Source organism: Wolbachia endosymbiont of Frankliniella intonsa, assembly GCF_029856955.1.
In the GTDB taxonomy this organism is placed as follows: Bacteria; Pseudomonadota; Alphaproteobacteria; order Rickettsiales; family Anaplasmataceae; genus Wolbachia.
Map to the genome: position 1 here is coordinate 865,072 of NZ_CP097148.1, position 57,671 is coordinate 922,742.

Here is a 57,671-nt window from a genome sequence, read left to right on the forward strand (position 1 = left end):
TATATGTGCTTGGTACAACCCACGATGAGCTTGGTAGATCTGAATATCAGTTATATAGTGGAATAGATAATAACAACGTGCCAAAAGTTAATGCAAAGAGCGCTAGGAAGTTGTATGAACGTTACAACCAGGCAATAAAAGATGGAATAATTGTCTCTGCAATTGCACCAAACTTAGGCGGCTTAATTATTGCTTTGGCAAAATCGCTAATTGCAGGAGATCTTGGTGCTGAAATCGATCTTTCACTAGTACCAATAGGAAAAACACAAAATACAGACATAATAAACAAGATAATAATGTTTTCTGAATCGCAAAGTAGAATATTAGTAACCATTGCCCCGCAAAATCAGCGGAAGTTTGAAGAATTGTTTAAAGGTATAGTTTTTTCATGTATTGGAAAAGTGACAGAGGAGAAAGCTCTCAATATAAAGGATATTATAAGAATATATTTGAAAGACTTAGGTACTAGTTTAAATAACTTTTGATTACGCTAGACAAATTTTTCATTATGTGTAATGTCTGATTAAAATAAATGCATATTATTAAATTTGGGTAGGTGATTATGTCCATTTTATCAATACTCTTGCTTATCAGTCTTTCTTTACTTAACACTTCAAATAAATTAATGATATGTGCTGCCTTATTTGTGGGAGCTACTTTAGTTGTAAACTCAATGGTTGAGTTTTATGGTAGAAGCAAAGCTACTTACAGCTTAATAGTGTGTACAGTGATATGCTGTCTTTTTAAATTGCAAAATTTTAGTTTTATGATACTGGTTCTATATACTGCAATTTTAATCCCTCTTCTCTCAAGCATAGTTGTTTTTGAAGAATTAAAGTCGAAATTGAATTTTCATATGGCAAATTTCATCACTTTAATTATAGCATCGGTCATTGATAGTACGATTATTTGTGTTGGACTACTATACAAAATTTCTGCAGGTAAATGCTTATCAATATATATTAAAGATTTAATTTTCAAGTTTTCCTATGCATCGATATTGAGTATCTGCTTGTTTCTAGGAATGTATTTATTCTCCTTGGCAAGCAAGAAGTATTTTAAGGTTTCTGCATAACCCGTCTTCTGATATAGCCAAAATAGTTTAGATTTAACTATAACCGTCATTCCCCTATTTGTTAGCAGCTTGGCAGTATAATGTGAAAAGCTCTTATTCGGATAGCGGTTCTAAAATCACAGTAATTGGAAACTGTTAACTTAAGTTATCCTTTAAGAGAGCTAGTACAATTTCTTACAGGTTTCATACATGATAAGAGTTTTATTTTTAGCTAAACCAATTGAAATAAGCTATAAAATCTGTTAAAGTCAGCTTTGTGCAAGCACCCTTAGCTCAGTTGGATTAGAGCATTTGACTACGGATCAAAAGGTCGGGCGTTCAAGTCGCTCAGGGTGCACCATATTTTATAGGAAATAGAGGTCATACTTGAAATTCATATATGTAATACCTATCTTTAACGGTAAAATACTGAGCTATTATATATGAACAAAAAAGACTACTATGATCTGCTAGAAGTGAGCAGAAATGCTAGTACTGACGAGATAAAAAAAGCATATAAAAAACTAGCATTAAAATATCATCCTGACAGAAATCCTGGTAATAAGGAAGCAGAGGAAAAATTTAAAGAAGTAACAGCTGCATATGAAGTTCTATCTGACTCTGAAAAAAGAGCAGGTTATGATCGTTATGGTCACGATGGTGCTTCCGGTGGATTTGATTTCAGCCAAGCTGGAGGGGATTTTAGCGATATATTTAACGATTTTTTTGGTGGAGGATTCGGCGGCAGTACAAGTGGGTCAAGAACAAAAAGAAGTACAACAGGAGTATCTGGAGCAGATCTGCGCTACGAACTTAAAATTACCTTGGAAGATGCATTTAAAGGAATACAAGCACCTATACATTATGTGACAAATATAAAATGTAATACATGCCAAGGCACAGGTAGCGAAGGAGCAATCAAACCAGTTCAGTGCAACACATGCCAGGGAAGCGGTAGAATTAGAACTCAACAGGGCTTTTTTACCATTGAAAGAACGTGTACTACATGCTATGGGGAAGGAGAAATAATACAAAATAAATGTAAGAAATGCGTTGGAAGTGGACGTAAAAGAGATGAAGTAAATATCTCCGTTTCAATTCCAAAAGGCATAGAAGAAGGAGCTAAAGTAAGGGTCAGTGGTAAAGGAGAAGCTGGAGCAAGAGGTGGAAAAAGCGGAGATTTATACGTATGTGTGAAAATAGCTACTCATCAGATCTTCACTCGCAATAGAGCAGATTTACACTGTAAAGTGCCTATAAGAATGACACTAGCAGTACTTGGTGGTGAAATCGATATTCAATCAATTGATGGAGCTAAAATAAAAGTAAAGGTCCCTGAAGGCACTCAAACTGGTACCAAACTACGTTGTAGGGAAAAGGGTATGCCATATATGAACTCACATGCTCGTGGTGATTTATACGTACAGTTAATAGTTGAGACTTTAAATCCAAAGAATTTAACCCAAAAGCAGATTGGGCTATTAAAAGCGCTTGAGGAAGAGGAACATGAAAGTGTAGAGCAGAAATCCGAAGGATTCTTTGGAAAAGTAAAAAAAAAATGAGAAATTTGCTAAATGATATAAAGAGGTAGCTGTATACACTTAATTCTTTTTACCAATTTGAAAGCCTTCTCTTTTAGTGAAAAGATTTTTTTAAGTTATGCAAAAGTGATAAATTCCTTTATTTAAGGTCGAAGTTTTGCTATCCTCGCATTTTAATAATTTAAAATTAATGAACATAAACAAAAATGAGTTTTTATTTCTTCCTCTTGGAGGAGTAGGAAGAATTGGGATGAACGTTAGCCTATATCATTATCAAGGCAAGTGGATTATGATCGACCTTGGTATCGGTTTTGCAGATGAAACTATGCCAGGTGTTGAGCTGCTCATCGCTGATGTAGATTTTATTGCTCAAAGAAAAAAAGATTTGCTTGGAATAATAATTACACATGCACATGAGGATCACTGTGGTGCAGTGCCTCATCTGTGGGAAGAGTTAGAATGTCCCATATATACAACAAAGTTTACGGTTAACTTTCTCAAAGAAAAATTGAAAGAATTTCGATTGGAAGGTGTGGTACCTGTGAAAGAGGTAGACATAAATGGCAGCATAAATTTGGGTCCTTTTACCGTTGAGTTTATAAATGTAACTCACTCAATTCCTGAGGCAAATTCAATATTAATTAGCACTGAAGCAGGTAGTGCACTTCATACTGGGGACTGGAAATTTGATCCAAAACCTGTTGTTGGATTAATTTCTAATATAGAGCGTTTAAAAGAAATTGGCGATAAAGGTGATCTACTTGCAGCAATTTGTGATTCAACAAACATACTGAGCAAACACGACCCTGAATCAGAAAGTGAAATTTATGATAATATTTACAATATAATAAAGCGGTCTAAAAAATTGGTTGCTGTCTCGCTATTTGCCTCGAATGTGGCGCGAATTGAAACAATAAGCAAAGCTGCAAAAGCACTAAATAGAAAAGTGGTTTTACTTGGCAGATCTTTATGGAGAATAGTGAAAGTTGCGCAGGATAGTGGTTATTTAACTGATTCTCCTGAGTTTCTAGAAGCAAAGGAGGCAGTAAATTTTCCAAGGGAAAAGCTGGTGCTACTTTGCACAGGTTGTCAAGGTGAGCCACTGGCAGCTACCTCAAGACTTGCCGCTAAGAGTCATCAAACATTTAAAATGCAGCAAGGTGATACCATGATCTTTTCATCAAAAATCATTCCTGGCAATGAAACTCGTGCACATAACATGCTCAATGCCTTTATTGAGATGGGAGTGGAAGTTATTACTGAAAAAACAGAGAATGTTCATGCTTCCGGACATCCAGTAAAAGCAGAGCTAAGGGAAATGTATTCTTTGATAAAACCTAAGATAGCTATTCCAGTTCATGGTGAGTATATTCATACGGATGCACATGTAAAGTTCGCTAAAGAGTGCGGTGTGAAAAAAGCAATAATGATTGCACCAGGTGATATTGTTAATTTGGAGAATGGAGAAAAAGTTAGTTCAATTGATGTTGACTACTTTGGTATTGATGGTACGTTGCTACGCCATCCAGAATGCAGCGTTATAAAGATGCGTGAGAGAATGACAGATGCTGGGGTTATTGTAGTAACAGCAATTGTGAATAAGAAAAACAAATTGCTCGCTAAGCCAAAAGTATTTGCACCTGGTGTTTTCGAAGCGCAAGAAGATGCAGCCATTATGCAAAAGATCATAGAGAAGGTTGAGTCAGCATTTAGTCCACAACCGATAAAAAAAATAAGAAATAAGATTGAAAGTTCAATATTTAGTATCTTAAAGGAATATTTACTAAAAAGACCTATAATTGAAGTCCAAATAGAACAGGTATGAAATGAAAGAATGAAATTATTCGTTCAACTAATATTGCTTGTTTCGTTATTTATTCCTTATTCCACAAAAGCTGTTTTATATGTTGATATAAAAAAAAGCAATATTGGTAATATTGATCTTGTTGTATCTAAATGTGCATGCAAGACAGAAGTGGAAAGTGAGCTAAGCGAAAGCATCACAAAAGTAATTGAAACAAATCTATCTAATTGTGGCTTATTTAATGTGAAACGTAACACGAAAGTTGAGTCTTGGAAAAGCGATACTGTAGTCACAGTAAGTTTAAGTGAAGTATCAAACAGAAATTTAGAGCTATCTTTTCGTTTATCTGACAGCTTTACAAACAGAGAATTACTCACTCAGTCAGTTGTTTTTCCGGCAAAAGACTGGAGAAAAATTGCTCACCTCGTTTCGGATGTGATACATGATAGACTGATTGGTGAGAAAGGGCACTTCAACACAAAAATCACTTATATTGCTGAAGAAAAAGATAGCAATTATAAATCCGTACGTAAAATTGCTGTGATGAATCAAGATGGAAGTAATATAAAGTACTTAACAAATGGTGAGAAATTTGTGTCAACACCAAGATTTTCACCAAATGGAAAGGGTATTGTTTATATCTCATACACAAATGGTAAAAGTTATATAATATTAAAAAATTTAAAAGATAACACTGAATCAATAATCAGCGCATTTGAAGGAGTTATTTCTGCACCAAGATTTTCTCCTGATGGTAAATCTCTTTTTATTTCCCACTCATTGAGTGGTGAAACAAATATATTATCTCTAGACTTAAGTAGTAAACGAACAAAAAAAATTACTAAAGGTTCAGCTATAAGTACTTCTCCCTCTTTGTCTCCAGATCAAAAGTACATGGTTTTTAGTTCTGATATAAGTGGAAGTCAGCAACTATATATCATAGATTTCACTAAAAAAAGCAAAAAACCCAAGAGAATTAGTTTTGGAAATGGAAGATATGCTACACCTGTTTGGTCGCCAAAAGGAGATCTGATAGCTTTTACAAAAATTCAGTCAGGAAAATTTTACATAGGAGTTATGAAGCCAGATGGCAAAGAAGAGCGCTTGCTTTCAGAGGGACATAAAATTGAATCTCCGGCATGGCTACCAAATGGCAGAGAAATTATCTTTACTAACGCAGAATCACCAAGCAACTCTAAATTATATTTAGTAGATTTAGTAAAGAAAAATCAAAAAATGGTTTTTACTCCAACGAATGCTTCTTTACCAGATTGGTCTTATTTTTGAAAGTAGATCTATAAAATCGGTATAAATCTTGCTTTATCCTAATCGTTTATAACCTTCGGTACTACGAAATACCCATGCTCCGATTTTGTATTGGATAATATTTCTTCTTTAATGTTTTGAGAATTTATAATATCATCGCGTACATGGACATCCTTATCTATAGTTCCATAACGCATAGGAGAAACACCTTCAGTATTAACTTTCAACAAAGTATCATGTATCCAATCCAGCATTGTCAGTTCTTTTGAGTAGTATTGAATCTCATCATCGGATAACTTAATCCTCACAAGCTGTGCAGTTTTAAGCATTTCTTCTTTAGTAATTGTTATTTTTCTCTTATTTGCAAATTCTATTAACGAAGTGATAACATCTTCTGTTGATCTAGCTGGCACTTTTACCTCCTTGCATAAAGCAAATTAAAATATTTGCAATTGAAACAACCTCTATCTTATCATTTTTTTCAAATTTGTGAAATACGGTGTCCGTAATTACTAATTTATCCAGAGAAGAGGAAGAGATTTTCTCAACTGCATTTCCTGAAAGCATTCCATGTGTAATGCAGGAAACTAAAGACTTTGCTCCTCGGTTTTTTAAAGCAAGAGCTGCATTACATAATGTTCCGCCAGAGTCAACTATATCATCAACAATGACGCAATTTTTGTTTGCAACTTCTCCGATTACATTCATTACCTCAGATGTACCTGCTTTTTCTCTATATTTATCTACTACAACAATATCATTATCCAACTTGTGTTTTTCCTCTAAAATCTTTGCAAAAGCACGAGCTCTGCCAATTGCTCCAACATCAGGCGCAACTATTGCCAAGTTTTCCTTGTATATAGAGTTAACAAATACTTCAAAACAGCTTAGATTAGTAACTGGTATATCAAAAAAACCTTCAATTTGACTTGAATGCAAATCAATAGCAGCAACGCTATTTGCACCAGCTGTTTGAATAAGATTTGCAGTTAATTTAGCACTTAAAGCAGATTGCATATTATTGTTTTTAATAACCCTATCCTGCCTACTGTATCCGTAATAAGGAATAATAGCTGTTATTCTCTTGGCTCCAGATCTCTTTGCTGCATCAATTGTAAGCAGAAGCTCCATAAGGTTATCATTTACAGGGGAAGAAAGAGATTGTACTATATATACTTCTTGATTACGTAGATCATTTGCTACTTCTACATTTACCTCACCATCGGCAAATCTTGACACCTGATTGGGGAATATCTGAGCATTTAGCCCACTTGCTATTGAATCTCCTAATCGTTTACTAGCGCTACCTATTATTACCTTCATATATACCAATTAAGTTTTGAAAATTATACATAAACCATGGAATGATTAAAACTTTATTCTTGCCGTCAAGTAGCTCATAGAAAAGAAAAAGTTACTCGAAACATTTCACTAGCTTTCTTATCATAATAACGGTACTGGCTGAGTTCATTAAGTAATTTTATGCGCAGCGTAATGACAAAAAGTGTTATTCACAAACACATTTTACTACATAATCAGCGCTAATATTAAAATGCTTATAAAGAGCTTCATAAGGTGCTGATTCTCCGAAACTTTTCATGACAATAAATATACCATTTGAGCCTATATATTTATGCCAACCCACTTCACTTCCAGCTTCAATTGCAACTTTGATGCTGTCATTATTTAATACTACCCCTTTATATTCATCACTTTGCTCGTCAAAAAGCCTCCAACACGGCATAGAAATGACCCTTGTACCTACACCTTTTTTCTGTAATTTTTCTCTTGCCTCAACTGCAATTTCAACTTCAGATCCGGTAGCAAATATCGTCACTTCTAGCTTCCCTGAATATTCGCATAGTATATATGCACCAAATTTTGATAGGTTGGCCAATTGGTCAGTATAAGAGTACATGTAATTAATATTTTGCCTTGAAAGTGCAAATAACGATGGAGATTCTTTTTTTTCCAATGCAATGCTAATGCACTCCAAAGTTTCAATTGCATCTGCTGGCCTAAAAACATACAGATTTGGTATAGCTCTCAGAGAAGCTAAATGCTCTATTGGCTGGTGAGTTGGACCATCCTCCCCTACTCCAATTGAGTCATGAGTCATTACATATATAACCTGCTGTTTCATCAAAGCTGAAAGACGTATAGCAGGGCGGCAGTAATCGGAAAATACTAAAAAAGTTCCACCATAAGGAATAATTCCACCATGAAGAGCCATACCATTCATACAAGCTGCCATAGCGTGCTCTCTCACTCCATAGTGGACATAAGAGCTGCTATAATTATTACTATCTATTGTCTGCATATGCTTATATTTAGTACAATTTGAACCGGTAAGATCAGCAGAGCCACCAATTAGTTCTGGCATAGACTTAGTTAATAGTTCCATTACTCTGCCGAAAGAAGATCGAGTAGCTTCGTTTGGCATTAGCTTACATATTTGTTTCTTCAGATCAGCCAAATCACTCTCGATATTATTCGGCAAACGTTTCTCAAGTCTTCTTTGTAGTTCTTTATTGATCAAGGATGTATAGTTTTGCTTTGCCCTCTTAACTGTTTCTATCCAAGCGTTTCTCACATCTTCTGGTACACGAAATGGTTCATAGTCCCAATTTAATTTTTCTCTCATCTGTTTTACATCTTCCTCTGTAAAGGCACCACTATGAGCAGAAGATGTGCCAGCACGGCTTGAAAATTTTCCGATAATAGTTTTGCAACAGATTAGTGTAGGTTTATCAGACTTTTGCACCTGCTCTATTGCAAGGGATATAGCATCAAAGTCATGCCCATCGATTTTGTCAACATTCCATCCATACGCTGAAAAACGCTTTTCTACATCATCAGAGCAAGAGAGGCTAGTAGAGCCGTCTATAGAGATGCCATTATCGTCAAAAAGTGCTATCAGCTTATTTAATTTAAGATGCCCAGCAAGGGAAGCTGCTTCATGGCTTATACCTTCCATAAGACAACCATCTCCTAGCATTACATAAGTGTAGTGACTGATTTCAAACTGCTTTTCAAGAATCGATTCAGCAAGTGCCATGCCAACAGCAGTGGCAAATCCCTGACCAAGCGGGCCTGTTGTTGCTTCTATACCAGAAGTTAAGCCAAATTCTGGGTGACCTGGAGTTTTTGATGTAAGTTGCCTGAAGTTTTTTAGTTCATCTATACTAATGTAGCCTGTCAGATATAATATAGAGTATTGCAAAATTGAACCGTGACCATTTGATAGGACGAAACGATCTCTACTGATCCATTGAGAATCATCAGGGTTATGGTTTAGATATTTAGCAAATAATACAGTGGCAACATCTGCCATGCCAAGTGGCATACCTGGATGTCCAGAATTTGCTTTTTGTACTGCATCAACTGATAAAAAGCGTACAGCATTTGCCATGGATTTTAGTAGTAGATGATTCATGTATTAATAGGAAAACTTAAAAGTGAAGTATACTATATCATAGTGGCAAAAACAAGTTGACACTTAATGTTAAAATCATTAATAATTTATAGTTAGATTGTGAGAATTTTTGTATGACAACTGTTATCAATAGAAAGTATAGAATCAGTCGCAGGCTTGGTGTAAACTTATGGGGTAGAGCAAAAGATTCAGTCAATAAAAGAAAATACCCTCCAGGTCAGCATGGTATTCTTGGATTTAAGAAGTTATCTGATTTTGGTAAGCAGTTTGCTGCACATAAGAAATTTAAGTTCTACTATGCAATTTCAAGTAAGCAGCTTAGACGTACATTTTTAGATGCTTACAAAAGAAAAGGTTATACGGCTGATAATTTTATTGGTGCCTTGGAATCAAGGTTAAGTTCTGTTTTATATCACTCTGGTTTTGTGCCAACAATTTACTCGGCAAAACAGCTTATATCTCATAAACATGTTACAGTTAATGATAAGGTGGTTAACATATCAAGTTATAGAGTGAAGCCTGGTGATATAGTAAAAATAAGGGAAAGAGTAGCAAAAATTCCTATATTAATAGAGGCTGAACAAAAACAAGAACGTAAGGCTCCAGATTATTTAGAGGCAGATAGCAAAGCACTTTCAGTGAAGTATTTGAGAGCGCCTCAATATTCCCAAGTCCCCTATTCAGCAGACATGGAAGTCAATTTAGTAGTAGAATTTTACTCTAGATAAACAACATAAGGCCCGTGTGGCGGAATCGGTAGACGCAGCGGACTTAAAATCCGTGGGTTTTGCGACCTTGGGAGTTCAAGTCTCCCCATGGGCACCAGTTTAATTTATTAAAAAAGTATGAAATGGCTTGATATAGAAGATATTGCAGAAGCTCTAGAAGAGAAATTTCCAAATGAAGATATAATTAGTATTAGATTCACTGAACTTAAAAGAAAAGTCTTGGATTTAGAAGAGTTTGATGATGATAAAAATTATTGTAATGAAAAAATATTAGAGGCCATTCAAGCAGCTTGGATTGCAGAAAGATCTTAAAAAACAGATAGCTATAAGAAAATTACTGCATACAGTAAAAAGATAATTTTCTTGGAAATACTATACTTTACCCGAATTTTAATTAGCTTCATAATAATTTAACAAATTAAAATTAAAAATGATTACAAGGTAGGAAACACAAAATTCTGGCAAATGCTAGATATACAAATACTGCTTTTTATGTGTGAGGCCGAGGATCATGAAAACAATAAGTTAGTTTTTTGTATAAGAAAGTTGTAATATAATTTAATTTTAAGCACTGGAAAGATGTTTAAATATAGCGGGCCAAAGAAATTAAAATCTATAATAGAAAACTATGCATTAAAATGCATGAAAAATAAGATCAGCAAAAATGAAATACGTCTTATTTTAAACTGGAAAAGTATAGTTGGAGAGGAATTAGCAGAATGTACAAAACCACAAAAGATCTCATACGCACAAAACGTAAATTCTGGTGTTCTGCATCTGTTAGTAACAAATGGCAGTAAAGCATTAGAAATGCAGCATATGGTTTCTCTTGTAATAGAAAAAATTACAGTGTTTTTTGGCTATAAAGCAGTATACGGTATAAAAATCAAGCAAGGGAGTTGACTATTTAACTATATCAGGTTAACCTGGTTGAATAGGATAAATTGGTATATTGAAGTGAGTAGAATTTGTGAATTAACAAATAGAAAAAAGTCTTTTGGTAATAAGGTATCGCATTCAAATCGTAAAACAAAGCGTACCTTTCTCTTAAATTTACATAAAGTTACATTGACGAGTAATATATTAGACAAAAAGTTTAGCTTTCGTATAGCAACAAGAACTTTAAGAACTATAGACTATAAAGGTGATCTTGATGCTTTCTTGCTCAACACAAAAACAATTAAACTAAGCAAAGAAGCGCAAAAGATAAAAAGAAGATTAAAGAAAGTTTTAGCAAAACAAGAGGTAGAGCTAGCTGTTTCAAATGCATAGTAAGCCTACATGGCTCAGAGCAAAAACTCCAGCTGGTAAAGTATTCAATGAAACCTTAAATACTGTTAAGCTACATAACTTACATACAGTATGCGAAGAAGCTGCGTGTCCAAATATTGGTGAATGTTGGAATAAACGTCATGCTACTGTGATGATTCTCGGTTCTGTTTGTACTCGTGCTTGTGCGTTTTGCAACGTTGCAACTGGCATTCCTGATAAGCTCGATCCTCATGAACCAGAAAATTTAGCAAAAGCAATAAAAAAGTTAAATTTAAAGCACGTTGTCATTACCTCTGTTGACCGTGACGATTTACCAGATGGTGGTGCAAATCAGTTTATAAGGTGTATAGAAGAAATTAGAAAGATAACTTCGGAAACAACAATAGAGATCCTCACTCCTGATTTTTTAAATAAGAAAGGAGCGTTTGAAGCAATAGCTATTGCATCACCTGATGTTTATAACCACAACATCGAAACAGTACCAAGGCTGTATGCAAAAATAAGACCAAGAGCTCGTTATTTTCATTCACTATATTTGCTAAAGATGGTGAAACAGATTAATCCTAAACTTTTCACGAAGTCAGGGCTTATGGTTGGTCTTGGAGAAACAAAAGGAGAAATCTTTCAGGTTATGGATGATTTACGTAGCGCCGAAGTTGACTTCATTACAATTGGTCAATATTTGCAACCAACTCCAAAGCATGCAAAAATTGATAGATATGTTACTCCAGAAGAGTTTGAGCATTATAAATATATTGCTTATTCTAAAGGCTTCTTGGTAGTTGCATCAAGTCCATTAACCCGTTCATCATATCACGCTGAAGAAGATTTTAACAGGCTCAAGTCCTGTAATTGACATCTCGATTTTATTGTCCCAAATTTGGGACAATAAATCAGAAAAGCTCAGTCAGTTGCCCTAGGCTTGACTTTTTACTTAGCTGATCACAAAAAGTATGAATTTTACAGCACCTAAACCAGCTGTTTAAGATCTTATATAAGCAATTTACAGCTACTTATACCAATTCCCGCTATAGAAAGAACAGATAGAGAATAATGGGGAAAAAGTCATACTAGAGTAAGTGAAATAGCGAGGTATAAATGGCATTAAGGTCAAAACTATTAGACGAAAGAGTTGTAAATTTAGCGAAAGAAATGTTAAAAAAAGGTAAGAAATAACGCATATGTTTCAAAAAAGTTACAAGCGGTGATAGCAGGAAAAGAAAGTAGTATAAGCGCTGTGGCAAGAATATGTAAAATTTCAAGGACTGCTTTGACTGAATGGATAAAGCATCTAAAATTTGGTAGAGTAGAAAAATTATTTGCCCCGTTTCAGCGGAGAAGAAAAAGCAAATTAAACAAAAATCAACGTGAGCAAATTGAAATATGGGTAGAAAGAAATCCAAATATTACTATTAAGGAAGTACAAATAAAAATCTCAGAGGAATTTGCCCTAAACATCAGCAAATCAACAGTGCACCGTGAGATACAAAGGATGAAATTTTCTTACATAACACCGAGGCCAATGCACCATAAACAAGATAAAAACAAGCAAGAAGAGTTTAAAAGATACTTCAATAAAATAGTCAATTTCCACCCTAAAAGGGAGCTGTAGTTTTTGATGAATCACGATTTGGGACTCATTCAAAAATCGGACAGGGATGGTTTAAAAAAGGGGTCAGAACGCAGGTTAAAATGAAAATTGGTAGACAAAATTTCTATATCTAAAGTGCGGTAAATCCAAGAAGTGGTAAGAAAATTAGCCTACTTGCTCCATATGTAAACACTGATTGTATGAATATATTTCTGGAGCAGATGTCGAAAGATTTAGGCACGAAAGAAGCCTTTCTTGTAATGGATTGTGCAAGTTGGCATAGATCAAAAAGTTTGAAAATTCAGGAAAACATTACCATCATATACTTGCCTCCTTATTCACCGGAACTGAATCCTGTTGAAAGGTTGTGGCAATATATCAAATACAATACTTTACGCAATATAGTATTTTCTAAAATGAATAATAAATTTCCATTATGGTATTACCAACCAAAAGTTGTAAGTCTGTACATTTATACATTAGAGGTCTGAGGCGGCTTTTGATGGTATGCCAACAGTGTTCTATGGGATTCAAATCTGGTGAATATGTTGGAAGATACAGCACATGAAAGCCAAAAGACTCTATTAATGATTTTGTTTTAGTGGTCTTATGAAATGTAGCATTATCCATAACCATGGTTGTGCCAAGTGGCAATTTAGGTAATAACATCTTCTCCAACAATATATTGAATACCTCTTTTTCACACCCACCTTTGAAAGTCATTGGTGCAATAAATCTCATTCCAATCCACCCGGCTACTATACTGATTCTCTCTCGAGTTCTCCCTGGAACATCTGCATAAATTTTCTTTCCTCTTGGAGCACGTCCATATTCTCGGTATAACTTATTATCAACTCCTGCTTCATCTATATATAAGATGCTGGAATGTTCTATTTTTGAGATTTTATCAATAAATTGCTGCCTATCTTCTTGATTGCGCTCTTGATATAGTGTGACTTTTTTTTAAAGTAATTTTTAGCTGTTTTAGTCTATACCAAATTGAATTTATTCCAAATCCAAGATTTTGTTTCATCTCTGCCAGAGTATGATCTGGATTCTTTGTAACATATTCTTCGAGTATTTTTGGGTCTATTTTTCGAATAAAGCTACCGTTTTTAGATGGCTTTAAGCTTTCACCATCAGCTTTCTTTTTTAACCAGCGGTACAGAGTTGCTATTCCTATCTCCATGAGCTCTGCTATCTCAACCTTTGTCTTCCCTTTTTCTATCATCAATACTGCCTTTTCCCTTAAATCCACACTATATGCCATTATAACTCAAATACTTTGTTATACCTTTATCATTTGCTTTGGGAAATACTATAGTTGTGTTGCTGAAATAAATTTTGGTAGAACTGCTATGTCGCTGCAAATGAAAATCAAGCACCTGCTTATTATATTTTTAAGCAAAATGTGAAGCACATGGGAGACCATGTGCTCTTAGGTGGCAGCACGTGCGTTTATGAATTGTTTAAAAACAATCTTCTAATAAAAAAAAACCAAATCCATCACAAGGATTATGACATGTGTCATAATAGTTATGATGCGAGTTAAAATAATTATGGCAGGAATTAGTAGCACAAGGTACAAATGGAGGTGTACAAGCTTGTGCATAGTTCGATACTGGTAAAGCTGCTGGTAAATTATAAGCCATTGGAGGTGTGCAAGCTTGTGCATAGTTCGATACTGGTAAAGCTGCTGGTAAATTATAAGCCGTAAATGGCAATTTTGGTAAATTACTGTAGTTATAAACCATAATAATCCTTTGAAAAATACCATGATATTATTGTACTTTAAAATAATTAAAGATTTCATAACTTGATTGCTAAATCTAGCATGTTAACAACATTATGATTTAAATTTCTACCCTATCTTCACCAATTTTGCATACAGCCCATCTTTACTCATTAGAGAATCATGAGTTCCTACTTCTTCTACTTTCCCGCAATTAATCACTATAATCTTGTCAGCTTTGAGTGCGGTTGATAGCCTGTGCGTAATTATAATTGTTGTTCTGTTTTGCATTAATTTGCTCAGTGCTTTTTGCACGAGGTTCTCACTTTTATAATCAAGGGCAGAGGTTGCTTCATCCAGTATTAAAACCTGAGGATTTTTCAGTATTGATCTTGCTATTATAATACGTTGCTTTTGTCCTTCGGAAAGCTTTAGTCCTCTTTTTCCTACAAATGTATCAAATTTATCCTGCAGGTTATCAATAAATTCCATTGCATACGCACTGATAGCTGCTTGCTTCACCTCTTCATATTCAGCATCTGGTTTACCATATAGTATATTTTCCATTATTGAGCAAGAAAATATCATGTGATCTTGTGGTACTAAGCCAAACAGCGATCTTAGATCATTTAGCGCAATTGTCTTAATATTCTGTCCATCGATAGTAATACTGCCTTCACTTGGATCGTGAAAACGGAGCAAAAGCTTTAAAATGGTGCTCTTGCCACTGCCAGATGGTCCAACAATTGATACTGATTGGCCTGCCTCTATAGAAAATGATACGTTATTTAATGCTGGCTTATCAGCATAAAAAAATGTTACATCATTAAACGAAATTCCTTTTTGAACACTATTGATCCTTATAGGATTATCACTATCTAATATAGAGCTTTTCATGTTCATAAATTCAAATAAACGCTCTGCAATTCCAAGACCTCGTTGCAAATCACTGATGTTATCGCTTAGATTGTTTACAGCCCCTGAAGCAAGCGCTGAATAAAACACAAATGAGGAGAGTTCTCCAATGGTCATATTATTACTTAAGACTTCTTTTATTCCAAAAAAAAGCAAAATAACTAGCGAACCTATCACACACGTGATAACTAGAGTTACTAAAATAGCACGCAAGAGTACTAATTTTTCGTATGATTTTGATACTGAGTTTAGATGTTTCTGAAAACGAATTTTTTCATTTTCTTCTAGTACAAATGATTTAATGGTTACTATAGATCTAAAATTTTCCTCACTAAATGATGCAAGCTCACTTAATTTATCCTGAGCAAAGCGTGCATAATTGCGAACTTTTTTTCCAAGTGAAGTCATGATAATGAGCAGTATGGGTATTATTGCAGCTGCATATGCGGTTAAATGTAGATTTGTGTATAACAGCATTGCAACACTACCAGTTAGTACAACTGCATTCCTCAATATTGTCAATAAGCTGCTGTTTATTATCGATTGCAATGCAGAGGTATCAGTAATGAGTGCTGAGATAACATCTTGCACACCTGTATTCTCAAAGAAACTTGGTTGTAAATCAGTAATACTGCTATATAAGTCATATCTAATTCTTGCAATAACTTTTTCGCTGCCAATGCCAATGAAATATAACCGAATAAATGCAGTGAAAGAAATGCCTAAAACTATCAGTATTGAAACTACGAGCTTGGTAGTAAAGTTATGCTCTGCGCCAGAATCAATTATGTTACTTAAGCCCCTACCAAAAAGAAGAATCGTTAAAGCTGAAAATAGAACTGCAATAAAAGCTACGGTAAAATAATGTAGATTAGGTTTTATATAATAAAATAACTTCTTAATGTTAGATCGCATTTTATTTTTAAGTTAATTATATAGATTTTAGCTTCAGGAAAAAGTTACAATATTAGTTTACAGTGTACTTCGTTAGAGCAATACGTTCAAGAAACTTTAGCTTGATTTCTACTGAAGGAAAAACGCTGCGAAATTACAGAAAGTTAGCAAAAAAAAAACTACTGAATAGACCAGAGTTTAATATTCATTTTGTTCCAATATGTAATGCTACTATTCCATAGCTCATATTATAGAACTCAACATTCTTAAAGCCTATCTCTTCAATTTCCATTTTAAAATTAGTTTGAGTTGGAAATTCTCTGATGCTTTTCACTAAATATTCATAAGAACCCTTATCTTTAGCAACTATGCTACCAATTTTAGGAATTACTTTAAATGAGTATAAGTCATAAAATTTGGTGAATATCTCATTTTGATAATGCATAGGGGCAAATTCCAAGCAGACAAATTGTCCATTTTGCTTCAATACCCTATATGCTTCACTTAAAGCCTTCTTACGGTCGGAAAAGTTTCGAATACCAAAAGCTACTGTATAATAATCAAATTCGGAATCTTCAAATGGTAAGCTCTCTGCATTTGCACATACCCAATTGAAATTTAGCTGATTTGAATTTATTGCTTTATCACGCCCTTTGTCCAGCATGTTTTGATTTATATCACATACTGTAACTTGAGTACTTGGTTCACCTCTTGCTATTCTTATAGCTATATCTCCGGTTCCTCCAGCAATATCCAAAACCTTGGAGTGATTTTTAAAATGCACACTACTTACCATCTTCTCTTTCCATAGCCTGTGCATTCCAAGGCTCATTATATCATTCATAATGTCGTAGCGATTTGCTACAGAATCGAAAACCTCTTTAACTAATTGTGATTTATCCATATTTTATACAGAGATTAGCAGTTAAATTAATATACTAATGAGAAAAATATACTACAATTAAACATATTTAATCCAGTAAATCATTAGTGTCGACAGCTTTTTCACAAAATATCATCTCTCTTATTATTATATTATCTGTAGCAGTTGTTGATATGGCAACAGACTTATACTCAGTTGCATTGCCAAGTATTGCCAACTATTTTAAGATGAAAGGTAATATAGCGCAGCTTACGATCAGTTTAAATTTATTAGGAGTTGCAATATCTGGATTGATTTATGGCCCATTGTCAGACTATTATGGTAGGCGCCTAATAATGCTTATTGGTATGACAATTTTTACTTTGGCAAGTATTGCATGTTGCATAGCTGATAATATTATACTTTTAATATTAATCCGTTTTATACAAGGAGCTGGAGCTGGTGTTGCAGGCGTTGTCGGATATGCAGCAATCAGGGATATGTACTCAGGTAGTGAATACTCAAGAGTAATCTCAAAGTTAAATATGGTAGTAGCACTTTCACCTGGAATAGCTCCAGTGGTAGGCAGTTATATAATTTCACATGGTTATAGTTGGAAGTTTTTGTTTTTTATCATATCACTTGCCGCAATTATTATGCTCATTTTTATTTACTTGAAGCTGAAAGAAACGCTGACTGTAAATAAAAGTAAAGCCAGTATTAATATCTTCAAGCAATATATATCAATATTCAGGAATTATCGTTTCCTTGGGTTTTCAGCCATTCATGGATTAACTTTCATGTGGCTTTGGGCATACATTGCTAACTATCCGTTCATATTTGAATCAATGGGTATTGAAGTACAATATTTTGGCTATCTCATATCAATCATAGTCATATTTTACGTAATCGGCACTTTAATTAACAGAAGGTACGTACCAAAAATAGGAGTGAGCAAGATGCTAATCATAGGTTTGGTATTACCAATAATATCTGATGGTTTATTGGTATATTTTTATTTCATGAACAAATTGAACGTACTTATTCTTCAAGTTCTTTGGATTCCAAGCAATATAGGACTTGCACTCGTAATCAGCAATAACGTAACTTCTGCTTTAGAAACGGTCAAAAGTATAGGGCTTGGTAGTGCAGTTCTCTCATTTTGCAATATGATGTTTGGGGCTGTTGGAATATACATAGTAGGAAAATTCTTTTCTTATGGCATTTTACCAAATTTACTATTAACAGTTGTATGTTCTATAATTGCAATTCTTATATATAGTTTACTTAAATACACTCAAAAACACGAAGGATAATCATTATTTCTACAACCAAGAGTTCATGAATTATTAACTACCTTACTATAGTAATGCAATTTTATAGAGAAGTGTTAAATGAATTATTCAATCAGAAATATAGATGCTGCTTTACTTGATGCTGCTAAAAGAGGTGATCTTAATGAAGCAAAGCGCCTAATAACTGAAGAAGCTGATGTTAATGCATATGATGGATCTCAAGGTAATTCTCTATATTGGGCTGTTAAAAATAATCATTCTGATATAGCAAAAGTTCTATTAGATAATGGAGCAGATTTTATTGCTTATGACTCTTCTCGAGAACGCCACGTGTTAAATAAATACAAAGAAGTAAAAGCTGAGCATTGTAAGGTTTCTCTACATCTGTCTGCCAGACTTGGCGACTTGAAAGCAGTAGAAGACCTATTAAAGAAAGAAGCAAATGTTAATACAAAAAATGATAAAGGACAGACTCCTTTAGATTTAGCTAAGACAGAAGAAATAAAAAATCTATTACAAAGCATAAAAGATGCCAATGACAAATTGCTTGAAGCTGCTAAAAGCGGTAATATTGATGATGTAGAAAATCTGTTAAATAGAGAAGAAAAAGTACAGGTTAACGCAGAAAATGAATTTGAAGAGACCCCTCTACACTTATCTGCTCAAAATGGACATAAAGACGTAGTGGAATTTCTACTCAGCAAAGGAGCAAAAATTGATGCAAAAAATGAATTTGAAGAGACTCCTCTACATTTGGCTGCTCAAAATGGACATAAAGACGTAGTGGAATTTCTATTCAGTAAAGGAGCAAAGGTTGATGCACAAAGTGATGATCTAAGCACCCCTTTACATTTTGCTGCTAAATATGGACATAAAGACGTAGTAGAATTTCTACTCAGCAAAGGAGCAAAGGTTGATGAACAAAGTGATGATCTAAGTACCCCTTTACATTTTGCTGCTAAAAGTAGATATAAAGATACAGAAAAGATAGTAAAATTTCTACTTGATAAAGAAGCAAACGTTAATGCACAAAATAATGCAGGAGAAACCCCTTTACATTTAATTCTTCAAAAAATAGACCTAGATATAGATACAGATAAATTCTACACTCTACTGAACAAAAAAGGCATCAATGTTAATCTAACAGATAAAAATAAAGAGACTCCTTTGCATTTTTTTTTAAAAAAAGAAAGCGATGGAGATACCTGAATTGGACGATCTACTGAAAGTAGAAAGTATCAATGTTAATTTAAAAAATATAGATGGAAAGACTCCTTTACACCTGGTAATTGAAAAAAACAACTGGAATACATTACCTAATGTATCGTGGAGCCGTGAAAAGATGGTCGATATTCTAATAGAAATGAAGGCAAATGTTAATGCAGTAGATAAGGATGAGAGGACTCCTTTACATTGGGCTGCAAACTATGATAGAAAAGAGATAGTAGAAGCTCTAATAAACTCAGAAGCAAATGTTAATGCACAAGATAAATATGGAAAGACTCCTTTAGATTCAGCTAGCACAGAAGAAATAAAAACTCTATTATTAAAACCCCCCAAAAAAATTGATGACAGTATAGCATCAAAAGATAATGAAGCAGGTCAAGAGGAAGATGTTGGACAAGAAGGTAATGTCCAACCAGTTACACAAGAGCAAGACCCAAAGGAAGAACAACAGGAGATCAGTGCAGAAGAAGAAAGTGATGTAAAAATTGAAGCTGATGATAATGGACATTCTATTGACATAACACTTACACAAAATGGTGTTAGTCCACTAAGTGAATCATCAACAAATGAAGAACAGCCAAGCTCTTTTTTTAGTAACTTGTTTAGTATACTTATGAAGCCTTTTTCTTTAATAGGGTCATTTTTTGGTAATTTCTTTTCATGGTTGTTTGGATCTGATGAACCATCAACTGAATCTGATCAAATAATTGCACCAAGTAACTCAGGAGGAGAGGAGCTAACAAACTATCAAGAGGGTGATCATAATATTATATAATAGATTTCTTGCATAACTGGAATGCAAAGAAAAATCAGTTTCAAGTGGCCCGGGAGTGTTAAATAAACCATACGCGTCAAGTTAAGAGATTGTGAGCAAATTTAGAGAAGTTAAGGTGGATACCCTAGTTTTTCTGCACTTGTCTTTTAATGAAAACTGCGACCAAGTTATGGTAAGCTTTTTGAGAAAAATATTTAAGCCTTTAATTTTATTATTTAGTGCTAAAAATAACTCTCTAACCCGTCTTTTTAGCTCAATAAATGCCTTTGTTAAGCTAAGCTCCGTATTTTTTTTCAGTTCTGTGCAACCCACTATTCCATGAAATATAAGAATTGCACACAATTTGGCATATAGCTCACATAATACTCTGTATGGCTTTCCTCTCAGCTTATCAATCCTTATATTACTCTTATATAATTTGAACAATAATTCAATTTGCCATCTTATTCGGTAAACTACTAGTATTTGCTCAGCATTAATCTTACTTTTTGGAACATTATAGTATTTTCTAAAATGAATGGATAAATTTCCATTATGGTATTACCAACCAAAAGTTGTAAGTCTGTACATTTATACATTAGAGGTCTGAGGCGGCTTTTGATGGTATGCCAACAGTGTTCTATGGGATTCAAATCTGGTGAATATGTTGGAAGATACAGCACATGAAAGCCAAAAGACTCTATTAATGATTTTGTTTTAGTGGTCTTATGAAATGTAGCATTATCCATAACTATGGTTGTGCCAAGTGGCAATTTAGGTAATAACATCTTCTCCAACAATATATTGAATACCTCTTTTTCACACCCACCTTTGAAAGTCATTGGTGCAATAAATCTCATTCCAATCCACCCGGCTACTATACTGATTCTCTCTCGAGTTCTCCCTGGAATATCTGCATAAATTTTCTTTCCTCTTGGAGCACGTCCATATTCTCGGTATAACTTATTATCAACTCCTGCTTCATCTATATATAAGATGCTGGAATGTTCTATTTTGAGATTTTATCAATAAATTGCTGCCTATCTTCTTGATTGCGCTCTTGATATAGTGTGACTTTTTTAAAGTAATTTTTAGCTGTTTTAGTCTATACCAAATTGAATTTATTCCAAATCCAAGATTTTGTTTCATCTCTGCCAGAGTATGATCTGGATTCTTTGTAACATATTCTTCGAGTATTTTTGGGTCTATTTTTCGAATAAAGCTACCGTTTTTAGATGGCTTTAAGCTTTCACCAGCAGCTTTCTTTTTAACCAGCGGTACAGAGTTGCTATTCCTATCTCCATGAGCTCTGCTATCTCAACCTTTGTCTTCCCTTTTTCTATCATCAATACTGCCTTTTCCTTAAATCCACACTATATGCCATTATAACTCAAATACTTTGTTATACCTTTATCATTTGCTTTGGGAAATACTATAGTGCGTTTTTCATGCCTTTTTCACTTTAGTGACAAGCTTTAAACCTCTATCGAAGAGTTCCTCAAAGAGCTCCTTCTTGATATAGCCTTTTATAGTGCACCCATTTGTCTAGACCATTTTTTAAAGTGATCCGATTTTTAAAATGAATATGTTGATAAATACGTCGACACACATTTAAAGTATTTATCAATATATTCATTTACTGTTTATGATAATAAAGATCAGCAGGAACTTTATAATTTAGAGTCTGATGTAGCCTTCTATAGTTATACCAACCAACAAAGTCATTTATTATAAGATTCAAATCTCTGATACTATTTGGTCTATAATAATATATAGCTTCTTGCTTTAAAGTTCTCCATAAGCGCTCAACAAATATATTGTCGAAGCAACGTCCTTTATGGTCCATACTGATTTTAATATTAGCATGCTCTAATTCCGTAATAAAGTTGTAGCAAGTAAACTGTACCCCTTGATCACTATTAAAAATCTCATGTTTACCTTGTTTTAGAGCTTCTTTGAGAGTATAAAGGCAAAATCCAGCATCGAGATATGGTGATAATGAATGAGCAATAATATAGCGACTATACAAGTCCATTATTGCCACAAAATAGACAAACTTACCTTCTACCATAATATATGTTATATCAGTAGCCCATACCTGATTAACTCTACAAATAATCAAATCTTTGAGTAGATAAGGATATATTTTATGCTTTTTCTTTAATACTTGTATTACATCTTTTTCTACAATACAGCCCACTAATCTTCATTTTTTCATAATTCTTAAGATTTTTTGCGATTGACTACTACCCCACTCGCTATGATTTCAGCAGTAATTTTACGATATCCATAACGGCAATCAGAAGCCAAATATACTTCTTGAATCAAATTTGCTACTTCACTTTCGTTATTAATTATAGGCCTATAATATAGGCTAGATCTGCAAATCCCCAATAAATCAGCATGTTTCCTAATTGACAGATCAGAATCTTTTTCTATAAACCTTACTCTATCTTTTTGCTTATTTCAGTAATTTTTTTCAAATAGCTATTTTCCACTGTCAATTCTCCTATTACTTTATGTAAACTTTCTATTTCTTGCGCTAAGATTCTTTGTTTTCTCGCACTTTCACTTTCTTCAACAAATAGGTCTTTTAACCTTGCCAATACTCTATCACGCCAATCATATAGATTTGTTGATGGTATTTTATATTCACTACATATCTCAGCTGTGCTTTTTTGATTTTTTATTGCTTCCAAAGCTATCTTTGCTTTTAACTCTGGTTCATATTTTTTTGTTTCCATTCTTTTACCCCTTTACCTTCCTACTCGGATCAACCATTTTTTTGTCTAGTTTATGGGGTGAATTATAGCTTTACTTGCAATATTTGGTAGAATGCCGTGGCCTGCTCTTTTCGCCCTCGGTGTATTTTGCGCTGTGTTTTTTGGCGCTAAAACTATTGTCATAAAAGTAATGGGTGGTATAAACTCTACAAATGCCTCTTTTATGGAAGAATGTGGAACGGGAGATAAAAAAAAGAGTCAATAGGACTATTTCTTTCTAAAGCAGACTTGTTGCACAGCTTCAACTATATCTTCCACTTGTGGTAATGCTTTCTTTTCTAGGTTTGCAGCATAAGGTAAGGGGACATCCTTGCCGGTTACCCGTACAACCGGAGCGTCAAGGTAGTCAAATCCTTGTTCCATAACCATGGCTGAGAGTTCTGCTCCTATTCCTGCAAATGGCCAACCCTCTTCTATGCTTACTAATCTATTGGTCTTCTTAATAGAGTTAATAACTGTTTCAGTGTCAAGTGGTCTTAAGGTTCTGAGGTCGATAACTTCAGCTTCTATTCCTTCACTAGAGAGTAAATCTGCTGCATTTAACGCATCCATTAGTTTCAATGAAAAAGCAGTGATAGTTACATCCTTTCCTTCCCGTATAACAGCAGCTTTGCCTATCTCAAGTAGATAATCTTTATTTGATAGCTCAGAGTCAGGAACTTCATGCTCATGTCCATAAGCGATCTCGTTTTCTAGAAATATTACCGGATTAGGGTCACGAATTGCAGCTTTAAGCAGACCTCTGCAATCGGAGGCAAAGTAAGGTGCTATTACTTTCAACCCTGGAACATGCGAATACCAAGATGCAAAGCACTGAGAATGTTGTGCAGCAACTCTTGCTGCAGCTCCATTTGGTCCACGAAATACTATAGGGCATCCAAGTTGTCCACCCGACATATAATTTGTTTTTGCTGCGGAATTTACGATTTGGTCGATAGCCTGCATAGAAAAATTAAAAGTCATAAACTCCACTATTGGCCTAAGTCCAGCAAATGCTGCTCCAACAGCAAGACCAGCAAATCCATGTTCAGTAATGGGTGTATCAACTACCCTATTTTCTCCAAACTCTTTCAGTAATCCTTTCGTTACTTTATAAGCACCATCATACTCTGCAACTTCTTCACCCATGATAAATATATCAGGGTCATTTTGCATTTCTTCTCTGATCGCTGTGCATAAAGCTTCTCTTACACTTAAGATTGCCATTTGTAAACCTGTAGATTTCAACTGAAATAACTATATCAAAATTACCAGGAAGCGCACAAGTTAAGTTTTACAAGCATCATGTTGCATTGAGCATTGAATACTTACTTCTTTTAATTCAGTAGGTTGCGGTGATAGTGCGTATGTAACTCCACCGACTATCAATGAAGACATAACAGAAGTTGCAATCATCAATAGAATTGGTAATTGGAAGGCTACACTAAAGGCAACACCTACTGTCAACATGATTGAAAAGTTTACAGAAGCAATTTTTAAGAAAGACAGTTGTCTTTTTCTGTTTTTTCTAGTAATACTTTATTTGCTTTGGTTTTGCTTAATTCACTATTAAGTGTTGTATTTTTACTTTTTAGATCTTGTATTTGTTGTTTTAGTGATTGATTCTCTTCACTTAGTTTATCAAGTACTTCTAACCTATTCTCATGTTCAACAATGCAATTCTTTACCCGTTTTAATTCCTCATCTGCCTCTTGTAATTTCTGGATTTGGCTATCTCGCAACTGAATTTGAGATGGAAAACTTTCTAAAGTTTGATTATCAACTGCCTCGTCGTGATTTATTTCGGAGCAGGAAGAGGTATTAAATGTATTTTCAAGTTCTAGACCGCTGTCGTCACTACTAACACTTTCGTCAATAGGAGTCTTTTTACCACTACATGTAGCACTTTTTCTTTGCGGTGACTCAAATTTTTCTACCATATTCTTAACACCAGCATGTAAGTATTGCTCACTTACTACACTGTCACTACTTTCGCACGTAACAGGAGCCTGTTCACCACTACGTATGGTATTGTATTGTTTCACAGAATTTATAACATCTGCTGATACATCAGTTTTTTTCTCATGCTTTGTATAAAAATTTTGTTCTGCTTTCTTTAACATTTTTACTATAGCTTCTTTATTTTCTATATTACCAACCACCTCCCTTGGAGTCTTATTTTTGCTTTTTAATGAAGGATTGACTCGATTGTCATTTAGTAACCGTTTTACCATGTCTTTATGTCCACAAGAAGCAGCAATATGCAAAGCAGTTAGCCCATCATTTTTAGAACCATCTTTTACTCGAGCGCTAACACTTGCTTTCTTTTTCATTAGAAATTCCGCTATCAAAAGATTGTTGCATGCTGCAGCAATATGTAACAACGTCCAATCTTCTGCAGCTTCTTCTGAAAATTTTATACTAAATTGATGTTCTTTACTAAAATTTTTACTAAACTTGCTGTACTCTCCTGCATCTTTTCCTTTTAACTCATTCTTTATTCTTTCAAGTAAATTATCTTCATCCAAACCTCCACTTTTACTTACCTCATTTATTATTTCAAAAAACTTCTCCTTCTCTATTGCCACAACCTTTCCCTCTCAATTTATTTTTATTACTGCATAATCTCACAAAAAAGTTAAATTTATCAAAATTCTATATTTTATATAAAATAAAATTTCCTGTTTCCAAAAATTGGTAAGCATGTTTTTGATGAGATTGTAGAAAACATACTTTTATGACACCATTTGTTGTACGAACTAACTTGGCGAAAACAGATGTTCATATAGTTGTGTGGCAAAATGTTTTGCACTAGTTATGCTACTTCGTTTTCCATAACAGTTGAAAAAATTAGTAGCAAGTTGTTGTGAGTTTATGTATTTTGAGGCTGTAATGGTCAAAGGTACATGAAGTATGATCAGAGTTAAAGGTGCAAGAGAGCATAATTTGAAGGGTATTGATGTCAATATACCAAAAAATAAGTTAGTTGTTATAACTGGACTAAGTGGTTCTGGTAAGTCTAGCCTTGCATTCGATACGATTTATGCAGAAGGCCAACGCCGATACGTCGAAAGTCTATCGTCTTATGCACGTCAATTTCTTAATATTCAAGATAAACCAGATGTTGAGTCAATCACAGGCCTCTCTCCTGCAATATCAATTAATCAAAAGTCGATCTCAAAAAATCCAAGATCAACTGTTGGAACCGTTACTGAAATTTACGATTATTTACGTTTGATATATGCACGAGTGGGAATACCTTATTCGCCTGTAACTGGGTTGCCAATAACGAAACAGGCTGTATCTCAAATTGTAGATACTATTATAGCATTACCTTTAGAAACTAAAATATATATACTTGCTCCTATTGTGCATGGCAGAAAAGGAGAGCACTTCAAAGAGATATTGGAAATTAAAAAGCAGGGTTACGTGAGACTAAAAATAGATGGTGAAACATACAATATAGATGACTTGCCTAAACTAGACAAAAACAAGAAACATGATATTTTTGTTATTGCAGATAGAATCTCCATGTCAGATGATATAGGAAATCGACTACCAGGCAGCATAGAATCAGCATTGAGGCTGGGCCATGGCTTAATGTATGCAGAAATAGTGAACTTACCTGATAACCACAATTCCGAGTATAAAAATGGTCAAACTTTAACTTTCTCAGAGAATTTTGCATGTCCTGAGTCTGGCTTTACTCTTGAAGAAATAGAGCCAAGATTGTTTTCTTTTAACAGCCCCTACGGTGCATGCAGTTCATGCAGTGGGCTCGGTAAAAAACTAAGTGTTGATGCAAAGCTAATAGTGCCAGACGAAATGCTCTCGATATCTGAAGGTGCTTTAAAGCCAATTGGATCAATGTTACGTCAAGTGCATACAAACTATGGATTGCTAAAAAATGCAATTCTATCACTGGCTGAAAATTGCAAATTTAGCCTTGATGTTCCGTGGAAGAATATAGACCAAAAAGTGAAGGATTTAATACTTTTTGGCTCTAGAGAAATGAAATTTCAAGGTTTGGTCAGTATCCTAGAACGCCAGATGGATTACGATGCATCACTTATTGATAGGTATTGTTCTGTTACTGACTGCAAAGAATGTGCTGGCTATAGATTGAGAAAAGAAGCACTTACAGTGAAAATTGACGAAAAACATATAGGTGAAATATCAAGGCTCAGCATCGATGAATCCCTTAAGTGGTTTGGAAATTTATCAGACAAACTTACAGAACAACAAAGGCAAATTTCAAATAAAATATTAAACGAAATAATCAAAAGGCTGACATTTTTAAAGAATGTAGGGCTAAATTACCTTACACTTGACCGTGAATCTAGCACTCTCTCTGGTGGTGAAAGCCAGAGGATCAGGCTTGCTTCGCAAATTGGCTCTGGTTTAACAGGAGTCCTATACGTGCTTGATGAGCCCTCAATTGGCCTTCATCAATGTGATAATGATCGATTAATTACCACACTTAAAAATCTGAGAGACATGGGTAATACTGTGATTGTTGTTGAACATGATGAAGACACAATAATGGCTGCTGATTATGTGATTGATATTGGTCCTGGAGCTGGCGTGAATGGAGGAAAAATCGTTGCAGAAGGAACACCAGATCAGGTACAAAAAAATTCAGAAAGCATAACAGGACAGTATTTAAGTGGAAAGAAGGAAATTTCAATTTCAAAAAGAAGAAAGCAAACAACTCAGTTCATAAAGGTAGTTAATGCTTGTGAGAACAACTTAAAAAATATAAATGTTGAATTTCCTATAGGGAATTTTATTTGTGTTACTGGAATATCAGGAGGAGGGAAATCAAGTTTAGTGATAGAAACATTATATAAATACTCAGCACACAAGATAAATCATTCATCTGCAAGGCATGGTCAATGCGACAAAATAGAAGGCCTTGAGTATATAGATAAAATTATAGAAGTTGATCAATCGCCAATTGGTAGGACCCCAGCATCAAATCCAGCAACATATGTTGGTATGTTTACTCACATCAGAAATTGGTTTGCAGGTCTCCCAGAGTCGAAGGCACGAGGTTACAATATAGGCCGATTTTCATTTAATACCAAGGGAGGAAGATGTGAAGCTTGTAAAGGTGATGGGCATTTAAAGATCGAGATGCATTTCCTACCAGACGTTTATGTGAAATGTGAGCAATGTAGAGGACAGAGGTATAACCGAGAAACATTGGAAGTTACTTACAAGGGAAAATCAATTTCTGATGTGCTTGATATGACAATAGATCAAGCATGTGACTTTTTTGAAAATCTTCCAATGATAAAGGAAAAGTTGATTTCTTTACAGGAAGTAGGGCTTGGCTATATAACGCTTGGACAGTCGTCAACAACGTTGTCCGGGGGTGAAGCACAACGAATAAAGCTGTCTAAGGAACTATCAAAGCGATTTACCGGGAAAACATTGTATATTCTCGATGAGCCAACAACTGGGTTACATTTTGAAGATGTAAATAATTTACTGAAAATACTCCATAGGCTAGTTGATTTAGGAAATACTGTTATAGTTATTGAGCACAATTTACATGTTATAAAAACTGCTGATTACATAATAGATATTGGTCCAGAGGGTGGAGTAAAAGGTGGCCAAGTGGTTGCTGTAGGAACTCCAGAAAAAGTTGCACAGACTCCAAAAAGCGTTACAGGCAAGTATCTTAAAACATATTTATTGGATCAAGTATCGACTATTTCTTAATAATTAGGTTATGAGGAGCATTTTAAAAGGTATACCTAACATATTTAATTCATGAATCTTCTCTTATTAAAAAAAGCTACAGATCTCATATTTCCAAACGTATGCGTAAGTTGTGAACGTATAATTGATAAAAGTTATGATTTATGTAGTGAATGCAGTAAAAAAATCAATTTTTTAACTAAGCATTACTGTAATGTTTGTGGTGTAGTATAGCTCTTTTCATAATGGTCCAAACGGTTTAAAATAAGAGTTTATAGTAGTGAAGGTAAGTATGCCAGCAGCATATAGTTATGATTTAAGAAAAAAAGCAATGGAGGTACTAGACGAAGGGGAAAGCAGAGAAACGGTAGCAGAAAGATTTAAAATTGGAAGAACTACATTATGGGAGTGGCAGCAAAGAAAAAAAAGAAACAGGAGATTTTCAGTCGAAAAAACTTGGAAATGGAGGTTATAATCATAAAATTACCGACTGGAATAAATTTACTGAATTTGCCAAAAAAACATGGTGGAAAAACTCTATCGGAAATGGCTAAGCTTTGGAGTAATGTTAGTATCCCAACGATTCATCTAGCTCTTAAAAATTGGACTCACACGCAAAAAGACATATGGATACAAAGAAAGGAATGAAGAAAAACGTGCTGAATTTTTGAAAATTATAGCAACGAAAGAACCTCAAAACTTAGTATATATAGATGAATCTGGTATTGATAATACCGAAGACTATCCCTATGGATATTCTCAGAAAGGACAGCGATTTTATGACCTAAAATCTGGAAAGAAAACTCAACGAATTAGCATGATTGCAGCTCTAAATAGTAGAAAAATAGTTGTTCCGTTAACATTTGAGGGCCATTGTAATATGGATATCTTTAATAAATGGTTTGAGCAGTTTTTGACACCTATTTTGGAACCTGGACAAACTGTTATCCTTGATAATGCTACTTTTCATAAGTCTAATAAGATTACTGAACTTGCTAAAGAAGTTGGTGCTGAAATTTTGTATCTTCCTACGTATTCCCCAGATTTCAATAAAATTGAGCATCATTGGTTTGCTATAAAAAATAGAGCTAGGAAAAACATCCCTCTATTCACATCTTTTCGTCATGCTGTTGATTCTGCTTTTCTATGAACTTTCCGGACTATTATGAAAAGAGCTATAATTCCAGATAACATTGATACATGTGGTAAATGCATCAGTAACCCTTCACCATTTAAAGTATTAAGATCAGTTTTTGCTTATGATGAACATAGCAAAAATATGATTATAAATTTTAAATTTTTTGATAATTTAAATTATGTGAAAGTCTATGCAAAGTGGATGTACACAACTAACAAAGACATATTTCAAAATGCAGAGGTCATAGTTCCCATACCGCTACATAAAATACGCTTATTTAAACGTAAATATATATAATTCACCCCATAAACTAGACAAAAAAATGGTTGATCCGAGTAGGAAGGTAAAGGGGTAAAAGAATGGAAACAAAAAAATATGAACCAGAGTTAAAAGCAAAGATAGCTTTGGAAGCAATAAAAAATCAAAAAAGCACAGCTGAGATATGTAGTGAATATAAAATACCATCAACAAATCTATATGATTGGCGTGATAGAGTATTGGCAAGGTTAAAAGACCTATTTGTTGAAGAAAGTGAAAGTGCGAGAAAACAAAGAATCTTAGCGCAAGAAATAGAAAGTTTACATAAAGTAATAGGAGAATTGACAGTGGAAAATAGCTATTTGAAAAAAAAATTACTGAAATAAGCAAAAAGATAGAGTAAGGTTTATAGAAAAGATTCTGATCTGTCAATTAGGAAACATGCTGATTTATTGGGGATTTGCAGATCTAGCCTATATTATAGGCCTATAATTAATAACGAAAGTGAAGTAGCAAATTTGATTCAAGAAGTATATTTGGCTTCTGATTGCCGTTATGGATATCGTAAAATTACTGCTGAAATCATAGCGAGTGGGGTAGTAGTCAATCGCAAAAAATCTTAAGAATTATGAAAAAATGAAGATTAGTGGGCTGTATTGTAGAAAAGATGTAATACAAGTATTAAAGAAAAAGCATAAAATATATCCTTATCTACTCAAAGATTTGATTATTTGTAGAGTTAATCAGGTATGGGCTACTGATATAACATATATTATGGTAGAAGGTAAGTTTGTCTATTTTGTGGCAATAATGGACTTGTATAGTCGCTATATTATTGCTCATTCATTATCACCATATCTCGATGCTGGATTTTGCCTTTATACTCTCAAAGAAGCTCTAAAACAAGGTAAACATGAGATTTTTAATAGTGATCAAGGGGTACAGTTTACTTGCTACAACTTTATTACGGAATTAGAGCATGCTAATATTAAAATCAGTATGGACCATAAAGGACGTTGCTTCGACAATATATTTGTTGAGCGCTTATGGAGAACTTTAAAGCAAGAAGCTATATATTATTATAGACCAAATAGTATCAGAGATTTGAATCTTATAATAAATGACTTTGTTGGTTGGTATAACTATAGAAGGCTACATCAGACTCTAAATTATAAAGTTCCTGCTGATCTTTATTATCATAAACAGTAAATGAATATATTGATAAATACTTTAAATGTGTGTCGACGTATTTATCAACATATTCATTTTAAAAATCGGATCACTTTAAAAAAATGGTCTAGACAAATGGGTGCACTATAACGGTCATAAGCGGTCCACCTATTCCCCAAACGTAGCCAATAATATTACATATTACTTGAGCAGTTGTATCGTCATTAGAGTTAGCAGCACTTCCAACATGAGAAAAAGAAATAAATAATACTATAAGTAGAATACAAAAAACCTTTCTAATTGTAGGGTTCATCCCTATACCTTAAGTTTAAATATTATAACTATATCTAAAATAGTATAATTTTCAGTAAAACTAGCATTGTGATTTATACAATATTGCATAGCAAATGATGTCTATTGGTTATCAATCACTGTCAATTACTTGAGAGCTTATTTCGACTTTCGAAAAAGAGCAATAACACCCATGAGTAAAATTTCACATTACCACTTTTATGTGTTATGATAAGCTTAAATTTATAAAGAAAACAAAATTGAAAGAATTGATAGAGAACCGGATAGCAAGAACGAGAAAGTTTTTATCTTCACTGTTTTTTTTGCTACTAATTGCGCTATCAATACGTAGTTTTTTATTTGAGCCATTTCATATTCCTTCTGGTTCAATGAAAAGCACTCTAGTTGAGGGAGATTATATTTTTACTAGTAAATATTCATATGGTTATAGTAAACACTCTTTTCCATTTTCTCCAAACATCTTTAGCGGTAGAATCTTTTATACCCCTCCGGAGCGTGGTGATATAATAGTTTTCAAGCCTACAAGAAATGACAGCATTAGATTTGTTAAGCGGGTAATAGGAATACCAGGCGATAAAGTGCAAATGATAGAGGGGGAGTTATATTTAAATGATCAGAAAGTAAAGCGAAGACAAATTGAAAATTTTTTTGATTATGAGTCAAAGAGTAATATAGCAAGATACATCGAAACACTCCCGAGCGGCAAGGAGCATGAAATTCTAATAGATAATGTTTCTAATAAGTTATCGTACAATACTCCAGTTTATTATGTTCCTGATGATCAATTTTTTGTTATGGGAGACAATAGAAATAATTCTTTTGATAGCAGGTTTTCTGAAATTGGGTTAATACCAACTGAAAATATAGTTGGGCGCGTAAGCATGGTTGGTTTATCGTTTAAATTAGGCAAAGTTGATTGGTTACCGTTTGATTTTAGGTTACCTATTGCTCTGAGATTTGACAGGGTACTTCACAAAGTTTTATGAACTCTATCTGTCTGCTGATTCGCATAATTCTAAAGCAGAGTTTTCTAACTCAGAGATAGCATTATTAATGTTGTCTAAGTCATTTTCCTGTAAAGCGTCTTTTGTGTTCTGTAGTAAAATTTTTAACTTTTGCTCAGTGGAAACATTTTCAACTAGATGTATGAGCTTGTTACCGTTAATCTTAGCCTCTGCAAGGGAACGAGCCTTCATGTCTTCATCAAAGTTACTTACTGACTGATTGACCATATCTTGAATATCTTCTTCACTTAAGCCAGAGCTTGAATTTATTTCAACTGTCTGTTCGACTCCAGTAGTTTTTTCTCTTGCAGTGACAGTCAATATTCCATCAATGCTAACTGTAAATCCTATTTCAACTTTTGCAGAACCTGCAGGCAATTGTGGTATACCTTTGAGTTCAAATCGTGCTAGAGATTTATTATCTTTTATCATTTCACGTTCTCCTTGACAAACGTGAATTTTCATTGCTGTTTGCCCGTTAGCGTAAGTTGTAAACTCTTTTATTTCTGAAACTGGTAGTGGTGTATTTCTTGGTATAATTTTTTCAACTATTCCCCCCATAGTTTCTATGCCAAGTGATAAAGGCAGCACATCAAGGAGAATATTCCTATCTTTTGAGTTTGAAGTTAAATAATGAGCCTGCAAAGCTGCCCCATTGGCAACTGCTTTGTCCGGATCCACATCATTCAGCACTTTATTGCCAAAGAGTTTGATTAGTGAATTTTGCACTAATGGCACTCTAGTTGCGCCACCAACTAAAATTACCCCTTTTATATCATCGATTTTAAGATCTATGTTGCTTATAGTACGAGTAACTATATTTATAGTCTTATTAACCAAAGGACTGATTGCTTGCTCGAATTCTTCTTTGGTAATTTTGCACTTAAATAATTCACCATTGATGCTGAATTCAAAAGTGCCAGAGGTATCTTCACTTAGGTACTCTTTTATAGCACGTATATTGCAGATACCAGTTTTAGTGTATGAATGTTGTAATTTGTAGGTAGTTGTATCAGATGGTGTCAGTCCAGTGCTTGACACTGGAATCCAGTTCTTATTATATAACTTTCTGGTGTGTTCAATTGCAATCAAACTTTCTGGATCCCAGACTGGGATGACACTAGAGCATTTTTTATTTAAACCTACCTGTTCTCTATACTTTTCAAGCACGATTAAACTAAGTAGATGATCAAAATCATCACCACCAAGTTTAGTATCACCACCAACTGCAAGAACTTGAAACACTCCTTGATGTAATTTTAATATTGAAATGTCAAATGTTCCACCACCGAGGTCATAAACTGCATATATGCCACTGTTATTGTTCTTTCCAATGGAGTAAGAAAGTGCTGCAGCGGTTGGTTCATTAATGAGGCGAAGAACATCTATGCCAGCTAATTTTGCTGCATATTTGGTTGCGTTACGTGCTGAATCATCAAAATAAGCTGGTACAGTAATCACTGCTTTGTTAACTTTCATCCCTGTGAATTTTTTTACCCTCTTGCATAGAGTTTTTAGTATCTCAGCAGAGATCTCAATAGGAGTGAGATACTTTTCTTCTGAGCATTTTACCCTAATAACTTTTTCACTTTCGTTATCTATTTCACAATTGATACCTTCTTTATGCAAGTCTTTAACACTTTTACCCATTAAGCGTTTTATAGAGCAGATAGCGTTTTCGCCAACATCGTAGCCTACTTTTAGTACATCCTTTTCATATGAAATGACAGAAGGTAATAGTTCACGACCTTGCTCATCTTTAAATATTTCTACATTGCCAGCTTTATTTACCATGGCAATTAAAGAGTTAGTAGTTCCAAGATCTATACCAAAAACTACCTCATTTGAACTTGGTTCAGAAATTTGAACTGGCCGCATTTTCCTTCATCTCCTCAAATGACTTATATAAATATCTCAATCTAAAAACTTGCGTAGCAGCTTCATCAAAATTTTTTGTAGCAAAAGCATTAATTAGGTTTTTAGTACAATCTTTTACCTTTTCATCAATCATCCTACTTGCAAATTGTAAATCATCGCAGTCTAGAAAGTATTCTCTTATTTCCATTGATTCATTTAATATTTCAGGATCAAGATGCTCTTTTTTGCTTTTTACGTCAAAAAGATCCAACAAATGTTCGGCACGCTTTAGCGGTGACTTCAGTACCTGATAAGCTTTGTTGATATTTTCCATATTTTTGGACTCTCTTTCATTTATATCAGTTTTGCTTAGCTCAATATATTTTTTCTCCAGCTCATCAAAGCTGATGTTAAAAGCCGGTTCAATTCCAAATAATGTGAAATGGTTGCTAGACATGAAAACTCTCTCCACAACCACATTTTCCTTTCTCATTAGGATTTTTGAAAATAAAACCTGATGAGAATTTTTCCTCTACATAATCCATTTCAGAGCCAAGGATAAACATGATAGATTTTGGATCGATCAGCACCTTGACTTTTTGATCATCACTGCAGCTTTCTTCAATTACCGACTCCAAAGGACGAACATCATATGCATACTCAATATCATATTTTAAACCAGAGCATCCTTTTTGCTTAATTAGAACTCTTATTCCTATTGCTTCTTCAAGGTTAGCATGCTTCTTTTTGTCCAATAAAAACCTTACCCTCTCTACTGCATTTGCAGTTAGAGTGATAGGTTTTTTAACAGAATTTACTCCTTGAAATTCACTCATATTCCTCAATGTTTTTGTTTATTTTGATAATCATGAATAGCAGCTTTTATAGCATCCTCAGCAAGTACTGAACAGTGTATCTTTACTGGCGGCAAAGACAATTCTTCCACTATTTGAGTATTCTTTATCTTTGTTACATTCTCAATAGTTTTTCCTTTGATCATTTCTGTAAGCAAAGAACTTGAAGCTATAGCAGAACCACAACCAAAAGTTTTAAATTTTGCGTCTTCAATAACACCTTTATCGTTGACCTTTATTTGCAGTTTCATTACATCTCCGCATGATGGTGCACCAACTAAACCAGTACCAACATTTGGATCATTTTTATCCAGAGAACCAACATTCCTTGGATTTTCGTAATGATCTAAAATTTTCTCATTATAACTCATAGATTACCCGTAAACCATTACTTACATTATAACATATTTAGGTTAAAAACTACAGTAAAATACACTAGCAAGCGGTACATTTTACTCATAAAATATATAGGTTACGAGTGTATTTACTTTACAAATACATATAGTGCATGTCATTCTTTATATGGTAATTTTAGAAGGAGTATTTCTTGAGTTTATTCAGTAATCTTTATCAAGGACTATTAAAAACCTCCTCCCGTTTTAGTGATGGAGTAAAAAATATTTTTTCTGGCAAAAAAAAATTAAATCAGTCGCTTTTAGATGATCTGGAAGAGCTGCTGATCAGCATGGACATAGGTCATAAAACTTCTAGATTGCTTATTGATAAGCTCGCAAGTATCAAATTTGAATCAGAAGTTGAGCACAACGTTATCACACAGCAGTTAATGAGCGAAATAGAAGCAATATTAAACCCTGTTGTGCAGCCGCTCATTTTGAATAAAAAACCACACATAATAATGGTGTGCGGAGTGAATGGTAATGGAAAAACTACAACTATAGGTAAACTTGCCTATAAGTATAAGGAGAAAGGAAAATCCGTTATGCTTGTTGCGTGCGACACATTCAGAGCTGCTGCTAGTGAACAGCTAAATATCTGGGCAGAACGTTCTGATTGCTCTATTGTTACTGGAGAGCACGGTAGCGATTCTGCAAGTGTGGCATATAGAGCTGTAAATCAAGCGATAAAAGATAGCGTTGATGTTGTTTTGATTGATACAGCAGGAAGGCTACAAAACAATGTAAATCTCATGCAAGAGCTGTCAAAAATACATAGAACGATAAAGAAATTGGATGATACTGCTCCTCATGATGTTATTTTAGTTCTTGATGCAACTACTGGCCAAAATGCTTATAGCCAATTAGAGGCCTTTAGTAAAATGGTTAGTGTTACCGGGTTAATTGTAACAAAGCTAGATGGTGCTGCCAAAGGTGGAGTAGTGATTGGGCTTGCAGAAGCTTATAAGGTGAAATTACACGCTATAGGAATTGGTGAAAGTATAGAAGACCTAAGGGAGTTTACTGGCAAAGAGTTTGCTGAAGCTCTGTTTAAATCTGATTGAAGATTTTTTTCAATTCTTTTATGTGACCAAGCTTAATTATCATGAGAAGCCGTTTTTAGATGTTCTCATTCCAGCATGTGACGCTGCTTACAGGTGATTATTGGGTTGGGTGAGCCGTTAACGTATAAAAATTACTTCCGCATATTTTCAATCTAATTATAATTACAATTAGAGATATTTTAAGAGCTCAAAATCTATCTTTGTCTGCAGACTTTTTAGTTAATTTTTCAATAAAAATGTAGTGTATCTTCTTCAGTGTGCGTGGGTGCACACACATACTTAATCTCTGTCGTATGTGCACTGCATCTTTTTTCTAACTCTTTTTTACACAGGAGGATTTTATGTCCAGAATTCCAGACACTTGACCTTTACTTTAAAACCAACTGGTGCCTACGGTTTTTATAAAAAAAATACGAAAAATAGAAATACTTTAAAGAATATGAAATAAGGATCTAATTTAAAACTGTTTCAATTATAGTTAATAGCAAAATTAAGGTTTTTTTATCAATCTTTATTCCACCTTTGCATTCCTCAATGATATGAATTTTTTCATAAGGTATCATAAAGCTATGTTGCTTTGAAAAATATTATGCTAATATTAGAATAATATTCACACTTATATGTTAAAATTATATTAAACTTTTAATTAAGGAATATATTATGACGGAAAATATATTAAGTTATGGTCCTACGTTAGAGCAAAAATCTTTATGTGATAAAAAATGTAAAGATGGATTTTTGGTAAAATATAATAGTCTAACATAATTGGAAAACTGCCTTAAGGAATGTGAGTCTTCTCATTCTATCTCATCTCATTCACAAAAATTAATGTTTAATGATCTAATACCAAAATCCATTACTGACGGAACAAATAAGAAACATTACAAACTCGTTTAATAGTAGTACTGGAAATATTGACAATAAAATTACACAAAACATCTTCAAGTAAACCTATGGTATCGTAGATACTATTGCGTAAAGTATTGTATTTGATATATTGCCACAACCTTTCAACAGGATTCAGTTCCGGTGAATAAGGAGGCAAGTATATGATGGTAATGTTTTCCTGAATTTTCAAACTTTTTGATCTATGCCAACTTGCACAATCCATTACAAGAAAGGCTTCTTTCGTGCCTAAATCTTTCGACATCTGCTCCAGAAATATATTCATACAATCAGTGTTTACATATGGAGCAAGTAGGCTAATTTTCTTACCACTTCTTGGATTTACCGCACTTTAGATATAGAAATTTTGTCTACCAATTTTCATTTTAACCTGCGTTCTGACCCCTTTTTTAAACCATCCCTGTCCGATTTTTGAATGAGTCCCAAATCGTGATTCATCAAAAAAAACACCTCCCTTTTAGGGTGGAAATTGACTATTTTATTGAAGTATCTTTTAAACTCTTCTTGCTTGTTTTTATCTTGTTTATGGTGCATTGGCCTCGGTGTTATGTAAGAAAATTTCATCCTTTGTATCTCACGGTGCACTGTTGATTTGCTGATGTTTAGGGCAAATTCCTCTGAGATTTTTATTTGTACTTCCTTAATAGTAATATTTGGATTTCTTTCTACCCATATTTCAATTTGCTCACGTTGATTTTTGTTTAATTTGCTTTTTCTTCTCCGCTGAAACGGGGCAAATAATTTTTCTACTCTACCAAATTTTAGATGCTTTATCCATTCAGTCAAAGCAGTCCTTGAAATTTTACATATTCTTGCCACAGCGCTTATACTACTTTCTTTTCCTGCTATCACCGCTTGTAACTTTTTTGAAACATATGCGTTATTTCTTACCTTTTTTAACATTTCTTTCGCTAAATTTACAACTCTTTCGTCTAATAGTTTTGACCTTAATGCCATTTATACCTCGCTATTTCACTTACTCTAGTATGACTTTTTCCCCATTATTCTCTATCTGTTCTTTCTATAGCGGGAATTGGTGTAAGTAAGAAATTAGAAGTTAATGCAAGCAATCTCCTTGGTGATAGCATAAAATTATCATTTATAGTAGATGAAATACATGCTCAAGATCCAATGAATTTTTAATTACAGTAAAAACAGTAAAAAAAGAAGCCAGTGTCACCTACTTGAATGACATTATGGAAGATAGGATGACATCCTTCTCACAAGCAAAATGTTCATGCAGATAATATTTAATTGTGATTGAAGATCTCTTTTAACTCTTTTATATGACCAAGCTTAATTATCTCAATATCATGAGAAGAATAATTGCCATTTTTAGGCATAATCGCTTTTTTAAATCCTAACCTTTGTGCTTCCCTTAATCTGAGATCAGCATGCGAAACGTTTCTAATTTCTCCTGAAAGTGCAACCTCACCGCAGATTATTGAAGAAATTGGCAGCGGTAAATTTACTAAACTTGAAATAAGGGAAGCAGCAACAGCAAGGTCAGCTGATGGTTCCTGTATTTTGAGTCCTCCCGCAATGTTTAGGTATACTTCTTTATCATGCAAAAACATTTTACAACGAGCACTTAGAACCGCGATTATCATAGCTAATCTATTAATATCCCAACCAACTACTGCTCTTCTTGGAGTTGCCATATTAGTCCTTGCTATTAATGCTTGCACTTCCATTAAGATTGGTCTTGAGCCTTCAACTCCTGCAAATACGGAGCTGCCAACCACTTCTCTATCATGTACGGTCAAGAATAATGATGATGGATTATCAACAGGCATGAGTCCTGCTTTAGACATCTCAAAAACACCAATTTCATTTGCAGGGCCAAATCTATTTTTAATAGTACGTAAAATGCGATATTGATTACTATTTTCACCCTCAAAATATAGTACTGTATCTACCATATGCTCCAGGGTTTTAGGTCCCGCTATTTGTCCATCTTTCGTTATATGGCCAACTATTAAGAGAGAAACACCATATTGCTTTGCAAGAACAGTCAATTCATGAGCGCAGGTACGGACTTGAGTTACAGTTCCTGGTGCTGATGTGACTTTGCTATCATACATAGTTTGTATAGAATCAATTATCAAGAACTTAATACTTTTATTTTTCCTTATTGTTGCTACTACATCAGTTAAAGATACTGTAGATAAAAGCTTAATTTTAGGTTCATTTATCTTAAGACGCTTTGCTCTGAGGCTCACTTGTTCTAAAGATTCCTCGCCAGATACATAAAGACATTCAAAAGAGGAAAGTTGTACAACATTAGCTACAATCCTAAGCAAAAGAGTAGATTTTCCAATTCCAGGTTCACCACCAATTAAAATGCTAGCACCTTGAACGATACCTCCACCAAAAACTCTATCTAACTCTTCTATTCCTGTTAAAAAACGATCGGGGGTAATAATTTCACTATCTGATAACGCTTTTATTGAAATTGGTGCAGATGTACTTCTCGTTTCTGTTTTTAGTACTATTTCTTCGACAACCGTATCCCAACTGTCACATGCAATACACCTTCCTACCCACCTTCCAGTGCTATGACCGCAGAATTGACATACGTATGCAGTTTTCATAAAAGCCAAAATTATAATTGTAATAAAAATTAGCTAAATAAGTGAAATAAATTTAAATAGAGAAAATTACCAATCACACTTTTTATCTTGTGGTTTTATTTTCAATATTGCTACTAAGCTGACTAATAAGCAAAAAATTACATAAAGCCCAGCAGCAAAGTCTATTTTAGGAAACATTATAGTAAACCAAGTGCATATCATAGGAGTAAATCCTCCATACAAGGCAAAAGAGATGTTGCGTGATAAGCTAACACCACTAAATCTAACATTAGTAGGAAAAAGTTCAGCAGTAACTATCCCTATAGGATTAATACCCCTCTCGATTATAGAAAGAGCCATAACACTCAACATGATTATAAGATAGCTTTTATAGTAATATGCAATAGACAACATAGGACAACATAATACCATTGTTATCACTATAAATAAGATTGCAGTGCGTTCTCTTCCTGTTTTATCAGCTAAAATTCCAAGCACTATTGAAGATATCGGCATTAATATGCTGGTTATAATGAGTACAACTTCGTTGACATACGTTGTTACATAAGTTTCAACAGACACTATTTCTTTTGCAATTGTTCTAAGAAATATGGTAAATCCAACAGAAACATTAACAGGTACAGATATTAAAATGGCAAGTATCAGGGCTCTTTTATAGCGTTTTGTAAGCTCTATTATTGGTAAATTAGGTAAATTTCTTTGTTCTCGATTTTTTTCATACGCTGGAGTTTCTCCTAGTGTATATATACTATATGCGCTTATTAATCCTAAAATGGCTGAAAAAATAAACGGCAGCCTCCAACCCCAAGCGTTAAAATCAGTGGTTTTTTTACAAATGATCACTGCAACCACAGAGAGCAATATGCCAATGGAGCGACCAAAACTTATTATTCCAAAAAACATTCCTAGTTTTTTCTTATTAGGTAAATGCTCTATGAGATAAACAGAGCTACCTCCTTGCTCAGCGCCAAGTGCAACCCCTTGTATCAGATGGATTGTAAGAAGCAACATAGTAGAGGTTATTCCTATTTTACTATAACTTGGAATAAACGCAACGAGACTAGAAGGAATCGATATTAGCAAGATAGCAATCGTTAACGCCATTCTCCTTCCATACCTATCACCAATGTGACCAAATACAGATGCACCAAGTGGTCTTACCATTGCACCCATTCCTGCAATTCCAAACAATTGCAATATGCTGTAGTAGATATCTTTTGCATAACAAAATTCTCTACTAATTATATTAACCAGATCAATAAAGAGCATATTGTCATACCATATTGCGATTCTACAGAGTATTGTTGCAATCAATATTCTTGTTTGTTGATTGTACACTTAGTTTAATTTGTAAATGTCTACTTATTTTTATTTTGGCTGCTTTTTAGAACTTTGCAACCCAAGCGTATGGCTTATACGTAAATATTATTAAAATTGGAACTTGCATAACCAGCCAGTCTGGGATCAAATAAAAAAATCTGGTCATCCGCTGGAATGACATGGTGGAATGTGTCATTCCAGTACTCCTTTTCTTGTCATCCCAGTGCTCCGACACTGGGATGACACCTCTCTTAAATTACTTTAGCTACAAATATCAAGAAATTTACCAAGTAGAAAAAAGACAAAAGAACCCCCCCTATTAGCTAGTTGTGACTCCTGAAAATTGGCCTGTCTTAAACAGCCCGTTTCAGCTTATATGGTTAAAAAACTGGAAGTTTTGTAAAGAAATAAGATGCACATAGTGCAAAAAATTAAAAATAAGACGACAACTTCGTTATGCTTTTGTCGTTTAATCTCCACAGACGAAGATAAATAGTATAGCGTTATCCTTATGGTAAGGGAGTTGGGAAAATTTGTAAAGTAGGCTCTTTCATTAGGTTTTTTGCTAACATTAAAACAATTCACTTAAAAAACTGAGAAGACCATTAAAATATTTTTTTACTTTTTATTCTATATATTTCAACATATTACCTTTAAGTACTAATAATTATGGCATTATTGATAGTTGAGTCGCCGGCAAAGGCAAAGACGATAGGTAAATATTTGAGTAAAGAATTCAAAGTGGCTGCATCCTTTGGCCACGTCAGAGATCTGCCAGCGAAAAATGGTTCTGTTGATCCTGATAATGACTTTACCATGAAGTATGAGATTATTGAAAAAGCAGAAAAGTATGTAAAAGAGTTAGTCAAGGAAGCTAGTAAAACATCAGATATATACCTTGCAACAGATCCAGACAGAGAAGGAGAAGCAATAGCTTGGAATGTGATAGAGGCACTAAAGGAAAGAAAAGCAATCAATGATGAAAGCAACATTCATAGAGTAGTCTTTAACGAAATAACAAAAAGAGCAGTGCAAGAAGCTATAAAAAATCCACGTGAAATTAATATGGACTTAGTGCGTGCACAGCAAGCACGCAGAGCTTTGGATTATCTAGTTGGATTTAGCTTGTCACCTCTGCTGTGGACAAAATTGTCGGGAAGCAAATCTGCAGGGCGAGTGCAGTCTGTTGCATTAAAGCTTATATGCGAACGAGAAAATGAAATCAGTAAGTTTATAACACAGGAGTATTGGAGCATAAAGGCAGAAATGCAAAATAGCAAAGATGAGGCTTTTTTTGCTATGCTAAGCCACTATGACAATAAAAAGCTAGAAAAATTTGATATTAAGAATGAAGAAGAGGCAAAGAACTTAGTCAGGGAGATCGAGTCAAGGCAGTATGCTGTAAGCACAGTAGAACGCAAGCAAGTTAAGAGAAACCCGCTTCCTCCATTTATCACCTCAAGTCTTCAGCAAGATGCAGTGAATAAACTGTATTTTAATGTGAAAAATGTTATGCGAGTAGCGCAAAATTTATATGAAGGTATCAATATTGGTGGTGAAACCGTAGGGTTGATAACTTACATGCGTACAGATGGGTTTCATATTGCAGATGAGGCTATAAACTCAATCAGGGGATCAATTAAGTCATTATATGGTGATAAATATTTACCGCAGTCTCCTCGTAAATATGTAAAAAAGGTCAAAAATGCTCAAGAAGCACATGAAGCAATCCGGCCAACTGATATTAATAGAACACCGGGTAGTATTAAGGATTACTTAACGCCAGAGCAATTTAAATTGTACGATTTAATCTGGAAAAGAACCATCGCAAGTCAAATGGAATCGGCGATTCTTGATCAAGTGGTAGTTGGAATTAGTTCTATTGACCAGAAAGTGATTCTGCGAGCAAGTGGATCAAGTATATTCTTTGATGGTTTTTATAAAGTCTATCAAGATAACATGGAAGCCGAAAATGAAGGCCTGCTACCTGCCATGAAGGAAGAGGAAGCGTGCAAGTTGATTTCTGTTGATCCGAAACAGCATTTTACTCAACCGCCACCTCGTTATAGTGAAGCGAGTATAGTAAAAAAAATGGAAGAAGTCGGTATAGGTCGCCCATCAACTTATGCAACAATTATTTCGGTATTACAAGATCGTGAATATGTTTCATTGGATAACAAAAGATTTATTCCAAGCAGCCGCGGTAAGATCGTGACTATATTTTTGGAAACTTTTTTTCAGCGTTGTGTAGAGTATGACTTTACAGCACAAATGGAAGAAAGGCTTGATTCAATCTCAAATGGACATGCAGATTGGAAAAAAGAACTAGGCTATTTTTGGGTGCCATTTTTTAATCATGTAAATTCTGTTAAGCAAATGACACATGATGAGATTTTTAGTGGTATTCATGATTTGGTAGTCAATTGGTTTTGCTCAGAGGAAGGAAAGGAAGAAATAGGTAAAAAATGTCCTAATTGCTCTGGTGGTATATTGAAATTAAATTTTGGAAAAGCCGGTGTGTTTCTTGGATGTTCTAACTATCCTGCATGCAATCATACAAAAGAAATTACGGGCAGTAATGACAATTCAGAATATCCAAAAAGTTTGGGTATAGATGATGTGACAGGCCAAGAGGTAATGATCAAAAAAGGTCCTTTTGGACTTTATCTGGAGTTTAATAGTGAGTCAGAAAAGAAAAAAAAGATTTCTGTACCAAAAGATATAAATGTTAATGATATTGATCTAAATACCGCCACTCGATTACTTTCCCTGCCGAAAATAATCGGAGAACACCCAGAAACTGGAAAGGAACTAAAAATAGGTCTTGGACGATTTGGGTACTATATTCTCTATGATGGTCGATACTTTTCTCTTAAAAAAAGCTCTAAGGAGGTATTAGACACACAATTAAACGAAGCTATACAAATTATTGAGAGCAGCCCACGCAAAGAGCTAAAATCTCTTGGTTTTAATGAAAAGGGAAAAGAAGTTTTTATCTGCAACGGTAGGTACGGATTCTATATAAAATGCGGTAAAACAAACGTTGCTTTGGGCAAGAATGCAGATATTGAAAGTATAGATCTGAAGAAGGCTTTAGAGTTAATTAAGAATAAAAAGTAGACTTCTTTCATAACCATTCTTTATATGTTCTTTATTGTTGTTCCAGCGCTACACGCTGGAACTGAGAAAAAAAAGAGCCTGAATTACAAGAAAGAAAATATTCAGATAACGAGAAAGTTGTCACCTGGTTAGCAGCTACAGTCGTGTGACGCAGACGTGCTACCAGGAAAATAGTCTCTATCAGAGTTAAGCTTTGCTTGCAAAATGAAAAGTAAGACCAGCTTCTATACCGTGTGTGTGAAAAAAGCCATTCTGTATGGTATAGTATTTCCCAAAGCAAATGATAAAGGTATAACAAAGTATTTGAGTTATAATGGCATATAGTGTGGATTTAAGGGAAAAGGCAGTATTGATGATAGAAAAAGGGAAGACAAAGGTTGAGATAGCAGAGCTCATGGAGATAGGAATAGCAACTCTGTACCGCTGGTTAAAAAAGAAAGCTGATGGTGAAAGCTTAAAGCCATCTAAAAACGGTAGCTTTATTCGAAAAATAGACCCAAAAATACTCGAAGAATATGTTACAAAGAATCCAGATCATACTCTGGCAGAGATGAAACAAAATCTTGGATTTGGAATAAATTCAATTTGGTATAGACTAAAACAGCTAAAAATTACTTTAAAAAAAAGTCACACTATATCAAGAGCGCAATCAAGAAGATAGGCAGCAATTTATTGATAAAATCTCAAAAATAGAACATTCCAGCATCTTATATATAGATGAAGCAGGAGTTGATAATAAGTTATACCGAGAATATGGACGTGCTCCAAGAGGAAAGAAAATTTATGCAGATATTCCAGGGAGAACTCGAGAGAGAATCAGTATAGTAGCCGGGTGGATTGGAATGAGATTTATTGCACCAATGACTTTCAAAGGTGGGTGTGAAAAAGAGGTATTCAATATATTGTTGGAGAAGATGTTATTACCTAAATTGCCACTTGGCACAACCATAGTTATGGATAATGCTACATTTCATAAGACCACTAAAACAAAATCATTAATAGAGTCTTTTGGCTTTCATGTGCTGTATCTTCCAACATATTCACCAGATTTGAATCCCATAGAACACTGTTGGCATACCATCAAAAGCCGCCTCAGACCTCTAATGTATAAATGTACAGACTTACAACTTTTGGTTGGTAATACCATAATGGAAATTTATCCATTCATTTTAGAAAATACTATACAAAACTAGAGGAAGAAAAAAAAGGTCTGTTAGCTGAAAAGGGAAATTTGTCAATTGTGAAAGAACAGTCACAAAAACAACTACTGTTAAATAATCAAGAGTTACTGAAATTGAAAAAAGAGAAGAGAAATGTTGATACAGAGTCAGAAGGTATGAATAAAAAAACTAAAGTACAAGCAAAAACTAAAGAGGTAGATAAAGTTATTACAGTATCTATTGCAAAATCAACTACTTATTCTATAATTTCAAAGAGTTTATCTAAGCTTCGCGGGAATGAGGATCTCAAGAACTTTTTATCTAAGAAAAATGAGGAGTTGAAAAAAAAGTTTTCCTGAATTTAAAGAAAAACACTTTTGCCATAACGTGCTTAAGGAAACTATACAATCTCTACCATATCAAAATGGTTATAAATTTAAAAGTGATAAGTTATAGCTCTTTTCATAATAGTCCGGAAAGTTCATAGAAAAGCAGAATCAACAGCATGACGAAAAGATGTGAATAGAGGGATGTTTTTCCTAGCTCTATTTTTTATAGCAAACCAATGATGCTCAATTTTATTGAAATCTGGGGAATACGTAGGAAGATACAAAATTTCAGCACCAACTTCTTTAGCAAGTTCAGTAATCTTATTAGACTTATGAAAAGTAGCATTATCAAGGATAACAGTTTGTCCAGGTTCCAAAATAGGTGTCAAAAACTGCTCAAACCATTTATTAAAGATATCCATATTACAATGGCCCTCAAATGTTAACGGAACAACTATTTTTCTACTATTTAGAGCTGCAATCATGCTAATTCGTTGAGTTTTCTTTCCAGATTTTAGGGCATAAAATCGCTGTCCTTTCTGAGAATATCCATAGGGATAGTCTTCGGTATTATCAATACCAGATTCATCTATATATACTAAGTTTTGAGGTTCTTTCGTTGCTATAATTTTCAAAAATTCAGCACGTTTTTCTTCATTCCTTTCTTTGTATCCATATGTCTTTTTGCGTGTGAGTCCAATTTTTAAGAGCTAGATGAATCGTTGGGATACTAACATTACTCCAAAGCTTAGCCATTTCCGATAGAGTTTTTCCACCATGTTTTTTTGGCAAATTCAGTAAATTTATTCCAGTCGGTAATTTTATGATTATAACCTCCATTTCCAAGTTTTTTCGACTGAAAATCTCCTGTTTCTTTTTTTTCTTTGCTGCCACTCCCATAATGTAGTTCTTCCAATTTTAAATCTTGCTGCTACCGTTTCTCTGCTTTCCCCTTCGTCTAGTACCTCCATTGCTTTTTTTCTTAAATCATAACTATATGCTGCTGGCATACTTACCTTCACTACTATAAACTCTTATTTTAAACCGTTTGGACCATTATGAAAAGAGCTATAATAATCAGGAGCAAGGTATAGCTAATGTAGATCCTTCATCTTTACTTAATAGGGTTGTTATAGAATTCGCGAATAATAAGGGCTTGAAAGGAGTTTATTTAACACTCCCTTTGAGTTTAGATCAAAGATTGTAAGGTTAAATCTTCCATCCAAATAACCACGCACTCTACCTGCTTATCTGGGTAGACTTCTTGCACTAAGGTTTTATAGATCAACATTTGCTTTTTTATTTCATTTGATGAGGAAATAGAAACGTTATGGTGTGATTTATAGTCAATTATGATTGCTTTGTCTTCTGTTATGCACAGTCTGTCTAGCCGCACTAATAATGGTTTTCCGTCAATTGTTCCACTAAGTGGAATTTCTGATTTGCCCTCCAAGTCGAACAGGTAATCATATTTTTCATTAAAGGTTAATATTTTGCTGTAAATTTCATCCTTATCTTCACTAGTGTTTATGCTATCAAGATATTTCCTAACCCAATTTTTTCTCCTGTCTTTCTCTATCTTGGGCATATATTGCAATATACTGTGAATTATTAAGCCTCTTGCATAGCTGTCTTTCGTCCCAATGCTCCTTTTTGTCATTCCAGCATTCTCATCTATCATCCCAGTGCTTGACACTGGGATCCAGGCATTTTTTTCTCCAGGTTCCAGCGTCACGTGCTGCAATGACATTGATAGGTTTGATGGAGGTGAAATCACTGGAACATCAAAATAATCACGTTTTTTATAAATAGAAGGGTAGTTTGCATTCATGCATAGCACTTCAACTTTTTCTTTAAATATCGGCTGTAAGTATATTTTTTTTCTCTCATATAATGCTCCATATTGAATAACTAGATCATACCAAGAGCCCTTTTGCACTGGCTCTTTGCCTAAAATGTATAACTCATCTTCAGCACGCGTAAGTGCCACGTACAGCAAACGCAAATATTCGTTATAATCCTCTAGTTTTTTCTCTCTTTTTACTTGATTACAATAAGCATTACTATTTTTGCCACACCAAAATGGTGCTTCCGTTGCATCAAACAAAATATTTTCGCTGTTTCTTGGTACTGTATTTGTGTCAACTAAAAACACTATTGGAGCTTGTAGACCTTTTGATTTATGAATTGTCATTATTCGTACAGCATTGAGTTCTGATTGCATATCGTTTTTAATCTCAGGATTATTTTCTTTGATCCACTGAACAAATGCTTGAAGAGATGGGTGCTCAAATTGCAATACGAGGTTCATAAATTCGTCTAGAATCTCGAAGCACTCAAGACCTAGCCTTGCAGCAAATTTCTTTTTACCTTTGCGTAATATATGCGTGAATAACGTAAGAGGGGATTTTGTCTGAGATAAGTTAATCAGATAGTTTAATTCGCTATAAATAACCTCATGATAATCATGAATTTTTTCCCACAATGACTGCTCTTTACGATTATATGCAATATTGAATAAATCGTTCTCAGTAAAGTTAAATAGCGGTGATTTCAAAACATTTGCAAGAGCAAGATCATTTGCCTGGAGGAGCAAAAATTCAGCTAAAGCTATTAAGTCCTGCACAGCTATGTAATCCATAATTCTAAAATAATCTCGGCCTATAACTGGTACATTTACTTTTTTTAGTTCACTTATTATGTAGTCAACTAGCGCATTTCGTTGCCGTACCAAAATCATAATGTCCCTTGGTTCTATATGGCAATCTTTGGTGACTAAAATCCGCCCTTCGTTTAACCAATTGTGAATTCTTTGGGCTATTGCCTGAGCAAGTAATCGATTCTTTACTACATAATCTTTCCTCTGTGTTAAATGAATTTGTAAGGCTTGCTGCTCTTCCTCTTCATATCCTGTCAGTAACGGCCAAATTTCAATGTATCCTTGATCGTTTTCTCTATATGGAATATGTTTTATCTTGTTATTATTGAAAGATATTTCTTCACGAAAATTGTTAAATATTCTGTCTACAAGCATCAAAACTTCTGGAGTTGAACGAAATGACTTTTCAAGTTGACATGATAACCAATCTCTACCACCGGTTTTCGTGTGAAAATATTGCTGCATGTAATTAAATAGATGGGGATTTGCTCCTTGAAATCTGTAAATTGATTGTTTTACATCGCCAACAACAAATAAAGTTCTCTTTTCATCACTGCCGGTAAAAAATTCATCGCAGAGACTTGTTATAATTTTCCATTGACTAATACTATTGTCTTGTGCCTCGTCAACAAGAATGTGGTCTATTTTTTGGTCTAGATTAAACAATATCCAATCTTTATTGCCTGGATTGCTAAGGAGATTTGTTGCTGAATTGATGATATCATCATAATCAAGCAGTGCATTCTTTGATTTTTCATTATTATATAGATCAACATATACTTTAAATATACTAAGTAAACTACTGGTTCTTCCGAATATTTGATAAGAATTTATGTCCTTTGCATGGGTAGACAATGCATTTTGAATGCTTTCTATCATTTGCTCTACGTCTTCAAATTTTTCCAAAGCACCCTTTGTTATAATGGATGATATGCTCTTTTTTTCGTACGACTCTGATTTGAGAAATACTTTAGCTAAGTTCTCTATCTTGTTATCATCCCAGTGCTTGACACTGGGATCCATATTTCTTTTTTTCTGGATCCCAGTGTCAAGCACTGGGATGATAACATTTGGTACGGACGATTTTGTGCTATTACACCAATCATAAAGTATCGCACTGTAACTCTGATCTCTTTTGCTTCCCTTACTTAATATTTTAGCTAATCTTTTTATCTGCTCAATCGTTTCATTCTGTAAATTGTCAATCTTGTCTGGGACGATTAGTTTATCTTTTATATATCCTAAATTATTTTCTAGAGCTGATCTCTTTATACATAAGGTATAGAGCAAATCACGCAGCTTATTTTCATCAATTTCAGCTGCAACGATATTGATATCGTCCTGCACAGTTTCATTATGAAGCGTTTTTTCAAATACGATGGAATGCAATTCTTTACATTCGCTCAACGTACAATTTGGAGCGATACCAGCTTCTGTAGGAAAGCTGGAGATTAATTTGTAACAAAAGGCGTGTATAGTTTGAATATTAAGACCAAGATTTTCCAGTTCAGAAAAAAGCCTTCTTGCTCTTGTTAAATAATCTTTATTTTCTCTGGTCACACACTGGGCTAATTGTTCTAAATCTGTGACCAATATACCCTCTGGACATATTGCCCACTTACTAAGTGTACTGTAAATGCGATCCTCCATTTCATTTGCTGCAGCATTGGTAAATGTTAAGCAGAGAATATTTCTCTTATTCTCTAATAGAAGTCTTAATACTCTGTCTATTAAGATCTTTGTTTTACCTGTACCAGCTGATGCACTTACCCATACAGAGAAGTTAGGATTTATGGCATTTGATCTCATTAGGAGTGTATAAAGTTTGACTGAAGTGGCATTTCAAGTATAGTAAATAAGATAGTGTTAGTGAAGATATACAGATGGAAAGTTTTTGTGTAAAGGCTCCTGCAAAGATCAATCTTTTTTTACATATTATAAATAGAGAAGAAAGAGGGTATCATTTAATTGAAAGTTTGGTTGTCTTTGCTAAACTTTCAAATTTTTTAGAGATAAAAGTAGGAGAAAAAAACTTTAGATATGATAAGTCTACAGTTCAATTTGTAAACTCTGAGTTTAAAATAAATTATCGATATAATACTATAACGAAAGCATTGAGTCTACTGCTTAGGTACGCTCCTATACGAACTAAAGTCACTGTAAAGGTTATAAAAAATGTACCAATTGCTGCAGGATTTGGTAGTGGTTCCTCAGATGCTGGAGCTGTGATACGCACGCTAGGAGAGCTGTGGGATATTGATAGGCAAATTTTAAGTGATATAGCTTTAAGCGTTGGTGCTGATGTGCCTGCAAGTGTAGATAGTAAGCCAGTTTTTGTTAGAGGTGTTGGTGAGGAATTATGTCCCATTAAACAATGCTCTTTACCCATAAGTCTTGTACTTGTGAAACCAAAAAAAAAGTTTTTGAATACATCAGAAGTATTTTCCAAGTATAAAGAGGATTTCTCTAATCCAATTAAGTGGAGTGATAACACTGAGGAGAATTTGTTAGAGCTTCTTAAAGAGACAAAAAATGACCTTCAAGAAGCAGCAATAGGTTTTGTACCTGAAATTCAGAATGTAATATCAACACTAGAGTCACAAGAAGGCTCTATACTTTCTCGTATGTCAGGTAGTGGTGTAGCGTGTTTTGGAATGTTTGATAGTGAAGAAAGTGCAAAAGCTGCAGCGGCAAATATCAAAAAGGAATATCCAGAATGGTGGGTGTGCGACACGGAATTAATGGTTTGATTTATGCCCTTAATTTCCAAGAAGAAAAATCTTATAGATGGTTACAGGGAAGAAAGATTTTGGGTAAATAATCAAGAATATCATGGCTCAATTATAATTTTTCCTGAAAAGGTGATTAAATTGAAAGAAAGTGATATAAATAACAAGGAGTATTTTAAATCTTTTTTAACAGAGGAAATAGAGATTTTGATAATAGGTACTGGTAAGATACGCGATTGTTCAATGAAGTCTTATCTTATGGAGCAAAAGAATTTAAATTTTGAATTTATGACGACGGGTTCTGCATGCAGAACCCATAACGTTTTAATATCTGAAGATAGATTTGTTGTCAGTTATCTGATAGCATGTTAGAGATATTTACACAGAGTTTTTTTATAAACAGTCTAATTGCGGTAATTATGATTAGCCTAGTCACAGGAGCTCTAGGGTCATTTATGATATGGCAAAGGTTATCGTATTTGGGTGATAGTTTGTCCCATTCTTCATTGCTTGGTATTGCACTTGCTTTGATCTTTAATATCAGCCCATCGGTAAGTATAATGCTCATTGCAATTATGTTTGCTATACTACTTTCTCTTAATTTTAATAAATTATACTCTGCTGATACGATATTGAACATAGTTACCAATGTAGTTTTATCATCGAGTTTAATACTTATGTCTTTTCTTCCATCAGGTAATAATAGTATTATTAGCTCACTTTTTGGTGACATATTAATGATTGACCAAAGTAATATAATATCAATTTTTCTAACCTCCGTAATAGTTACTTTGATATTAATATTTAGATGGCGCTATTGGCTGATGATTTCGATTAATCAAGATTTGGCAACAGTTGAGAAAGTACATGTTAATTTTGTTAGGCTAGAATTTTTGATTATACTCGCTATCTTTATTGCAATTTCTGCTCAATTAATAGGAATATTACTCATTGCTGCATTTTTGTTAATACCTGCTGCATCAGCAAGACTCATTTCAAAAACTCCAATGCAAATGATTATTGTTGCAACAGTTTTTTCTGTGATTTCTGGAGTATCAGGTTTGATATTATCTGCAAGTTTTGACTTATTAACTGGACCTGCAATTATACTTATCGCAGCTGTGTATTTAATCATTGCTTATTTTATAAGATTGGTGTTAAGTAGATCGACTTAATTTTGGTCTCGGAAGTTCATAATTCATTAACAAATGAGTGTAACTATCTGAGCGTAAAGTAGTTTTTGCTACGTTGTTTTTATGTGCTGATTGTTAATTTGTGGAGTGAAAGATATGGCCGAAGGATTTTTTTCTAGATATATAGGACATCCTATAAAAAATTTTTATAATTATGTTACGGGAAAGAAAGAAGTGTCTGATGATATGCAGAATACAGCAAATCAAGAAAGCTCAGAATTGTTGGAAACTGATGTGCAATCAAATGATGTACCACCAAATAGTGATCATATAATATAGATGGCATGAGAATCACGCCATCTAAAGTTAAAAAATTCCTTGAGAAACCCGATACTTTAAGTGGTGTATTAATTCATGGGAGTGACAATAGTAAGGTCGATATTTTTGTACAGAAAATAATTGCCAACTTGAATGAGTATTCAGTTCAGGTGATGGATTTTGCAGTAGTGAATAAGTCGCCTTGCTTGTTATTTTCCGAGTTGGCAAACATTTCGATGTTTACTAAAAAAAGGTTAGTTAAGCTGATAAATATCAGTGGAAGTATATCTAAAGAGTTAAGAAACATATTGGATCATAATGTATGCGATCATTATATAGTAATGATAGCAAATGATCTTCCATATAGTTCTACAACTAAAAGTTATATGGAAAGCTCAAAAATTTTCGGTGTCATTACCTGCTATAAGGACAGCGGTAGTAATCTTTGTGATATTATATCAAGTTACTTGAAACAAAATGATATAGAGTGCACAAGTGAGATAATCTACCACTTCCAGTCTTATTTTAATCATAGCAAACTGCCTATATATTCAGAGCTTGAAAAATTAGTTTTATATCTAGGAAAAAGAAAAGATCTTAAACTTGCTGATATAGATCTATGCTTTTCAACCTCCGGCAATGATTATGTTACACTTGATAATCTGTGCTCTGCAATAGTGAGTAAAGACATGGGACAATTCATCAAAATTTCCGATGTATTGATATTACAAGAGAATTTTTCACCGATAGCATTAATCCGTATTATATCAAATTATTTTCTACGGCTAGAAAGCGTTTTGCTGTTAATACAAAATGGAATGAATGAACAAGCTGCAATTGACCAGCTGAGTCCTCCATTGTTCTTCAAACAATTGCAGAGTTTTAAATCTCATTTGAAAAGTTTGCAACTTTCAGAACTTAAGAAGATCTTAGAAAATTTGATGAGCTTGGAAGTGACCTGTAAAAGAACTGACTTGGACCATAAAATGATCTTTCAGCATGAGATTAACTATTGGTGTTATTCGTTCAGCAGAGTAGTAAAATAAGGTAGACGAGAAAAAACAACTATAGTATTTCCCAAAGCAAATGATAAAGGTATAATAAAGTATTTGAGTTATAATGGCATATAGTGTGGATTTAAGGGAAAAGGCAGTATTGATGATAGAAAAAGGGAAGACAAAGGTTGAGATAGCAGAGCTCATGGAGATAGGAATAGCAACTCTGTACCGCTGGTTAAAAAAGAAAGCTGCTGGTGAAAGCTTAAAGCCATCTAAAAACGGTAGCTTTATTCGAAAAATAGACCCAAAAATACTCGAAGAATATGTTACAAAGAATCCAGATCATACTCTGGCAGAGATGAAACAAAATCTTGGATTTGGAATAAATTCAATTTGGTATAGACTAAAACAGCTAAAACTTACTTTAAAAAAGTCACACTATATCAAGAGCGCAATCAAGAAGATAGGCAGCAATTTATTGATAAAATCTCAAAAATAGAACATTCCAGCATCTTATATATAGATGAAGCAGGAGTTGATAATAAGTTATACCGAGAATATGGACGTGCTCCAAGAGGAAAGAAAATTTATGCAGATGTTCCAGGGAGAACTCGAGAGAGAATCAGTATAGTAGCCGGGTGGATTGGAATGAGATTTATTGCACCAATGACTTTCAAAGGTGGGTGTGAAAAAGAGGTATTCAATATATTGTTGGAGAAGATGTTATTACCTAAATTGCCACTTGGCACAACCATAGTTATGGATAATGCTACATTTCATAAGACCACTAAAACAAAATCATTAATAGAGTCTTTTGGCTTTCATGTGCTGTATCTTCCAACATATTCACCAGATTTGAATCCCATAGAACACTGTTGGCATACCATCAAAAGCCGCCTCAGACCTCTAATGTATAAATGTACAGACTTACAACTTTTGGTTGGTAATACCATAATGGAAATTTATCCATTCATTTTAGAAAATACTATAAATGTTGTCATGAAAGTAGCTGACACTGGGGGTCCAGAAATATGGGATATGTATAGAAGTTATTTTAAAATGCAACGTTTTGGCGAGATTATGGATTCCAGTGTCAAGCACTGGAATGAAAGGAGCAGAAACTGGAATGACAAGAAATCTAATATTTTCACATTTCCTGAACAATGCTTATTGGTGTCATTCAAATACATTCGGTGCATTTAAACCTTTTGTATGATTTTCTTCTAACCTTGCAACAATGCTCTCTCTACCGATAAAAATTAATAATTTAGCGAGTTCTGGACCTGTTTCTGTTCCTGTTAAAGCGAGGCGCAACTGCATAAATAGATCTTTTGCCTTTATATCAACTGTCTGTCGAATATTTTTAACCCACTCTGATAATGTGTTTTCATTACAATCACCTTGAGGTAATGTGCTTAGCGCTATTTTTATAAATTCTTTATTAAGAACCACAGGCTCTATATTGGATTTACATACTTGCCACCATTTGGCCACCTCAGAAAACCTGTTTATGTTGTTTCTTATAAAATACCAAAACTCTGAACCAATTTGACTTAAACGATCTTGCACCATTTCAAATGGCATTTGTTGCAGCACTTTGCTATTTAGCTTATACATTTCACTCAAGCTGAATTGTAAAGATGCTGAGCTAAATTTTTTGATATCAAATGAGTCAATTAAAGGCTGCATATCAACATGAGCTTCTATTGGATCAGATGTTCCAAGTTTTGCTAAATAGCTAATTAGCGCCATTGGTTCAATCTCATCTTCTCTTATGAACTTGACATCCAGCCCGCCTTTCCGTTTCGATATTTTGCTATCATCAAAGTGTAGTAGGGGAAGGTGGGCAAAGATAGGAATTTTCGCTTTTAATGCTTGAATCATTTGAATCTGAACTGCGGTATTAGTTACATGATCTTCCCCACGTACAACATGGGTTACATTAAAGTCAACATCATCAATGACAGAAGGTAGCATGTACGTATAAATTCCATCTTCTCTTTTTACTACAGGATCGCTGATATGAATTGTTGCAATATTTATTTCGCCTTTAACTTCATCATTCCATTTTACAGTTTTATTTCTATCCAATTTAAATCTGAAATGTGGTTTTCGTCCTTCTTGCTCATAACGAATTTTCTCTTGCTCAGTTAAAAGCAACGCACCTTTATTGTAAATAGGGGGAAGTCCTTGTTTTAACTGCAATTTTCGTTTAGTGTCTAATTCTTCTCTTGTTTCATAACATACATAAATATGACCTTCTTTCATTAACTGTAAGAACACCTCGTTATAGCTCTCAAAACGCTCTGATTGCTTAAAACTTGAATTCCAATTTATGCCAATCCATTTTAGGTCTTCTATGATATTATCTACATATTTGATATCTGAACGCTCAAGATCAGTATCATCAAAACGTAGTAAAAATTTTCCATTTTGATTACGTGTGTACATCCAACAAATGAGTGCAGTGCGTATGTTTCCTACATGTAGGTGGCCAGTTGGGCTTGGAGCGAATCTTGTTAGCATTTAAATGATTACTTTAGTTTATTTTAATTTTATATAAATGTACTGCTAAAGCAAGATTCTTCTTCTTTGTCTTGGTGTTAGTTGCTACAAAGTACAGCGAACATGAAACCTTTTTGTTAGAGTTCCATGATCTGCCTAAAATACTCTGAAAGCACGGCTTTAGTTATTTACTCTAAATATATTATACGTATACTTGTTATTAAATTAAATTTGAAATGATAAGAAATGAGTGAATTTAAATCAATCCGCAATATTGCAATAATTGCACACGTTGACCACGGAAAAACTACTTTACTTGATAACATGTTAAAACAAAGTGGCACGTTTCGTGAGAATCAAGAAGTTCAAGAACGAGTGATGGATAGTGGTGATCAAGAACGTGAACGTGGGATTACAATACTTGCAAAATGTACGTCAATAATGTGGGGTGATAAGAAAATCAATATCATTGATACACCAGGACATGCGGATTTTGGTGGAGAAGTGGAAAGGGTGCTCTGCATGGCAGATGGTGTATTACTACTGGTTGATGCTGCAGAAGGTCCAATGCCACAGACTAAGTTTGTGTTGTCAAAAGCACTAAAGGCAAATTTAAAACCGATTGTGATAATCAATAAGGTTGATCGACCAGACAGCAGAATTGATGAAGTACTAAATGAAATATATGAGTTATTTTTTAACCTTGATGCAACCAACGAGCAACTAGATTTTCCAGTACTCTATGCTTCAGGTAGAAATGGTTGGTGTGCTAAGGAGCTATCTGATGAGAGAAAAGATTTAAGCCCATTATTTTCAACGGTGATAGATTACATAAAACCTTCCGTTTATGATCAAAATGCACCTTTTGCTATGCTGGTTACTTTACTTGAATCTGATAAATTTCTTGGCAGAATATTGACAGGAAAGATTTACCAAGGAATCGCGCAAGTTAACTCAGATCTTAAGGTAATTGATCTTGATGGTCAAGTGGTTGAGCGAGGGAGATTAA

General features: G+C 34.2%; 48 protein-coding genes, 2 tRNA genes and 12 pseudogenes (2 of these 62 only partly in view). 35 read left to right on the plus strand and 27 right to left on the minus strand.

Annotated elements, in window-relative coordinates; translation table 11 throughout:
* A protein-coding gene (locus M3L71_RS04855; protein ID WP_280143255.1) for a phosphoribosylformylglycinamidine synthase subunit PurL crosses the window boundary here: on the plus strand, positions 1 to 485 show its end. The gene continues 2,602 nt to the left of window position 1, outside the view; only the last 485 of its 3,087 coding nucleotides appear in the window; its start codon lies beyond the left edge, outside the window; its stop codon occupies positions 483 to 485.
* Between the two features lie 502 nt (positions 486 to 987).
* Here the strand turns inward: M3L71_RS04855 and M3L71_RS04860 are convergent.
* Entirely contained in the window at positions 988 to 1,125 is a 138-nt protein-coding gene (locus M3L71_RS04860; protein ID WP_280143256.1) for a hypothetical protein, read from the minus strand.
* Positions 1,126 to 1,337: 212 nt separating this feature from the next.
* Between M3L71_RS04860 and M3L71_RS04865 the strand changes: the two genes are divergently transcribed.
* From M3L71_RS04865 to M3L71_RS04880, 4 genes are all read left to right on the plus strand, one after another.
* Positions 1,338 to 1,415, plus strand: a tRNA-Arg gene (locus M3L71_RS04865).
* An 82-nt stretch (positions 1,416 to 1,497) separates the two neighbouring features.
* A complete protein-coding gene (dnaJ, locus tag M3L71_RS04870) occupies positions 1,498 to 2,616 on the plus strand; it encodes a molecular chaperone DnaJ (RefSeq protein WP_280143257.1) in 1,119 nt (372 codons plus the stop codon).
* Positions 2,617 to 2,785: 169 nt separating this feature from the next.
* Positions 2,786 to 4,420, plus strand: coding sequence for a ribonuclease J (locus tag M3L71_RS04875; protein WP_280143258.1), 1,635 nt, complete (start codon positions 2,786 to 2,788; stop codon positions 4,418 to 4,420).
* 9 nt (positions 4,421 to 4,429) lie between these two features.
* On the plus strand, positions 4,430 to 5,686 hold the full coding sequence (locus tag M3L71_RS04880; RefSeq protein ID WP_265031090.1) for a Tol-Pal system protein TolB: 1,257 nt from the start codon (positions 4,430 to 4,432) through the stop codon (positions 5,684 to 5,686).
* Positions 5,687 to 5,724: 38 nt separating this feature from the next.
* Here M3L71_RS04880 and gatC read toward each other — a convergent pair whose 3' ends face one another.
* From gatC to tkt, 3 genes are all read right to left on the minus strand, one after another.
* Positions 5,725 to 6,078, minus strand: coding sequence for an Asp-tRNA(Asn)/Glu-tRNA(Gln) amidotransferase subunit GatC (gene gatC, locus M3L71_RS04885; RefSeq protein WP_010401704.1), 354 nt, complete (start codon positions 6,076 to 6,078; stop codon positions 5,725 to 5,727).
* Positions 6,068 to 6,988 (minus strand): ribose-phosphate diphosphokinase, encoded by a 921-nt coding sequence (locus tag M3L71_RS04890; protein WP_280143259.1) that lies wholly within the window; start codon positions 6,986 to 6,988, stop codon positions 6,068 to 6,070. Before M3L71_RS04890 ends, gatC begins: the two co-directional genes overlap by 11 nt.
* Positions 6,989 to 7,172: 184 nt before the next feature.
* Entirely contained in the window at positions 7,173 to 9,101 is a 1,929-nt protein-coding gene (gene tkt, locus M3L71_RS04895) for a transketolase (RefSeq protein WP_280143260.1), read from the minus strand.
* 113 nt (positions 9,102 to 9,214) lie between these two features.
* Between tkt and rpsD the strand changes: the two genes are divergently transcribed.
* The 7 genes and pseudogenes from rpsD to M3L71_RS04930 form a co-directional block, all read left to right on the plus strand.
* Complete coding sequence (gene rpsD / locus M3L71_RS04900; protein WP_280143261.1) at positions 9,215 to 9,829, plus strand: 30S ribosomal protein S4; 615 nt, start codon at positions 9,215 to 9,217, stop codon at positions 9,827 to 9,829.
* A 10-nt stretch (positions 9,830 to 9,839) separates the two neighbouring features.
* Positions 9,840 to 9,926, plus strand: a tRNA-Leu gene (locus M3L71_RS04905).
* A gap of 20 nt (positions 9,927 to 9,946) precedes the next feature.
* The gene (gene iscX / locus M3L71_RS04910) at positions 9,947 to 10,141 is read left to right on the plus strand and encodes a Fe-S cluster assembly protein IscX (RefSeq protein ID WP_280143262.1); all 195 of its coding nucleotides are present in this window, start codon (positions 9,947 to 9,949) and stop codon (positions 10,139 to 10,141) included.
* Between the two features lie 267 nt (positions 10,142 to 10,408).
* A complete protein-coding gene (locus M3L71_RS04915) occupies positions 10,409 to 10,732 on the plus strand; it encodes a DUF721 domain-containing protein (RefSeq protein WP_006012687.1) in 324 nt (107 codons plus the stop codon).
* A 54-nt stretch (positions 10,733 to 10,786) separates the two neighbouring features.
* Complete coding sequence (rpmB, locus tag M3L71_RS04920; protein WP_006012685.1) at positions 10,787 to 11,101, plus strand: 50S ribosomal protein L28; 315 nt, start codon at positions 10,787 to 10,789, stop codon at positions 11,099 to 11,101.
* The gene (gene lipA / locus M3L71_RS04925; protein WP_280143263.1) at positions 11,094 to 11,957 is read left to right on the plus strand and encodes a lipoyl synthase; all 864 of its coding nucleotides are present in this window, start codon (positions 11,094 to 11,096) and stop codon (positions 11,955 to 11,957) included. Before rpmB ends, lipA begins: the two co-directional genes overlap by 8 nt.
* A 242-nt stretch (positions 11,958 to 12,199) precedes the next feature.
* Positions 12,200 to 13,102: pseudogene (locus M3L71_RS04930) on the plus strand (IS630 family transposase); the annotation flags it as partial.
* 1 nt (position 13,103) lies between these two features.
* On the opposite strand, the gene M3L71_RS04935 reads toward M3L71_RS04930, so the two are convergent.
* From M3L71_RS04935 to ubiE, 5 genes are all read right to left on the minus strand, one after another.
* The gene (locus tag M3L71_RS04935; protein ID WP_349292742.1) at positions 13,104 to 13,604 is read right to left on the minus strand and encodes an IS630 family transposase; all 501 of its coding nucleotides are present in this window, start codon (positions 13,602 to 13,604) and stop codon (positions 13,104 to 13,106) included.
* A gap of 10 nt (positions 13,605 to 13,614) precedes the next feature.
* Complete coding sequence (locus tag M3L71_RS04940; RefSeq protein WP_280143264.1) at positions 13,615 to 13,962, minus strand: IS630 transposase-related protein; 348 nt, start codon at positions 13,960 to 13,962, stop codon at positions 13,615 to 13,617.
* Positions 13,963 to 14,161: 199 nt separating this feature from the next.
* Positions 14,162 to 14,416, minus strand: coding sequence for a hypothetical protein (locus tag M3L71_RS04945; protein WP_280143265.1), 255 nt, complete (start codon positions 14,414 to 14,416; stop codon positions 14,162 to 14,164).
* 137 nt (positions 14,417 to 14,553) lie between these two features.
* Complete coding sequence (locus M3L71_RS04950; RefSeq protein ID WP_280143266.1) at positions 14,554 to 16,254, minus strand: ABC transporter ATP-binding protein; 1,701 nt, start codon at positions 16,252 to 16,254, stop codon at positions 14,554 to 14,556.
* A gap of 184 nt (positions 16,255 to 16,438) precedes the next feature.
* Complete coding sequence (gene ubiE / locus M3L71_RS04955) at positions 16,439 to 17,137, minus strand: bifunctional demethylmenaquinone methyltransferase/2-methoxy-6-polyprenyl-1,4-benzoquinol methylase UbiE (RefSeq protein ID WP_264375392.1); 699 nt, start codon at positions 17,135 to 17,137, stop codon at positions 16,439 to 16,441.
* A gap of 86 nt (positions 17,138 to 17,223) precedes the next feature.
* On the opposite strand from ubiE, the gene M3L71_RS04960 reads away from it, so the two are divergent.
* The 3 genes from M3L71_RS04960 to M3L71_RS04970 all read left to right on the plus strand — a co-directional run bounded on the left by M3L71_RS04960 (position 17,224) and on the right by M3L71_RS04970 (position 20,392).
* Complete coding sequence (locus tag M3L71_RS04960) at positions 17,224 to 18,411, plus strand: Bcr/CflA family efflux MFS transporter (RefSeq protein WP_458695196.1); 1,188 nt, start codon at positions 17,224 to 17,226, stop codon at positions 18,409 to 18,411.
* Between the two features lie 78 nt (positions 18,412 to 18,489).
* The gene (locus tag M3L71_RS04965; RefSeq protein ID WP_280143267.1) at positions 18,490 to 19,599 is read left to right on the plus strand and encodes an ankyrin repeat domain-containing protein; all 1,110 of its coding nucleotides are present in this window, start codon (positions 18,490 to 18,492) and stop codon (positions 19,597 to 19,599) included.
* Position 19,600: 1 nt separating this feature from the next.
* Positions 19,601 to 20,392 (plus strand): ankyrin repeat domain-containing protein, encoded by a 792-nt coding sequence (locus M3L71_RS04970; RefSeq protein ID WP_280143268.1) that lies wholly within the window; start codon positions 19,601 to 19,603, stop codon positions 20,390 to 20,392.
* 81 nt (positions 20,393 to 20,473) lie between these two features.
* Here the strand turns inward: M3L71_RS04970 and M3L71_RS04975 are convergent.
* The 5 genes and pseudogenes from M3L71_RS04975 to M3L71_RS05000 form a co-directional block, all read right to left on the minus strand.
* Positions 20,474 to 20,890 (minus strand): annotated as a pseudogene (locus M3L71_RS04975) (transposase); the annotation flags it as partial.
* Positions 20,851 to 21,384: an IS630 family transposase gene (locus M3L71_RS04980; protein WP_349292743.1), complete on the minus strand. Its 534-nt coding sequence runs from the start codon at positions 21,382 to 21,384 to the stop codon at positions 20,851 to 20,853. The pseudogene M3L71_RS04975 and the gene M3L71_RS04980, both read right to left, overlap by 40 nt.
* Positions 21,353 to 21,646 carry an IS630 transposase-related protein gene (locus M3L71_RS04985; protein ID WP_349292744.1) on the minus strand — a complete coding sequence of 98 codons (294 nt, stop codon included), beginning with the start codon at positions 21,644 to 21,646 and terminating at the stop codon, positions 21,353 to 21,355. The genes M3L71_RS04980 and M3L71_RS04985 overlap by 32 nt, the downstream gene beginning before the upstream one ends.
* Positions 21,613 to 21,717 carry an IS630 transposase-related protein gene (locus M3L71_RS04990; protein WP_280143269.1) on the minus strand — a complete coding sequence of 35 codons (105 nt, stop codon included), beginning with the start codon at positions 21,715 to 21,717 and terminating at the stop codon, positions 21,613 to 21,615. The genes M3L71_RS04985 and M3L71_RS04990 overlap by 34 nt, the downstream gene beginning before the upstream one ends.
* A gap of 290 nt (positions 21,718 to 22,007) precedes the next feature.
* A pseudogene (locus tag M3L71_RS05000) lies at positions 22,008 to 23,115 on the minus strand (IS3 family transposase).
* Positions 23,116 to 23,182: 67 nt separating this feature from the next.
* Here M3L71_RS05000 and M3L71_RS08590 point away from each other — a divergent pair.
* Positions 23,183 to 23,359 (plus strand): annotated as a pseudogene (locus M3L71_RS08590) (TrbC/VirB2 family protein); the annotation flags it as partial.
* A gap of 2 nt (positions 23,360 to 23,361) precedes the next feature.
* On the opposite strand, the gene M3L71_RS05005 reads toward M3L71_RS08590, so the two are convergent.
* Positions 23,362 to 24,360, minus strand: a complete 999-nt coding sequence (locus tag M3L71_RS05005; protein WP_280143270.1) for a pyruvate dehydrogenase complex E1 component subunit beta — start codon at positions 24,358 to 24,360, stop codon at positions 23,362 to 23,364.
* 60 nt (positions 24,361 to 24,420) lie between these two features.
* Positions 24,421 to 25,721 (minus strand): annotated as a pseudogene (locus tag M3L71_RS05010) (ankyrin repeat domain-containing protein).
* Positions 25,722 to 26,046: 325 nt separating this feature from the next.
* On the opposite strand from M3L71_RS05010, the gene uvrA reads away from it, so the two are divergent.
* From uvrA to M3L71_RS05035, 5 genes and pseudogenes are all read left to right on the plus strand, one after another.
* Entirely contained in the window at positions 26,047 to 28,860 is a 2,814-nt protein-coding gene (gene uvrA, locus M3L71_RS05015; RefSeq protein ID WP_280143272.1) for an excinuclease ABC subunit UvrA, read from the plus strand.
* A gap of 51 nt (positions 28,861 to 28,911) precedes the next feature.
* Positions 28,912 to 29,070, plus strand: a pseudogene (locus tag M3L71_RS05020) (double zinc ribbon domain-containing protein); the annotation flags it as partial.
* A gap of 61 nt (positions 29,071 to 29,131) precedes the next feature.
* A pseudogene (locus M3L71_RS05025) lies at positions 29,132 to 29,989 on the plus strand (IS630 family transposase).
* Positions 29,990 to 30,016: 27 nt separating this feature from the next.
* Positions 30,017 to 30,268 (plus strand): annotated as a pseudogene (locus tag M3L71_RS05030) (ComF family protein); the annotation flags it as partial.
* Positions 30,269 to 30,336: 68 nt separating this feature from the next.
* Positions 30,337 to 31,444: pseudogene (locus tag M3L71_RS05035) on the plus strand (IS3 family transposase).
* 103 nt (positions 31,445 to 31,547) lie between these two features.
* Here the strand turns inward: M3L71_RS05035 and M3L71_RS08595 are convergent.
* Positions 31,548 to 31,718 (minus strand): annotated as a pseudogene (locus M3L71_RS08595) (TrbC/VirB2 family protein); the annotation flags it as partial.
* A gap of 199 nt (positions 31,719 to 31,917) precedes the next feature.
* Here M3L71_RS08595 and lepB point away from each other — a divergent pair.
* The gene (gene lepB / locus M3L71_RS05040) at positions 31,918 to 32,703 is read left to right on the plus strand and encodes a signal peptidase I (protein WP_280143275.1); all 786 of its coding nucleotides are present in this window, start codon (positions 31,918 to 31,920) and stop codon (positions 32,701 to 32,703) included.
* Positions 32,704 to 32,706: 3 nt separating this feature from the next.
* On the opposite strand, the gene M3L71_RS05045 is transcribed toward lepB, so the two are convergent.
* The 4 genes from M3L71_RS05045 to iscU are packed head-to-tail and all read right to left on the minus strand — an operon-like array spanning position 32,707 to position 35,803.
* Positions 32,707 to 34,599 (minus strand): Hsp70 family protein, encoded by a 1,893-nt coding sequence (locus tag M3L71_RS05045; protein ID WP_280143276.1) that lies wholly within the window; start codon positions 34,597 to 34,599, stop codon positions 32,707 to 32,709.
* Complete coding sequence (locus M3L71_RS05050; protein ID WP_264330518.1) at positions 34,577 to 35,035, minus strand: iron-sulfur cluster co-chaperone HscB C-terminal domain-containing protein; 459 nt, start codon at positions 35,033 to 35,035, stop codon at positions 34,577 to 34,579. The genes M3L71_RS05045 and M3L71_RS05050 overlap by 23 nt, the downstream gene beginning before the upstream one ends.
* Positions 35,028 to 35,414, minus strand: coding sequence for a HesB/IscA family protein (locus M3L71_RS05055; protein WP_006012614.1), 387 nt, complete (start codon positions 35,412 to 35,414; stop codon positions 35,028 to 35,030). The genes M3L71_RS05050 and M3L71_RS05055 overlap by 8 nt, the downstream gene beginning before the upstream one ends.
* A 5-nt stretch (positions 35,415 to 35,419) precedes the next feature.
* Positions 35,420 to 35,803 carry a Fe-S cluster assembly scaffold IscU gene (gene iscU / locus M3L71_RS05060; RefSeq protein ID WP_007302620.1) on the minus strand — a complete coding sequence of 128 codons (384 nt, stop codon included), beginning with the start codon at positions 35,801 to 35,803 and terminating at the stop codon, positions 35,420 to 35,422.
* A gap of 176 nt (positions 35,804 to 35,979) precedes the next feature.
* Here iscU and ftsY point away from each other — a divergent pair, with 176 nt between their 5' ends.
* On the plus strand, positions 35,980 to 36,891 hold the full coding sequence (gene ftsY, locus M3L71_RS05065; RefSeq protein ID WP_280143277.1) for a signal recognition particle-docking protein FtsY: 912 nt from the start codon (positions 35,980 to 35,982) through the stop codon (positions 36,889 to 36,891).
* Between the two features lie 856 nt (positions 36,892 to 37,747).
* Here ftsY and M3L71_RS05070 read toward each other — a convergent pair.
* From M3L71_RS05070 to M3L71_RS05080, 3 genes and pseudogenes are all read right to left on the minus strand, one after another.
* Positions 37,748 to 38,754: pseudogene (locus tag M3L71_RS05070) on the minus strand (IS630 family transposase).
* Positions 38,755 to 39,047: 293 nt separating this feature from the next.
* Positions 39,048 to 40,391, minus strand: coding sequence for a DNA repair protein RadA (gene radA / locus M3L71_RS05075; RefSeq protein ID WP_280143278.1), 1,344 nt, complete (start codon positions 40,389 to 40,391; stop codon positions 39,048 to 39,050).
* Between the two features lie 66 nt (positions 40,392 to 40,457).
* Complete coding sequence (locus M3L71_RS05080) at positions 40,458 to 41,729, minus strand: MFS transporter (protein ID WP_280143279.1); 1,272 nt, start codon at positions 41,727 to 41,729, stop codon at positions 40,458 to 40,460.
* A 651-nt stretch (positions 41,730 to 42,380) separates the two neighbouring features.
* On the opposite strand from M3L71_RS05080, the gene topA reads away from it, so the two are divergent.
* The 4 genes from topA to M3L71_RS05100 all read left to right on the plus strand — a co-directional run bounded on the left by topA (position 42,381) and on the right by M3L71_RS05100 (position 46,350).
* Entirely contained in the window at positions 42,381 to 44,831 is a 2,451-nt protein-coding gene (topA, locus tag M3L71_RS05085) for a type I DNA topoisomerase (protein WP_280143280.1), read from the plus strand.
* 313 nt (positions 44,832 to 45,144) lie between these two features.
* Positions 45,145 to 45,492: an IS630 transposase-related protein gene (locus M3L71_RS05090; protein ID WP_280143264.1), complete on the plus strand. Its 348-nt coding sequence runs from the start codon at positions 45,145 to 45,147 to the stop codon at positions 45,490 to 45,492.
* A gap of 28 nt (positions 45,493 to 45,520) precedes the next feature.
* A complete protein-coding gene (locus tag M3L71_RS05095) occupies positions 45,521 to 46,024 on the plus strand; it encodes an IS630 family transposase (RefSeq protein ID WP_280144147.1) in 504 nt (167 codons plus the stop codon).
* 47 nt (positions 46,025 to 46,071) lie between these two features.
* Positions 46,072 to 46,350 (plus strand): hypothetical protein, encoded by a 279-nt coding sequence (locus tag M3L71_RS05100; RefSeq protein ID WP_280143281.1) that lies wholly within the window; start codon positions 46,072 to 46,074, stop codon positions 46,348 to 46,350.
* A 122-nt stretch (positions 46,351 to 46,472) separates the two neighbouring features.
* Here the strand turns inward: M3L71_RS05100 and M3L71_RS05105 are convergent.
* Positions 46,473 to 47,330 (minus strand): annotated as a pseudogene (locus tag M3L71_RS05105) (IS630 family transposase).
* A gap of 179 nt (positions 47,331 to 47,509) precedes the next feature.
* On the minus strand, positions 47,510 to 50,788 hold the full coding sequence (locus tag M3L71_RS05110) for a UvrD-helicase domain-containing protein (RefSeq protein ID WP_280143282.1): 3,279 nt from the start codon (positions 50,786 to 50,788) through the stop codon (positions 47,510 to 47,512).
* Between the two features lie 74 nt (positions 50,789 to 50,862).
* Between M3L71_RS05110 and M3L71_RS05115 the strand changes: the two genes are divergently transcribed.
* The 7 genes from M3L71_RS05115 to M3L71_RS05145 all read left to right on the plus strand — a co-directional run bounded on the left by M3L71_RS05115 (position 50,863) and on the right by M3L71_RS05145 (position 55,360).
* On the plus strand, positions 50,863 to 51,729 hold the full coding sequence (locus tag M3L71_RS05115) for a 4-(cytidine 5'-diphospho)-2-C-methyl-D-erythritol kinase (protein WP_280143283.1): 867 nt from the start codon (positions 50,863 to 50,865) through the stop codon (positions 51,727 to 51,729).
* A gap of 3 nt (positions 51,730 to 51,732) precedes the next feature.
* The gene (locus M3L71_RS05120) at positions 51,733 to 52,080 is read left to right on the plus strand and encodes an Mth938-like domain-containing protein (protein ID WP_017532635.1); all 348 of its coding nucleotides are present in this window, start codon (positions 51,733 to 51,735) and stop codon (positions 52,078 to 52,080) included.
* A complete protein-coding gene (locus M3L71_RS05125; RefSeq protein WP_007302687.1) occupies positions 52,074 to 52,883 on the plus strand; it encodes a metal ABC transporter permease in 810 nt (269 codons plus the stop codon). Before M3L71_RS05120 ends, M3L71_RS05125 begins: the two co-directional genes overlap by 7 nt.
* A gap of 114 nt (positions 52,884 to 52,997) precedes the next feature.
* The gene (locus tag M3L71_RS05130; RefSeq protein WP_280143284.1) at positions 52,998 to 53,180 is read left to right on the plus strand and encodes a hypothetical protein; all 183 of its coding nucleotides are present in this window, start codon (positions 52,998 to 53,000) and stop codon (positions 53,178 to 53,180) included.
* A 5-nt stretch (positions 53,181 to 53,185) separates the two neighbouring features.
* Positions 53,186 to 54,205: a DNA polymerase III subunit delta gene (gene holA, locus M3L71_RS05135; protein ID WP_349292693.1), complete on the plus strand. Its 1,020-nt coding sequence runs from the start codon at positions 53,186 to 53,188 to the stop codon at positions 54,203 to 54,205.
* A gap of 73 nt (positions 54,206 to 54,278) precedes the next feature.
* The gene (locus M3L71_RS05140) at positions 54,279 to 54,656 is read left to right on the plus strand and encodes an IS630 transposase-related protein (protein WP_280143286.1); all 378 of its coding nucleotides are present in this window, start codon (positions 54,279 to 54,281) and stop codon (positions 54,654 to 54,656) included.
* Positions 54,653 to 55,360, plus strand: a complete 708-nt coding sequence (locus tag M3L71_RS05145; RefSeq protein WP_280144148.1) for an IS630 family transposase — start codon at positions 54,653 to 54,655, stop codon at positions 55,358 to 55,360. The genes M3L71_RS05140 and M3L71_RS05145 overlap by 4 nt, the downstream gene beginning before the upstream one ends.
* Here M3L71_RS05145 and gltX read toward each other — a convergent pair.
* Complete coding sequence (gene gltX / locus M3L71_RS05150; protein ID WP_280143287.1) at positions 55,334 to 56,683, minus strand: glutamate--tRNA ligase; 1,350 nt, start codon at positions 56,681 to 56,683, stop codon at positions 55,334 to 55,336. The two genes, M3L71_RS05145 and gltX, sit on opposite strands and share 27 nt — an antisense overlap.
* A 225-nt stretch (positions 56,684 to 56,908) precedes the next feature.
* Here gltX and typA point away from each other — a divergent pair, with 225 nt between their 5' ends.
* Positions 56,909 to 57,671 carry the start of a translational GTPase TypA gene (gene typA, locus M3L71_RS05155; protein ID WP_280143288.1) on the plus strand. The gene runs 1,067 nt beyond the window's last position, so 763 of the gene's 1,830 nt are visible here — the first part of the coding sequence; the start codon lies at positions 56,909 to 56,911; the stop codon falls past the right edge of the window.

Coding starts and splice junctions, on each gene's coding strand:
- M3L71_RS04915 (WP_006012687.1), top strand. CDS start 10,409: ATGTTTAAATATAGCGGGCCAAAGAAATTAAAATCTATAATAGAAAAC.
- tkt (WP_280143260.1), bottom strand. CDS start 9,101: ATGAATCATCTACTACTAAAATCCATGGCAAATGCTGTACGCTTTTTA.
- M3L71_RS04990 (WP_280143269.1), bottom strand. CDS start 21,717: ATGATAGAAAAAGGGAAGACAAAGGTTGAGATAGCAGAGCTCATGGAG.
- iscX (WP_280143262.1), top strand. CDS start 9,947: ATGAAATGGCTTGATATAGAAGATATTGCAGAAGCTCTAGAAGAGAAA.
- M3L71_RS05120 (WP_017532635.1), top strand. CDS start 51,733: ATGCCCTTAATTTCCAAGAAGAAAAATCTTATAGATGGTTACAGGGAA.
- M3L71_RS05005 (WP_280143270.1), bottom strand. CDS start 24,360: ATGGCAATCTTAAGTGTAAGAGAAGCTTTATGCACAGCGATCAGAGAA.
- M3L71_RS05130 (WP_280143284.1), top strand. CDS start 52,998: ATGGCCGAAGGATTTTTTTCTAGATATATAGGACATCCTATAAAAAAT.
- gltX (WP_280143287.1), bottom strand. CDS start 56,683: ATGCTAACAAGATTCGCTCCAAGCCCAACTGGCCACCTACATGTAGGA.
- topA (WP_280143280.1), top strand. CDS start 42,381: ATGGCATTATTGATAGTTGAGTCGCCGGCAAAGGCAAAGACGATAGGT.
- M3L71_RS05055 (WP_006012614.1), bottom strand. CDS start 35,414: ATGAGTGAATTTCAAGGAGTAAATTCTGTTAAAAAACCTATCACTCTA.
- rpsD (WP_280143261.1), top strand. CDS start 9,215: ATGACAACTGTTATCAATAGAAAGTATAGAATCAGTCGCAGGCTTGGT.
- uvrA (WP_280143272.1), top strand. CDS start 26,047: ATGATCAGAGTTAAAGGTGCAAGAGAGCATAATTTGAAGGGTATTGAT.
- M3L71_RS05140 (WP_280143286.1), top strand. CDS start 54,279: ATGGCATATAGTGTGGATTTAAGGGAAAAGGCAGTATTGATGATAGAA.
- lipA (WP_280143263.1), top strand. CDS start 11,094: ATGCATAGTAAGCCTACATGGCTCAGAGCAAAAACTCCAGCTGGTAAA.
- M3L71_RS04890 (WP_280143259.1), bottom strand. CDS start 6,988: ATGAAGGTAATAATAGGTAGCGCTAGTAAACGATTAGGAGATTCAATA.
- M3L71_RS04940 (WP_280143264.1), bottom strand. CDS start 13,962: ATGGCATATAGTGTGGATTTAAGGGAAAAGGCAGTATTGATGATAGAA.
- M3L71_RS05125 (WP_007302687.1), top strand. CDS start 52,074: ATGTTAGAGATATTTACACAGAGTTTTTTTATAAACAGTCTAATTGCG.
- lepB (WP_280143275.1), top strand. CDS start 31,918: ATGTGTTATGATAAGCTTAAATTTATAAAGAAAACAAAATTGAAAGAA.
- dnaJ (WP_280143257.1), top strand. CDS start 1,498: ATGAACAAAAAAGACTACTATGATCTGCTAGAAGTGAGCAGAAATGCT.
- M3L71_RS05090 (WP_280143264.1), top strand. CDS start 45,145: ATGGCATATAGTGTGGATTTAAGGGAAAAGGCAGTATTGATGATAGAA.
- iscU (WP_007302620.1), bottom strand. CDS start 35,803: ATGAGTTATAATGAGAAAATTTTAGATCATTACGAAAATCCAAGGAAT.
- M3L71_RS05110 (WP_280143282.1), bottom strand. CDS start 50,788: ATGAGATCAAATGCCATAAATCCTAACTTCTCTGTATGGGTAAGTGCA.
- M3L71_RS04875 (WP_280143258.1), top strand. CDS start 2,786: ATGAACATAAACAAAAATGAGTTTTTATTTCTTCCTCTTGGAGGAGTA.
- M3L71_RS05050 (WP_264330518.1), bottom strand. CDS start 35,035: ATGTCTAGCAACCATTTCACATTATTTGGAATTGAACCGGCTTTTAAC.
- M3L71_RS04965 (WP_280143267.1), top strand. CDS start 18,490: ATGAATTATTCAATCAGAAATATAGATGCTGCTTTACTTGATGCTGCT.
- M3L71_RS05115 (WP_280143283.1), top strand. CDS start 50,863: ATGGAAAGTTTTTGTGTAAAGGCTCCTGCAAAGATCAATCTTTTTTTA.
- M3L71_RS04950 (WP_280143266.1), bottom strand. CDS start 16,254: ATGCGATCTAACATTAAGAAGTTATTTTATTATATAAAACCTAATCTA.
- holA (WP_349292693.1), top strand. CDS start 53,186: ATGAGAATCACGCCATCTAAAGTTAAAAAATTCCTTGAGAAACCCGAT.
- radA (WP_280143278.1), bottom strand. CDS start 40,391: ATGAAAACTGCATACGTATGTCAATTCTGCGGTCATAGCACTGGAAGG.
- M3L71_RS05045 (WP_280143276.1), bottom strand. CDS start 34,599: ATGCGGCCAGTTCAAATTTCTGAACCAAGTTCAAATGAGGTAGTTTTT.
- M3L71_RS04860 (WP_280143256.1), bottom strand. CDS start 1,125: ATGACGGTTATAGTTAAATCTAAACTATTTTGGCTATATCAGAAGACG.
- M3L71_RS04880 (WP_265031090.1), top strand. CDS start 4,430: ATGAAATTATTCGTTCAACTAATATTGCTTGTTTCGTTATTTATTCCT.
- ubiE (WP_264375392.1), bottom strand. CDS start 17,137: ATGGATAAATCACAATTAGTTAAAGAGGTTTTCGATTCTGTAGCAAAT.